Raw genomic sequence first — 44,554 nt, forward strand, 5'->3', positions numbered from 1 at the left:
TTACTATTTGCGCTGCTTTGAGCCGCCGCGGCGGCACTTATTGCGGTGTTTATACCCTGCGCAAGGCCGTTAAATTTCTCATTCGCCTCCGCCTTGGAGTAGCTATACCCCGTGCTCGCTTTGGTCGCTAACTTCCCCTCGATCAAATTCGAGCTATAAGTTTGAGTGGCGCTTTGTGCCGTATCGTTGATGATTCCGTTTTGAAGCAGGGTTTTAATCTGCTCCTTAAGCGAGTTTAGCTCCGTAAGAAGCGTGCCCGCGTTTTCTACCTTGTCCGCGGTAGATTTGATCTGCTCCTGAAGTTTTTCTATGGATGCGAGGATCTCCGCCGCTTTTTGTTGCGCGCTCTTTGCGCTCGCGGCGTTTTGCTCGGTTGCCTCTTTGGCTTGCTTTGCGGTCTGCTCAGCTTGGGTCTGTGCCGCCGAAAGGATCTGCGTCGCCTGCTCGTTTGCGCCTTGCAGAGCCTTTCTCATCGCTTCGTTCGCGGAAGCTACGGCGGCTTGCAGATCTGACTTCTGCTGCTCTATCTGCTCTACGAGCTTCCCCGCCTGCTCGGCAAGCGGCGATATTTTTTCCGAGGCAGCCAAAATTTCCTTACAAATTTGAGTAAATTCTTTATCCGCCATTACGGTTTTACCTTCTCTTTCATTATCTTATCCAGCGCCGCCAGATCGGCTCGATCGAGTTGCTTGTTTTGAAATTTAATAAAGTCATAGATGAAGTTTCGCCACGAAAGATTGCGCGCACGGGCAACGTCTGCAAGCCAGAAATCAAGCTTAGAAAGAAACTCCGGCGCAAAGATATATATGCTAGAGAGCGCGTAATCGACGCCGTAGGGCTTTAGATATCCGCTTCTTGCCAGCGCGATAGGCAGATTGGGCGTGTTTTCATCGAAATTATTTAGCTCGTATTCGCAGAGCGATCTTTGATAAAAGCTCCTATATTTTTGATAGAAATCGTCTCGTCCGCGTTTTGCGGCGATTCCGTAAAGCAGAGCGCTTATCAAACTTTCGTCTTTGAAATCGATCTCGTCGCTATCCTTTGCGGGAAGCTTAAATTTCCGCACGAAGTAGTCTTTTTTGAGATGATACGCCACCTCGAAGCTGCGATGATCTATCTCGATCATCTCAAGCGGAGTGATAGCCTTGCAAATCTCAAGCGCCGCTTCGCCCATCAACGTTTTGATCTCCTCGTCGCTCGGAGTCAAGACGTCCGGGCGGGTCGCGATTTGCAGTCTTTCCTTAAAATTTGCAAAAGTCATCTCTTATCCTTATTTGGGGCAGGCTTGCCCGCCCCCGTGTTTTAGGCCGCTAGGTTCTTCACCCAAGCAAAGGCCACCGGCGTGCAAACTCGAAGCGTGAATTCGGTCAAAATTTCCTTTTTGATCTCGTCGTTCTCGCTCGGAAGTTCCCTTTTTCTAGTGTTTCTCCAGTCCACCTTGTAGATGTCGTCGCTTCTGAATGCGATCAGCTCCGTATCCGCAAGCTCCGGGCTTAGCAGGATTTTTACGCTGTCGCCGTATTGAGAGTCGATCGCCTGGACTTTGTCGTGGAGATAATCGACCGTATTGTTTACCTGCTTGATCTTGTCGATGAGATCCATGATCTTATCGAGCTGCTTGTCGTTTACTAGGATGAAATCATACGGGCGATTTTTCTTAAAGCCCACCTTGAGTGCGTCTCTTAGCGTTTGCATGCTTAGCGTGGCGTTTTTCGCGTCTATCGTGTTTGCTACGGTGGCAAAGCTTTTCAGTCCACCGCACTTTCCCGCAGCCTTTGATCCGCCGGTATTGACGCGCGCAAGAGCCGCCTGATCGCTAAGCAAAATCTTCTCGATCGTCTGCTTGTGGCGGATGCCCGCAAGATCGCCCGCACGAGCGAGCACCATTGAGCCGTCCACTCTTTTGCCGTCCTCCTCGGTGCCGCTGACGCCGTAGGTGTCTTTCACAATTTGGTAGTGGTTGCTTAGCTTGCCGCCGATCACGTATTTCAGCGCAGCCGGAGCGCCGCCTTCCATGTGAGCGTTGTTTAGATCACCGTCGGGCGTCTCGTCATACATCCAAGTATGACCAAGAGCTGCGTTGGAGCTCCTGTCCCTCGGCGCACCCATTCCGATCGCCGTAAGAAACGGCGTGCTCTTCCATCCGATCTCTTTGATCGTATTCCAAAACTCAACCCCCGACTTGCCGAAAGCTTCATCGGAGCTAATGAGTCCATCTCTGATAGTTGGCATCTTTTTCTCCTTTTAGTAAATCTTGCTGAGATAGGCGAGCTTCTCCTCTTGGCTGATCTCGCCCTTGTTGATTCGGCGCGCCATCTCTCCTCTGTCGATAGCACTGCCGCCCTTGCCGTGGACTACGTCGTATTCGTCGTCCTGCGGCGCCCCTTTGAAGTATTTGAGATAGACGTTTTCGATCCCCGTAGGGTTGAAATTTTTCTCCAAATACCCCTTGTCCTTTTCATCGAGCTCAAACATCTTGTCGAGGACTTTTTGCATATTGAAGTCCCCGTATTCCTTTTTGAAATCCGTTTCAAGCTCTTTGAGCTGCCTTTCTTGCTCCATCGCGCGGAAGCTTTGATACTCCTCGTCGCTTAGCACCTTGCCTCCGACACCCTCTTTCTTGCCGGGCTCCGCGCCTTTGCTCGGCTCCTCTTTTGTAGATTTGTCGTCGCGAGGCGCGGCGGATTTTTTAGGCTCGCCCCCCGTATCCTTGGCGGGTTCCCCCTTATCGTCCGCAGCGGCTGGATCTGTTACGCCCTCGTCCAAATCGTCATCATAGATATCCGGATCCATCTCTACTCTCCTTCCTTGCTTGCTTTACCGCCCAAATTTGAAAGATCCTCGTTCGCTTTCGCGTCGGACTTTTTGTCGCCCGCATTACCGTCCTTGTCGGATTTTTTCTCTTCGGCCCCTACGGCGGCCCACTCCTCGGGGCTGAAAATTTGCACCTCAAGCCCCGTTTCATCCTTGCGTCTTACGATTACGTCGCCGATCTTTCCGTCCGAGATCTGCCCCGTGTTTTTGCCGTTTGAAAACACCATCAGCCCATTAGAAGCCATATGGGTTATCGTGCCGAGCACCACATAGTCGCTTTTTTTCATAGCCTTCTCCTTTGAAAATTTTTAATGATTCTATTTCTGCGCGTCCTAAATTTTTTAAACTCGTTTTTCATCTCAAATCCCGCCGTTTAGCAGCGCCGCGCGATCGAGTTCATCGTCGCTCGGAGGGTGTTCGTCCCTATCCGAAACGTCCAGCGTAGCGCTGCCCTCATCATCAGCCGCGTCCTGCGCTGCCGCCTGCTGCGCCGCCTGTAATTGGGCTTGTTGTGCCGCCTGCATCTGCGCCATAGCCTCGTCGATCGCCTCGATAGGCGCGTTTTCGCCGAGAATTAGGTTTAAAATTTCTTTGATGATCTCCCCTGAGATAGCCGGGGTTGCCATATTTGCCTGCGCCAAGACCTGCATTAGCGAGTTGAGCTGTCCGATCTTGACTTCGTTTGCGATGGTGGTGCCGAAATTTACGTTGACGTCGAAATCAAGCGGCGCGCTGCGATCGCCTATCTTTTCGATGATCTGTGGATCTTCCGTGATCCGCATAAACTCTTCGTCGCTCGTAAATTTGTAGATGAGCCAGACGAAATGTTCGGCGTAGCTTTGCAGCATCGTATCGAGCAGGGTTTGAAGCATGCTCTCTATTCGCGTGCCGGAGGCAGAATTGACCGCCTGAAGCGCGCTCGTGGCTCTGCGATCGCTTGGGCTCGTTTGCCCCGTCATTACGCTGTTTACGCCCGTCGCGATCTCGTATTCGTTCTTTAGCATCGCGATCTCTTCGCTTAGCCCATAGGTGCCGGGCTCGCTCATTACGGTGATGACGTCCTTAACCGTTCTGCCCGGTCCCGGGCTTGTGCGGATAAATTTCTTTCGAGCCGTGATGTCGCTGATCGCTACGCTGCCTGCGTCTTTATCGATAGCGTAAGGCGGATCGATCTGATTTTCTGTGATGTCGATCTTTTGATTGCGCTTGATGTTGTATTCCTCTTGCAGCTCCCAAACGATCTCGGGGATACACGAGCCGTATATTGCTATCTCATCCTCGCGCTCGTCCTCGTTTATGCTAGGCGTAGTTTCGATGCAATATCCGTAGTGAAACGGCAGGCGGGAAAATGTCGCTTCGCGCACGAGAGTGCCGTTTGCGTAGGTTTTGAGCTTCCACACGATCCGCCCCTGCTCGCGGCTTTTGACATACAGATCTCGCATCGCTATGCGCTCGCTGCCTGCCGTGGTCTGTGCGATCACGTTTCGGTCTTTGGATTTATAAAATTTGCGCTCCAGCTTCTCTCTGATCTCTCTTGCCGATTGGTTATATTTATAGGCTACGTATTCGATGTCGTTGATGTCGCTTGCGTGGCGATCAAACGCCAGATCGGTGATCGGGATAAATTTCGTGCGGATCTGCGCGGCTGTTTTGTCATAAAATAGATTGACGATACCCAGCGGCAGATACAGCGCGCTAAGCACGGCTTTGGACAGCCCCACGCGATGCTCTTTCTTTTTCCAATAGTTTTTCAGCACCGCCGTAAGCGCGTTTTGCAGGATTAGATCGTGATCGCTTCGCAGTCCTACCCTCTTTACTTCGATCGGGCAGCGGTCGCTCATAAAGCTAGTTTTGAATACGCTATGGATGATATTTACGGTGGTTTTTACGAGCGGGACGTAAAGCTTTGAGCGGCTTCGCTCCGCGCTCTTGCGCTTGCTCGTGCGGTTGTCTTCTTTATAAACTGCACGATATGCTCGTTCGCAGCGCAGAAATCTCTCTTCCTGCTCCTCAAGGTCGCTAAAAGCACGCTCGATCAGCGAGTAATCTTCGTCGTTTGGCATTTTCTACTCCGCAAAAGGGCGTATCCTGCCCGGATTTGACCCTATTTTTTGGATAGCTTATTCCCCCGCGTCCTAATTTTTCTATACTGCGATTTGCTTTTTTGTATCTTTTTTGATACAATTACTGCCATGAAAAGAGTTAAGGCTGTTTTTTATGAAAGCGGAAGCGGCAATGAGCCTGTGCGGGAGTGGTTGTTGGGTTTGGATAGAGAGGATCGCAGGATCATAGGAGAGGATATTGCGACGGTGGAGTTCGGCTACCCGATCGGGATGCCCGTGTGTAGAAGTTTAGGAAATGGACTTTATGAGGTGCGTAGCGATATTTCGGACGGAAAGATTGCAAGAGTGATTTTTATCGTGAAGCGCGGGTATATGGTGCTGCTTCACGGATTTATAAAGAAAACGCAAAAGACGCCGAAACAGGATGTCGATCTGGCGAGCAAGCGCGCAAGGGAATTAGAGTAAAAGTAAGGCTAGCAACAAAAGAAGGAAGAGTGAATATGAAAGTGGAAAATTTAAGTTCGTTTGATGATTTTTTGAAAGAGGATGGGTTTTACGAACAGACGAAAGCCGTGGCGATAAAGCGCGTTATAGCTTATCAGATTGAAGAAGAGATGAGGGCTCAAAACATTACGCAGACCGAGCTCGCGCAGCGTATGAATACCAGCAGAGCCGTCGTATCTAGGCTTTTAAATCCAAAAAATAGCTCTCTTACCCTAAGCACCTTAAGCTCTGCGGTAAGCGCGCTAGGCAAGAAGCTCGACGTCTCGATTATTTAACTATCCGCCGCCGCAGCCATTTAAACTTCGGCGGCGCCGATGAAATGCGGACAAAGCGAGGGCGCGCGTTTTAAGGGCGAATTTATAAAAAATTCGGTTTTAGCCCCTTTGCCGCGCATTCGCTTAAAAACATATTGATAAGCGTTTGATACTTCGCGCCGCTCTGATCGGCAAGGGCTTTAAAATATTCGATCGTCTCGGCGTCTAAATTTATGCTGATCTGCTTTTTGAGCTTTTTTACATACGGATTTTTAACCGATTTGCTAAAATCATACTCTTTTTTCATCGTAACTCCTCGTACTGCTTGGTTTCGCGAGCGGTGGCCTTGCGCGCCGATATGATTCTGATGACCTCGTCCTTTTCACGGTAGCAATGCGCCACGACGAGAATTCTCGCTCGCGCGCTCATACCTAAAATGATAAATCGCTCCTCGTCTTCCGAATGCTCATCGTCGAATATCACGCGCGCAAACTCGTCGGCGAAGACGCTTTTTGCTTCGCCAAAGCTTACGCCGTGTTTGGCTAAATTGATCTCGGCCTTGCGCTTATCGAAGGTAAATTTTATATATTTCATAATTATATTATATAGATTTTTACTTATAGGAAGCTTATGTAATCGCTTCGGATTAGCTAGCGCAAAATTTTAAAATGGATTTTTATTTGTAAATTTCATATGCAAATAAATTTAATTATTTTCGGTCGGTTTCGTTTGGATCTGCTTTTTTTCTGTCTTTATTAAACCATTGAGGCAAAATAGCGATTATCGTCACGATGATACTCCCGCCGGCTATCCAATAATAATCTTTGTAAATGCTATAAAATAAAGAGCCGACCAGGGACAAAATAATAATTGTGGCAAAAATTTGTCCCCTTAGATTAAACTTTACAATCTGCGGCGCCTCCTGCGCTCTTAAGCTCTGTTCCTTCTCTTCGACGGCTAAAATTCTATCCTCGATTTCATGCCTATGCTTCTGATCGTTTTCTAGGTATTGCATAGCCCTTTCCGCGTAATTGGGATCCTTTTGCAAAATCTGGTTGAGTTCCGAAGGGATAACGTTTATATTTAAATTTTGCTGAACTGCCTTATCTATATAGTTTTGAATCGGCTGGCTATTTATTGCCTGCGGATGATTGCTTCTTGGATTTTTTCTCTTTGATCTGCTCTTCGCCATATCTTTTCTCTAGCTCTTTTATTCTCTTTTTGTATATTCTCCTTGATAGGTCGCCCGCCCTATAGATCATATCGCTTTCAAGCGGGAAGGTGGTAAAAGCATTTCTAAATCCTGAAGCAATATATCTTAATGTCTCGCCCATCTTTCATCCTTTCTTGAAATTTTATTATGGAAAGTAATTTTACCAAAAAATCCTTAACCTTCGGTCGTTTTTGTAAATTTCCTCTTGTCGCTAAACATCAGCCCCTTTTGGTTCTATAGCTCTTTGTTTTATAGGGGCTTTTGCTTCCCCTTTTTCCGGTGTAGGGATTGCGGTTTCCCTTCGTAGAGTAGTTATTGAACCTACTGCTATCTTTGTAGCTTCTGTGATGCGACATCACATAAGTGCCGTTCCGCTTTGTATAGCCGCCCACCCGCTGCGCTGCACCCGCGTTCGTTGCGGCAAATATGCAAAAAATAAAAAGTAAAAATAGCTTTTTCATATTCCATCCTTTGTAAAAATTTTTATTGATTTTTTTCTTTCATAAATAGAGCCAAAATAGATATACCAAAAATAAAAAGCCATACACTTATAGCGATCTCTCCGTGAATAGTGAGCTTATCAAGTTTATAATATTCAAGCCCCGCAAACCATAAATGCTGAATAGGCCATATAAACGGGATACCGCTAACAAGACCACCTATAACTGCGGCAATAATGCTATCGTAGATTTTATACATTCCGATTATAGTATTTATGGCGCCTATTAGATGTGCAATAACTATGCCGATGCCGTTTAAAGCCAGAATAACCTGTTTCATTTTTTATCCTCTTGTTTTGGGGTTTTTATAGTTGAAATATCTATGCTCTCGGTGCTCACCCCGTTTTGTCCCGTAATATATCGAACTAATATTTTTTTGCCCTCCATTAGTTGCTTTTGTTGATCTGGGCTTATAAAAAAAGACGCCCTCGTGTTTTTCCCGTAATATCCGGACATTATCTCTGCATCTACATCAAAGAATTGATTTTTATCGATCCTTATCCTTATTATTTGATGGCCAAAGTTTCCTCTTGTGTATTCGACAAGAAATCCGTCTATGTTATCGGATATTATGATATACATATTGGTTTTTTGCGGACGTATCTCTTTTTTCATATGAAAAACGTTTATATTAAAAGTCTCGTCTCCACAACTCGTCCAATGAAATTTTTCATCGGTCATTTTATCTGCGCTCTCGTATAACTTACATTCTGCAAAGACAAAATTTAGCATCACGCATAAAATTAAAGCGATCTTTTTCATTTTAAAACACCTTTATATTTATAGAGAATTTGCAGACGATCTTTCCCAGTAGCTTCAAATTTTTAATCTCATCATCTTTTAACACGATGTCTTGATAAAAATCGCTAAGCGAAGTAAGTTTGATGCTCTTATGCACGCTATCGCGCAGAAACTTTTTTATAAAAGTATCCTCGCCGACCTCCGCTATAACGACATCCCCGCTCATTATCTCCTTTTGCCTATCGACGAATATAATATCGCCGTTTTGGACGAAAGGCTCCATGCTATCGCCGAATATCCTTATCATATCGTATCCGTATTTGGCTGCCGTGATACCGAATACCGCCCTTAAAAATTCGGCGCTAACGCTTAGCGGCTCAAAGCTTTCGTCGCTGTTTTGGCTACCGTATCCCGCGCTAGCAGTAACGTTTTCAAAATATCTTAGCGGGATCTCTCCGCTCTGGCTTCTTATAGCCTCTAGGTCGATATCCGCCCCCTTAACTTCTCGTATATTTCCATCGAGTTTAACGTCCGCGTTCTCTTTGTTGTGTTTGCCGCCGTCCCACCATCTCCTAAGAGCTTTTGTGCTCCCTAGCCCCTCGCCTTTCATTATCCAATCCAAGGATAGTTTTTCGCTATTACTTATGTCTTGTAACCTTGATGTAGGTATAGACTTTCTCGTCTTCCAACCGTCTAATGTTTTATAAGGAATACCTAAAACTTCGGCTAGCTCGGTATCATTTTTTACTCCGAAATGGAATCTCAATCTCCCTAAAATCTCGTTTATTTCATTCATATTTTTTCCTTCTGCGGAAATTTCCTACTAATACCTTGATTTTCAAGGAAAAACGAGGTATAATTCCTTTACGATTTTTTTTTAAATGTTATGCAAATTATACCATAATTTTTGAAAGGCGTTAAAAGAAAATTTACAAAAAGGGCATCTGCGATGAGCGAAGTGGACCAAATTTTAGCAAAAGCGTGCTTCTTTGCCAGCGTTAAAACCGATACGGAGCTTAGCGAGTTTTTGCGGATTCCGTATAAGGCATTGACGGGTTGGAAAACTAGAGGGCATATCCCCGAAAAAAGGATCACACAGATAGCACTAGCCCTCGGCATACGCCCAGATGCGCTACTCGTTTCAGGCGATAAGGATAGAGAAATGACGGTGCGAGAGGAGCTAGATAGACTAAAGTCTCGTTTGAAAATAAAAACCGACCGACAGCTGGCTGTAGCATTAAGCACAACAGAAGCATCTATAGATAAATGGATAAGCAAAAAAGCCGTCCCGCAAAAATGGCAGAGGATAATAGCGCTGCTCTTTCCAGAACCGCAAACTGATTTTTTTGAAGAACACGCCTTTAAAGCCGAAGAGGAAGCAAGAAAAAAGATGGCGTTTGCTTTAAGCGAAGACGATGGGATTTCTACTGAAAAAGAACTACCCGTAGAGGTAGTTAGATATTGGCTAGAAGCGGAGCTTTGCGAGTATAAAAGGCTCGATGCCCTAATTGCCAAGCTTGAGTTTGATCTGGCGCAGGCTAGTCGCGATATGGAGAGATCTGAGCGTAAAATTAATTTGGCTCGCTCAGTTTTGAACTCTCGCGATCCCGACGCAGAAATATCGGATAAAGAGCTAAAAGTCGGGCTTATACGGGCTTTTAGTCCTCAAAGCGTCTCCGATCCTATCGAAAAAATTCTCGCTTTATTACGTAAGGATTGATTATGTCAAAACACTACGTCCTGCTTAGCACCCTTAGCACCCCGGCGCAAAGAGCCGAGGCAGTGAGGCTCGATAACTCCCTCAAGCTCGGAGAGTTTTGCGAGCTGCTTCACACTTCGCGCCACCTCTACAACCGGGCGAAAGATGGACAATACCCTTTCTTGCTTGAATGGGCGTATGCGCTTAAAGAAAATTTACACGTCAATATCGATTGGCTCAAAAGCGGCGTCGGTCCGATCTACGAGATCGAATTTACCGAGGATATGAAAATTTTATAGGGGGCGGAGATGTTAGAGGTTTTGCTTGAGATGGGTTTTGCGGATTGGGCGGTAGCCCTGCTTTGCCTTGCCCTTTTAGAGCTTATCGGATACGCGCTTTACAAAGAGGGCGGCGGGCTATGAGAGAGTTTATGTCTCTGGAGTCCGCTTGCGCCACCTACGAAACCCCGCGCAAGGCCCTGCAAAACCTATCCTATTTCGACCGAAGGACCGGGCGCGACGATAGGTTTTATAGACAAGACGGGCATCTATACGTGAGACAAAACTACAAATGTCCTCATTTTGACGACATCGCAGAGCTTTATTACAGAGCCTTAGAGTGTGCCGATAGCGAAAAGGAGATAGCCAAATTTATATCTCGCCGCACTGGCAAAAACATCAATGCGGTTTATTTTTATTTCAGAAATTTCAAGTTCAAAAACCCGGACTTTGCTCGTGTCGTAGCAAAGCTTCTAGGGATTTTTATAAGACAAAACAATCTATTCGCGGAAGTGGGATATTAACATGGAGAATAATATATTTCAAACGATAAGAGAGACGATCGACAAAGAGCAGTTTAGGGATTATATAAGCTCAAAATACGGCATAGAGTTTAAGGGCCGCACGGCTAACGGCTTCTGCCCTTTTCACGATCACGACCACGACACGCCGAGCCTCGGCGTCGCAAACGGCAAGAGCGGCGGAGCTTTCTTCCACTGCTTCGCTTGCGGAGCTAGCGGCGATATCGTGAGATTTACGGAGATGAAAGAGAGCATCCCTCCGCTTGATGCCGCCGCTGCTGTGTGCGAATACTTCGGCATTCCGCACAATATCAAAAAGGGCGAACTCAGCGAGGAGCAAAAGGCGCAGATCGAGGCTAGAGCAAAGCTTTTACAAGAGCAAAACGAAGCCCGCGCAAAAGCGGACGCCGCCAAGAGGGCCACCGCCGAAAAAAGGATGCGAGCTCGCATTGCGTCCATCGCGCCGGAGCTTGTCTCAAATTTTGAGGCCATAAGACCGACGCTCATAGAAAACGGGCTGCGCGGAATTTTCGTAAACTATGAAGCCCCTACCTTTCTGACCTATTCCAAGGACGCGATAGGATATTCGCACGAGCATCAAAGCATAGCGATCATCATTCGCGACGAGCGAGGCATGCCGTTAAATATCAAATACCGAGAAAAATTTGCTTGGGATGCCAAGGCTCGCGCCGTAAGCTCCGAGCGTATGAGCGGCAAATGGATAGGCGAGAGCGGAGCCGCAGCGGCGCCGTTTCCGATTAGATATTTTTTAGATAACCCGGACGATCGCGTCATCATCTGCGAGGGCGAAAAAGACGCCTTGAATTTGATGAGCTTCAACGTAAACGCCCTAACTTTGGGCGGCGCGGGGAGCAGATGGGACGAGTATCTGGAGTTGCTGCGCGGCAAAGATGTTTATATCTGGTTTGACCACGACGAGGCGGGATATGAAAACGCGATCAAAAGGTATTACGAAATCAAGCCTGTAGCGCGAAGCACCCATATCGTGCTATTTTATATGCTCGAAAAAGACCTGAATAAAAAATATGACATCAGCGATTGGCTCTACAACCATACCTCAAAGATCACAAATGACAATATGTTTGATCTGCTGGCGTTTAGCTGCTTCGAGCCGACAAACATCGTGATCGATGAGATTTGCGATTATTTTCCGAATTTGCGCGAGAAGCTGGCGCCCTTCCGACGCGGCAAGATCGTGCACTATTTCGATGAAATTTTTGACGAGTTTTTGCTAACCGATAAGGACGGCAACTGCGTCAATATATTCACCGTCAGGGGCGAGTTGGACGAACCCTACATCAATACTATCCTAAAAAACGCCAAGGCGCTCAAGAAATCAGATAGCGATACCTACGAAAGGATCAAGAGAGCTTTTTTCGACGGCGCGCTCATAGGCGAGATCGCCCAAAAAGATTGGGATAAGTATAGCGCGACGTTTGATAAGCTACTTCAGATCAACAAGACCGTGCTTACGAATTACCACCAAACCCACATCGTGGATATGGTAGAGAGCTTCCTCGCTTCGGTAGAGAAGCTAGGCTATCCTTTCGCGCAATACAAGGGAGAGCTGTATTTCTGGACGAAAACGCACTACGCTAGGGTCGATCTGCGCGTGTTAAATCACTTCCTGCAAGAGTATTGGATGCCGAGGGCTTGCGTGGACGTGAAGAAAAAGAGCGTGGATAACTCCACGAAGATCATTGAAAATTTGCTTAACAAGGCTCACCCGCTCGATACGATCAAACGCGACGAGCAAAGGCGAGTTATAAATTTAACCAACGGCACGATCTTTATCTCGAAGTATGGAAACATCACCTTTAAATCGCGCCACGAAAAGGGTGACGGCGCACTTAATATCTTGGATTTTGCATACGACAAAAACGCTACCTGCCCGAAATGGAATAGATTTCTACGCCAAATTTTAGCGGACAAGGACGACATCAAGACCTTGATGGAGTTTATCGGATACTGTTTCTTGCCGAGCCACGAATTCGAAAGCTTTCTGTTTTTATACGGCAAAAGCGGTGCGAACGGCAAGAGCGTTATCCTAGATACTATTCGCAACTTTTTCGGCGAAGACAACGTCTCAAGCCTCCAGCTTCAGCAGTTCGAGGGGCACCAGCTTTACGGACTTTCAAACAAACTCATTAACATTGGAACTGAGATTGATAAGAATGGCACCGACAAGGGCCAGCTTGCAAACCTAAAAGCCCTCGTATCCACGAAGGACCAAATTATGATAAACCCAAAAAATGAGAAGCCTTTTAACCTTTTGCCGAATGAAAAGCCCAAACTCGCCTTTTCGGGAAACGCCAAGCCTAAACAGGGCGTGGATAACGCAACGCTTCGCCGAATGGTGCTTATTAGCTTCGATAAGGAGATCAAAGACGGGCAAAAGATTAGAGGGCTTAGCGACCGCTTTAACGACGAGATGGCGGGGATTTTCAACCTTGCTCTTTCCGGGCTTATGCGCCTCGTAAAGCAGGGTAAATTTACCCACTCCAAGCGAATGCTGAGCGAGCTTGAGGAATATAGGGACGACGTCAATCCTATGCGGGCTTTCGTAAGAGATGCCGTCATCCCCGATGAAAATTACTTCATTCCTAATAAATACCTGTATATCCTCTACAAAACATATATCGAGGACAAGGGCGGCACCCCGCAGAAAGAGAAAAATTTTTATGCAAATTTTATCGACGAATGCACGATAAACAATATCAAGGTTACACGCGGAAGAAGACGAATGCCATATCCTTTGGCGGGACTAAGCGGCGATAGGCCTCATTGCGTATTTGGGATCCGGGCGAATGAAAATTTGGATTTTAACAAAATCAACGTGGACGGCAGTTTTATAGAAATCGGCGCCCTAAGCGAATATCAAATCGGAGGGGCAAGAAGCGATGATGAAGAATAACCTTGTCCCACGATACGGGCTTTTGTCCCTCTATCGTCCCACTATTTTGATTCGATGTCGGGACGGCGAAACTGCGCTAAAATCGGCTCTAGGGGCTCATTGTCCCAGTGTCCCACCATTTTCGCTTATATATTCATATATTTTTATTACTGAATTTAAACTTAATCTGCCTTTGATTTTTAAATTTTTTTCTACCGATTATATAGGGAAAATGATGGGACAGAAAGAAACCTTAAGGAAGCAAACAACGCTTTTTAGGTTATTGACCTTTGTCCCACGATTTGCAATCTTAAAGGGACAGCCACGCCGCAAACGTCCACTATACGGGATTTTGAGCGGGTCAGCATTTTTTTGCGATAGTGGGACAGCTGGGACAGAAGCGAAAGAGAGGGCGCGAGAGTGGAAACTATGAACGAGATACAACAAAAAGCCTTTGACATCTATATCCAAAGCGCGAACCTAGAGAATGATTTCACCCCTATATCGGAGCGGGCTTTAGCTAAAAAGCTTCACGATATGGGGTTGAAAAGCTCTATGAGCGCGATAGGCAGATGGAAAAAGAAATTCGGCTGGGTGCAGGCCCTGCAAAACAAAGTTACCTTGGCTATGAGCGAGGATAAACCCGTAAGAGATATGCTTCGCAACTCCAGTCTCAAGGCTGTAGTGGAAAACACCAAAGTAGATATTGAGCGAAACGACGTGCTTATGGCTAGCTCATATCAATTTTTTGAGAGCGAGGCGCGGGAAATTTTAGAGAAAAAACGAAACGGAGAGATCATTTCAAGAGAGGAGAGAGAGACGATGAAATTTATAGCTACGCTTAGCACTACTCGCAAGGATAAGATGCTGGATCGTATGGCGCTTATGCCGCGCGACGCCGTGAGCGCCGATGAAATTTTATCGCGATTTAGCGCGATTTCGTTGGAGGTGGAAGATGACGCGATCGATATTGAGCCATCTGAAGCAGGTGATGGTTAGCGCGGGCTTTGCGATCCTGATGATCGCCATATACGCATTAGCGCAAAATTTATTTTAAGGAGAGAGATATGGAAAATTTAGAACTTGCATTATGGATCATCGTGATTTTAGGAGGCGTCCTTACGGCAACCGCCGGCATCGCAGCGTTATTTTTGAGGGAGAAAAGCCATGAATAAATTTGAGGTAGGAGACTATGTTTGCAACAAAAAAACTTTTGAAGAAAAAAGAGTCATCGCTAAGATTTTTGAAAAAGATAGCGACACATATAGTATCTGTATGTCAAACGGAATTGCCATGGCAATGCCAAAACATATCTTAGAACGAGATTGTGTAAAGATAAGAAATTTGGACGAATTTCAAAACGAGATTGAGGCTATAAGGTGCGTTCTTAAGGATACAAAATATGAGTAGTTACACACATATACCGCGTATTTATATCTGTTCGCCATATACGGCTGTGGCTAGCAGGCGCGAAGCAAGACGTATAGCGATCAGGGCGCTGGAGGAAGCCGACGAGTTTTTTGACAGCAAAGGGCTAGCCGTAGAACTCTTTTCGCCCGTGCTCGCAAACTCGGTGCAGTATGCGGATAGAAGCTACGACGAGATTATGAAAATTTGCTTTATGCAGATCGACACATGCGGAGAGATTTTTATCCCTAGCGCCAAAACCTGCGATCTGTCTTTGATAGCCGGCTCAAAAGGCATAGGGTTAGAGATCGATTACGCAGAAGCTAGAGGATATAAGATCCACAACTGCGAAGCTTTACGCAGAGAGAAGTTTCTTCAAAATTTAAAAGGAGAGAAAAAAATGAGCTATAAAACAGAGTTGCAAGAACTTCAAAGAAAGCTTGTAGAGATCAAGGATAAGAAAAAACAAGCGCAAAAGGCGTTTTTTAAAATCGCCGGAGAGCAGATACAGGATGACTTCCCTTTCCGCCTTATACAAGAAAACTCTTTTGAAACTATGGTGCTTTCTTTCTCAGCAAACGGAAAATTTAAATGTTCCAAAACGATCACATACGATCTTTTGTTTTTAGACAACATTACCTTTCGGCTTTATCACGAAAAAGGGCAAACTGAAAAGGTCGAAAAGGCAAAGAAAAGCATAAAGAAATTATATGCAGGAGGGAACGATGAGAGAGATTAAATTTAGAGCGCTCTTGAAAGCTGATGGAAGAATTTACGAAGTGCTAAGCGTTGACTTCCTAAACAAAGAAGCTACGCTTTGGGATAAAGAAACTGGCGTTAGCTTTGAAGCAGATTTTGACGAAATTGAGCTAATACAATACATAGGAATAAATGACAAAAATGGCGTGGAAATTTACGAGGGGTATATTATTGAATTTTTAGAAAACGAGAGCGGAGAAACTTGGACGGCTAAAATAGTATTTGAAAATTTAGCATTTAAGGCGCTTGACGTAGAGGATGAGTGCTATGAATATGATTTTAATGATTTAACGGATATTGAAGTCATCGGCAACATCTACGAGAACCCAGAGCTATTAAAGGATATAAAATGACGACAAAAGAAATGATCGAGGTTATGCAAGCTTATGAGAAAGGCGAGGAGATAGAGAGGCGTTCGGCTAATTGCGAAGAAGAATGGACTTTTGTAAACCTCCCGCTTTGGAATTGGGATAAATTCGAATACCGCATCAAACCTAAAGAGAAAAGGGGGCCGAAATTTAAAATAGGCGACGTGCTCGTCCATTTGGAAAAGGAAGGGCAACCTCTTTACTGGGGAGATATTTATCGTGTAGTTTCGATAGACGAGAAATATACGGCAGAAGAAGCTGGGTATCAATACAAAGGGGCATACGAATATTTCGAGAAAATTTTCATCAAAGCCGATGATGTCCTTTGGTATTGGGAGTATCAAGACGTAGATGGCGAGTGGGAAAAGACAAACGTTAGATACGCGAAAAGAGACCTTAACAACGAAGTACTCGGTTCCAATGAAAGAGAAACGGCTGTGCCTCTTTACGCGCTCGGATTTAGATTGCCGCGGGATAAGGATAAAGAATGAGTAGCCCCGACCGAGAAAAAGAGCGCGAGATGCTAGCCAAAATAGACGATTTCGCGCAGAAGCATAATGAAAAAGACGCACTCGTGGAGAAAATACATCAGCGGCTATTTGAGCTGAATGTAAGGCAACTAAAGGAAATTTTAAAAAGGATTAACGATGACTACTGAAAATCAAAGACCAAAAGAAGTAGTATCGGCTGCGCTTGGGCGTTTTGAAAACAGCGGCATCGTAGCAGGGATTGCCGCCGAAAATCAAAGGCTGCTGACGCAAAAAGAGGCTTCAGTTATGCTGGGTTATTCCGAAAACAGCAACATCCTCGCCAAAATGCGAATGCCGAAAAACAAGGGCAAATGGGAATTTATGCCGCGGTTTATCATATTTAACGGTGAGGCCCGCTACCCCTTAGATTGGCTCAACGAGGACATTAAGAAGCTAAAAGAGGGGTGTTAGCCCCTCTAAATAATCCGCCCACCACTGCAATACCCGCAAATGTTCCCGTGAGTTGAAGTCCCTGAAATACGCTTTGTCTACTTCGCTACTAGGCGCGTGTAGCAGCACTTCGTCGATGATACGCTTTTCAAACATAGCTCGCTCGCCGTCGGTTGCCCGAATAGCAAAAGTTGCAAACATCGAGCGAAAGCCGTGTGCGTGCAGATCAGCTATACCCAAGCGCTTCAGCGTTTTTAATAGCGTGCCGTCCGAGATAGCCCATCCGCTACGCTTAGAATAGGTATTCGATTTGAAAACTATCCCCTCTGCGCTTACTTCTTTTTGGCACTCTAAAATTTGCTTTGCCTGCCTTGGAAGCGGTAAGCGCGCATTTACCCCCGTTTTATTATCCGCCTCCCCAAAATACACAAAATCCTCATCTATTCTATCCCAGCTAAGCTCTCTGATTTGATGCGGGCGCTGCGCCATAATCAGATTGAAAAAAAAGAGATTTTTAATCGTCGGCTCTATAAGGGCGTCTCTGACCGCCTCTATAATCTCTTTTAAGCGATTTGGATCCGTCACCGCCTTTCTATGCTCTACTTTTTTCTTAGGGTAAATTTCGCTCATATCATCTATGATTTCGTAAATAAACGATATATCGCCCGCCGCGTTTTGGGCGCGGGCAAATTTAAGCACGTCGCGCAGGATCGGGATTATCTTTTTGGCGCTCGCGAAATTCACGCCTTTGGTCGCCGCGATCACCTCTTTCGTGCCTATCTCATCTATTGGCATATTGCCTAGAGGTTGCAGCAGATGTTTATTTACGCGATTTATCATTTTGCGGCGAGATTGCCTTATTTTCTCGCTATCCTCGGGCGGGATTTTAATATCCAGCCAAGCGTAGAAAACATCTTTTAGCTTCTGCTTTTGTAGCTCGTCGCTCGCACCCGATTTCCGCAAGTTCATTGCTTTTTCTCTAGCTTCGGCAAGGCTTATATCCTCGAAACCTCCTAGCGTCGTGTAGCCTCTTTTTGTGCGTAGCTTGTAATATCTGCTGCCGTTTGCGAAACACACTAGATACAGCGCGCACGTGCTATCGATAGAATACGCCTTGAGCTTGCCGCTGCCCTCAAATTTTAATTTCTTTACTTGCGTCGCGGTTAAAATTTTAGCCATTTTATACCCTTGTTATACAGAAAGTTATACATTTTTTGCGTAAATTATTATAAATCGATATAAATTAATATAAATTGAAAATAGCTTTAAAACGCCTTAGTGCCGATAGTTCGTAAATGGTTATACATTGAAATAAATAGATGTAAAAATGAGTAATGGTGACCCACAGGAGATTTGAACTCCTGTTACCGGCGTGAGAGGCCAGCGTCCTAACCACTAGACGAGTGGGCCGCGAAATTAAAAATGAGATAATAGCGAAGTGTATATAAATTTTGGATTAAATTATATATTTTTGGCAAAAATAACACAAAATAAAATTTTCGCCGAAAACTTAAAGCTTTTTGGCATAGCCGCAAATCTTGGTGCTCTAAAGAGTCCGATATGCCGCCCATTTTAGATGGCACATAAATAAGTTCCGTCGTTGCAGCCATAAGCCAAATCGATATCATAAAAGCTTGCTGCGCCTTGCTATCAGCATCAAAAACGCCAATAATTTTATCGCGCTGATTTAAAGCAGGTGATAAGAAGCCATTTAGCATGCCTTGTTATTTGGCTTCTAGGATTTTTAGATACTCATATACTCTTTTATCCTCATTTTTCCTTGCCCAATCCGATGGAGTTACGCTTTGGTTATGAGAACATCTAGCTTTTGGATCGGCGCCTCTTTCTACTAGATATTTTACGATTTCTAGACTATGAGAACTTGCCGCATAATTTACCATGGAGCAGCCATCCCTATCCTTTGCTTTAAAATTTCCGCCGTATTTTTCTAAAAGCTTTACGAGCCTAAAACTCTTCTCATCGTCGTGTTGGCTTCCGAATACGCTCATCATCATTGCGCTATCAGTCAGTCTTTTTGCGCACTCTAGCATCGCGCGAAGCGAATTTTCGCTACCTAACATTACCGCCATTTCGATGGGGGTGGTATTTTCATGACCTTTAAAATTCGGATCGCCGCCCATTTCACAATATTTTTTAGCTTCTTCGGCGCTGTCTGAATATGCCGTTTTATGAAGCAGCGTTTGTATCTCATCCGCACTCAAACTCTCTTCAGTCTTAGGCGTAACGAAAAAGTTTTTGTCGTAAATCTCCTTTAATGAATTTGTACCGTAGTATTTACCCGGTTCGTCTTTAAAAATCAAATTTATACCATTTAAATCCGTAAGTTCTATAGAGTCGTTTGTTTTTAAATTTATTATCTTGTTAAAGTTAAAAACTAAATCATCCTTTTTAACCCCGCTATCAAAGATGAAAAAGTGGCTAAACTCGTAAGGGAATTCGTTTTTGTATTCAGGGTTTGACGCCGGATTTATCCTAGAATCGCCAATTTCTATCTTATCATGCCCCCATCTTTTGCCGAATATAAATATATTTGTACCCCAGCTTTTTGAAATTTTATCATCGTTCTCGCCCATTACGAAGATATCGTTTCCCCATGGGTCTTCCACATCGCTTCTGCCGCCAGTCAAAATATAGACGTTGTTATTTCCGGGGCAAATTATAGAGTGCCTCGTATCGCTTTTGGCTATAATGATTTCGTCTGCGTTTTGGTTGCAGCGAGAATTTATATCCCAATATATGGTTTTGCTAAAATTTAAACTCACGTCTTCTAATACGGTGGTATCAAATCCTTGCGTCACTAAAATCTTTTTAGGAAAATATCCTTTCGCTTGCCCGTCTTTGATAAATTTTTCCAAACTTTGAAAGTCGGTTATATTGCCTCCAAAACAGCCGCCGACTACCAAAAACAATATAATGATAAATCTCATACTCGCTCCTCTTTTCGAGATAAAATTTTAAAAATTATACAAAATTTGTAAGCAAAATTTACTAAAAACAGCTCAAATTTAAAAATCAAAAATAAACGTTTTCAATGCTTATAGTAATGGCACTTGGATAGTTATAAATTTTAAGCCGCGCTGCTGCTTTTAAATTTAAAAAGTTAAATCCATTTTAAACAGAATTTGCGTAAAATCCCATTTTAAAAACGTATTACGCGAGCGGCGGCGGCAAAGTAAAATTTGCGGTAACTACGGCGTTAAATTAAAAGCACTCGTAACGGCGGAACTAAATAAAATTCACGGCAGTAGCCCAAGGATGAGATATTCGGCGGCATGCTGGGCTTAAATCATTCACAGTGACGTAAAGTACGAAATATGCGCGACGGCGTAAAATTAAAATTCGCAGCGGCTAAATTTAAAGCCCGCGAGGCGATAATCAAAGCAGCGCCAGCCGCTCATCTGCGCAGTGCAAGCAGCGAACCGCACATTAAAATTTAAAGGTATAAAATGAACGAAGATTTTCAAAGAGCGAAGCTGCAAGGCACGCTCGGCGCGCTCTGCCTACTGGTCGCGAGCATAGCGTATTCTATAAAAGGCGAGATCACGTACTTGGATTCTCAAATCTTAGTGTGGATTTTTGCCTTCACATTCCTTTACCACGCGCTTAAAAACATCCAAAATATCACGGGTCCGCAGGTTTTTATAATCTTCAAATACGCCTACAGCATTGCGCTTGCGGCGCTGCTATATTTTTCAGCCATTTATATACTTAGAAGATGTGATTGCAGTAGGCTGCAAATATACGTGCCGTATTTGATATTTGCAGTTACGGTTGCTTGGATAATTATAAATTTTAAGTTGTACGCCGCTACCGGATGCAAGCTTTTTGCCATATACGCCGCGCTGCTAATCGTTGATGTCGCCGCAGACATCATCTACGGAATGATGTTCAAAATACCGGTCCCCGCCGCTATAACGATGGGCGTCATAAATTGCATGGAACTACTAAATTTAATCTTAAATCCATTAGCGTCCGTAGTGCTGTTTCTTGCGTGGCTTAATATAAAAAACCCCGCCAAAGCAAAGGGTCTATGGAGCCGGGCGGAGAGATAAAATTTGCCCGCATTTATACCGCACGGAGTTTAAATTTAGACTGCGCCGGGGCGTTTGCAAAGATAAAATTTCACGCTCGCACGCGCTGTTTTGGCAAAGGCACGGCCGCCAAAACCCGCCCGCTCGCTGTTCGTCTGCGCAGTACAAGCCATGAGCCGTATCAGCGCTATCCTCGACAAAATTTAATAAATTTCGCACCATACGACTATAAGTCCGCCTCGCCGCACTCGTAGCCGAAAATTTTAATCCCCGTGTCGCTCTGCTCGTAGCGTAGCGCTGGGATTTTTTGCAGTAGATCTTTTAGCTTCGCTAGATCGTTTTTTCGCCCGCCGTCGAAGGCTCGCGGCACCCACACCCACGCGATCTCGTCGTATGCAAACGAACCTACCGTAAAGCTAGCCCGCTTTGAGCCCGCCTCCCATTTGGAGGAGTTTTTGATCGCGTAGAAGTTCGGATAGAGGATTTTTTTGATGATGAAGCATTTGCAAAATTTAAAATCCGCGAAAAACTCCGCCCACGTCGCATCCTCGGTAAAATAGCCCTTCGCGCGCAGGCGCTTTTTCTCTTTGCGTAGCTTGATAGGCTCGTAAAATCGCTGCCAAGCCCTCGCGCAAGCATCCATAAACGCCAGTATGCGGGCGAAATAAATTTTAAAAAGCGCCTTAAAAAGTTCCATCTACTTCTCGATCTGCGATTTTAGCGACTTATCGATTGCGATCTCGCTGCTTGCGATGTCGATCGTCTCAAGTGCCTTGTCCTGGAAGATAAATCCAACCTCCTTCGCGCCGAAGCTCTTGGCGATCGCCTCCAGTGTGTCGGTCGCGGATTTATGGATCTTGCCGCCAAGATCGTTGATGATTTTTAGCGAGAGCTGCTTGACCTCGTCCTTTGCGTCGTCGATGAGGTGGTTTTTATCGCTTTCATCAAAGCTCGCGCCGAACAGCCCGTTTAGCGAATCAGGCAGCAGAAACGGCAGCAGCTTGGCGTTTTTCTCGTCGTAAATTTTCATATCTTTGATCGAGTATTTGTATTTGCACGGCGGCATCTTGATCTCGTAGCGATCCTCGCCCTGCGGCAGTATCGCAAAGTCGGGGCTTAGTAGGTCGTAAACAAACTCGATCTCAAACTCGAAGATGATGGCGATCTGCTTTTTCGTCATCAGCGGCGAGACGAGCGAGCCCAGCAGCCCGCTGCCCACGTTTTGCTTGCGCGTGACGATCTCTTTGGAGTAAATTTTAAAAACGCTCAGCTCGCCGATGCTTTTAAGCCGCGTGATGTCGGTGGCGATCTGCGGCTTGCTCGCCTGCTCGCCGCTTTTGCGCATCTTAAAAAACATAAAAACCAAGATGCAAAATATCACTAAATTTAGAAGAAAAGCAAAATTTTCCAAATTTCATCCTTTAAAATTTTATCGGTATTTTAGCAAAATACAGCGCCGATTTGTAGTGCAATTAAAATTTTACGATTTTTGCGGCAAGAAATTTTAAAGAAGCGAGCCGCGATTATAAAATTTAACGCGAGCCGAAAGGCTCGCTCCTTGAGCGTGCCAGGGGTAAGCCTTGTGGCTAATGTTAAATTTTGATATGGCTTGAATTACAACACACGAAATTTTATGCTTGTTCATTTCATTAGAATTAAACTCAGGCGTAGCCCGTGCCACTTAAAGCGTCGCAGGAGGATTAGTTCACCACGAAGTTTCTCTTGGGGCGGGAAGGGGGCCCCAATTGCGAGGTAACATTTCTCGCAGAGGCGGCGGCGCTGCCCCGCAGCACCGTATTACTCTGCTCGCCCACAAACCCCACCCATCCCCCGACGACACTTTAAGCGGGGCGGACTGTGTCCGCGTTAAATTTAAATTGCGGCTTGCGCCGCATATTTGAAATTTTAAATTCTACGTAAAATTTAAAACCGCGAGCCGCAAAGTGTTTCGGCACGACGGATATAAAATGGAGGCAAATTTAAAATTTACCCGCTGCAAGCCGTGATCAGGATGCAAGTGAGTAAATTTGGCAATTTCAGGCAAATTCACGAGCGAAAATAAATTTTATAAACTCCCGATAAATTTTACAAAATCTCCCTGAAATCGTACCCTGCGTTTTTGAGCGCCCAGGCGATGTCCTCTTGATGAGCCTTGCCCTTGGTCTCAAGCGTGATCGTGATCTGCGCGTCGCCGTACTCGATATTGGTCGAGAAGCGGTCGTAGTCGATCTTGACGATATTTGCGTTGGCTCGGCGCAAAATTTCAGTAAGCCCGGTAAGCGCGCCCGGCTTATCGACGAGCGTGACGTTGATCGTCATCTTGCGATGCGACTTGATAAGGCCTTTTTCGATGATGATGTTTAACATCTGCACGTCGATGTTGCCGCCGCTTAGGATGATGCCGATCTTTGCGCCCGCAGGGAATTGGAATTTCGCGTTCATCAGCGCCGCTACGCCCGCCGCGCCCGCGCCCTCGACGATGATTTTTTGCTGCTCGAGCAGATAGAGTATCGCGCTTGCGATCTCCTCGTCATCGACCTGCACGAACTCATCGACGCACTCGATGATCGTAGAGAGCGTGATCTTGCTCGTATCCCGCACCGCGATGCCGTCGGCGATGGTGCGGACAGATTTGGAATTTAGAGGCTTTTTCGCGACGAAGCTATCGTGCATCGCAGGCGCGCCCTTGGCGGCTACGGCGATGATTTTGATGTCGGGGTTGATTTGCTTGGCGCAGCTGCAAACCCCTGTAGCAAGCCCGCCGCCACCAACCGGAACGACGATGTATTCAAGATCTGCGACCTCTTCGATCATCTCAAGCGCGATCGTGCCTTGGCCCGCTTGGACGAACTCGTCGTTGAAGGGATGCACGAACGTCAGATTGTGCTCCTTGGCATATTCCAATGCAAACGCGTACGCCTCGTCGAAATTATCGCCCTTTAGGATGATCTCTGCGCCCAGAGCCTTCGTACCGCTTACCTTAAGCAGTGGTGTGGCTTCAGGCATTACGATCACGGCATGCACGCCGAATTTTTGCGCGCTCATCGCTACGCCCTGGGCGTGGTTGCCCGCACTTGCGGCTATTACTCCATGTGCCCGCTCCTCGTCCGTTAGGTGCGCGATTTTATTGTAAGCCCCACGGATCTTATATGCACCGGTGCGCTGCAAATTCTCGCTTTTGAGATACACTTCCGCGCCATAAAGCTTGCTGAGCTTCGGCGCCAGAGCAAAGGGCGTTTTATAGACGAAATCGTTTATCGTGCGCTTTGCTTGGATGATTTTATTTAGATCAACCATCTACTTCCTTTCGTAATTTTAAATTTTGTTATTATACATATTTTAGGCGAAATTTTATCCCGCGCGCAGCCTAAATCCGCGGCTTCGGCTCTAGGCTCGCACTCTAACTCCTGCGCCGCAAAAGCACGCCGCATTCGATATGCGCCGTATGCGCGAACTGATCGAAGATCGCGAACCTACGCACCTCATGCGTAGCGCAAAGCGAGCGTAAATTTTCAAAAAGCGTCTGCGGATTACAGGAGATGTAGATTAGATTACGAAAATTTTTTATGAAATCAATCACGCTAGGCTCCAGTCCCGCGCGCGGCGGATCGATCAAGACGTGCGAAAAATCGTAGCTGAAAATATCGATCCCCTTTAGCCGCTCAAACTCGCGCCTGCGCGCAAACGCGCTCATCAGCTCATCCGCGCTAAGGCGGACGAATTGCGCGTTGCAAACGCCGTTGAGCTCGCAGTTTATGCGGGCATTCGCAATCGAGCTTTTTGAAATTTCGCTCGCCAGCACGCGGTTAAATTTAGCCGCAAGCGGGATGGTGAAGTTGCCGTGTCCGCAGTACAGCTCCAGCAGATCGCGCGCGGCGGAGCTTTCTGGGCGCACGGCATGTTTTTCGCAGCTCAAATTTTGCGCGGTCAAATTCTGTTCGATGAAATTTTGAGAGGCGGAATTTTGCGCGGTCAAATCCTTATGAGCGAAATTTTTATCCATAGTGCCCTCGTCTGCGGACGCGTAGTTAAATTTTACGGAATTTTCGCCGCTAAACTCTGCGCGAGCGGAATTTGCTTTAACGGAATTTCGGCAGGTGGCGTCAAATTCGGCGGAATTTTCAGAAGCAAAATTTCGATCCGTAGAATTTCGCGAGACGGACTGCTCGCAGCCGTAATTTTGCGCAGCGGAATTTTGCGAGGTAAAATTTTTTTCAGTAAAATTCTTTGCGGCGGAATTCTGCGCGGCGCACACCTTGCTCGTGCCCTCTTTGCCGAAGTCCACGCAGCTTCTCGCCCAGGCGATCATCTTTTCGTTCACGCCGCGGTTGGGCTGGATGAAGGCGTTTTCGCTGAAGCGAAATTTATAAACTCGCCCGTCCACGCAAAGCTCGTCCGTGAGGCTTAGCTCGCCGCTTAGTAGCTTCTGTCCGCGCGCACGAGCCATAACCCTGATGCCAAGCTTGCCCGCCAGCTCGCAAATCGCCTCCTGCTCGCGCTCGCCCAGGCGCTTGTGATAAAGCAGCGTCGCCAAAATCCCGCTGGCGCACGAAATAAACTCGACGCCGAAGAGCTTCTCTTTTAAAGCTTCGCTCCGCCTAAGCGCTTCTAGCAGCCGCGGCATTAAATTTGCGATAGGAAGCGCTACCTTGGGGCATTCGTTAATTAAAATTTTCTTGCTACGTGCGCCGCCCATCGTGTAGGCAAGATCGGACGCGCTATGCCAAATATCGTGCCAGATGCCAAATTCCGCCCTGATACGGTAATTTTGCGGGCTTGAAGCGAAAAACTCAAACTCGCCGTCAAAAAATTCTTTAAATTTATCGCCGATCAGCCGCTTTTTGTATAAAATTTGATCCGCGTAAGGCTCGCCTAGCGTGCAGCTGCCGCAGCTGCCGAAGCTTTCGCAATTCATACATCCACTCTTTTACCCACCACGCGCAGTAAAAGAATGATAGCCGCGATACCCAAGATCAGACATCCCCACACGCTAAGCCCAAAGCCCGCAGGTAGATAGCCGCAAACGATACTGATGCCGCAAACGACCAACGCATAGGTCATCTGCGTGCTTACGTGCTCGATGTGATCGCAGCCTGCGCCCATCGATGAAAGAATCGTCGTATCAGAAATCGGCGAGCAGTGATCGCCGAAGATCGCCCCCGTAAGCACTGCGCTGATATTTACGCACATAAAAATATGAAATTCCTCGCCGCTAAGTCCGTATTTTTGCCCCACGGCGTGCGCTAACGGCACGGCCAGAGGCGTGACGATGCCCATAGTGCCGAAGCTTGTGCCCGTTGAAAATGAGATAAACGAGCTAAGCACGAAGATCACGATCGCAAGCGCAAAGTGCGGTGTAGCGTCGCTTAGAAGCTCGACCAAGTAACGCGAAGTGCCAAGCTCCTTGATAACCGAGCTTAGCGACCACGCAAAAAGCAGGATTATGACGGTATTTAGCATGCTTTTCCAGCCGCCCACCCAGACCTCGATCGCCTCTTTGACGCCGTAAATTTTTTGCGCGATGCCCAAAACGACGGCGATGATCGATGAAAAGAGCGCGGATTGAAACAGTACGACCGAGGCATCCGCCGCGCTAAATGCGGTGCGGATCGAAGTAAAGCTAAGAGGGGCTGCCTTGACCACCTCCAAAGTCTCGCCCTCCAGCGAGCTAAGTCCGTTGAAATAAAATCCGACGACGGAAAGGACGATCATCGCGCCTAGCGGTATTAGCGCGTTTAGCTTGCGAAGCGCGACGCCCTCTTTGGGTACGAAAATTTGATCCTCTAAATTTTTGATTTTAAAATCCGCAGCTCCGCTCTTGCCGCCGCGAGATGCGATCTCTGCGCGATACATCGAGCCAAACTCCCTACTCATCACGGCAGTAGCGACTACGAAAAAGATCATGAAAATATTATAAAATCTATACGGGATCGTCTCAACGAAGACGGTGAAGGCGTTTATGTTTTCTATGCCGATCTGCGAGTAGGCCTCTTTGATCGCCGAAATTTCAACTCCGACCCACGTGGAGATCACGGCGATGCCGGTGATCGGCGCGGCGGTCGCGTCTATGATGAAGGCGAATTTCGCGCGTGAAATTTTAAATTTATCCATCAGAGGTCGCATGATAGGGCCCACGATCAGCGCGTTTGCGTAATCGTCAAAAAATATCACAATACCCATGAGCCAGGTGTAAATTTGCCCCAAAACTGGGGTGTCTGCGTGCTTGCTAAGCCAGAGCGCAAGCGCCTTCGTGCCGCCGCTTTTGGTCACCAAAGCGATAAGCCCGCCGATACACATAACCTGAAGCAAAATGCCCGCATTCCACGTATCCGCCATCGATTTTACCATGCGGGAGCATAGATCTGTAAAAGCGAAAAGCGCCGAAGCTGCGATATTTTGATCGACCATACCGATGAGAAAGGTTCCGCTTAGCACGCCTAAAAACAGCGACAAAATCACGTCCTTAGTGATGAAAGCAAGCACGATCGCCGCAACCGGCGGGATAAGCGTGAGTGCGCCGTAAAGTTCGCTGTTTCGCACAGCGGGCTCCACGTCCGCAAGCGCCAGCGCGGGCAAAAAAATCGCCGTAAAGATAAGCAAATTTTTTAACATTTTAATCCTTGATGATTGATAAAATTTTAAAATTTAACCTCCGATCGGGGGCTAAATTTTAAAATTCTGCGCGCCTTGCAGCAATTATTCGTATTCGCGCGCTTTCCTTTTACGGCGATTATTGAGCGCCTTAATCGCGCAGCAAACTCTACAATTTTGCTGCGTTTGCAATTTTGCGAACTCATTTTTAAGCAATTTATTGAGTAGCGAAATCTCTACGGTGCAAAATACCGCGCGCGGCGTAATCAAAAGCGTTTTATAAGCGAATTTAAAATTTTACTTAACATAGCAAAAGCCCCAAGTCAAGGTAAAATTCCGCAATACTGCGATGCTTACTTTGTCGCAAAAGGATAAATTTTTCGCACAAAATTTGACGAAATCCCACTCTTGATCGCAAGCCAGAATCCCTCGACAAAAATTTTATCGCGCATAAACGCAAAATATCGCCATTTTTAAAGCTCGTATGCGCGTTTACAAAATTTCAGAGCATGCAACCTGCGCAAGCAAAGCGATAAAATTTTAAAGCGTTAAATTCTACCAACTCGCACTCGAAAAATCCGCTAAATTTATAGAATTTACAAAACGGCAAAACATTAAATTTAAAGCTCATAAGGCTTTTGCAAACCCAAAACGCCGCAAACCCAAAACGACGACGAAGCGGCGAGCGACTCTTTAAATCAAGCCCGCTAATTCTCACGCTCAGGCGCATCTTGCGGATCGCTCGTAAAATCATCGCTTGCTTGCGTAGGACTTAGTCCAAGCGAGCGCAAATAGCTCTGCGTAGCTACTTCACCACCCGCAAGCGCATAGTCTAGTGCATTTAGCCCTGCCTCATCGGCCGCCTTTTCGTTTGCGCCCGATTTTACGAGCAATTCAACGATCTGCTTGGTACTTTTTTGCGCCGCAAACATCAGCAGTGTCTTACCCGCGCCCGAACGCTCACAGCCGTCGCTACGCTCGCCTAGCGATGCCAGAGCCTGGGCCTCGACGCTGCCGATCTGGCGGACATTTACGCTAGCGTGCGAGTAGATTAGCAACTTTACGAGCTCATAATTTTTTGCCGCGGCGGCGAAAAATATCGGAGTTTGCCCAAGCGAGTTTTTATAGCCAACCAAGGCGCCTTTAGAGATCATAAATTTAGCACTTTGAACATTATTCATCGCGTAAAATAGAGAGTTTTCCTCGCCAGCATTCACCTGCGCACCTCGCTCGATCAAAGCACCGCTAAAGCGCTCGTCATATCCTAGCAAAAGTGCCAGATCCAGGGCATTATCAAGCTCGTAAATTGCAAAATCCTTGCTAAAAAGTAGCGTACGAAACTCATCTGCGCCTACTCCGCCTTTTAGCGCCAGCTCAAGCTCACCGTAATCTCCCGCCTTGCGATCCTTTGCAGCATATGCGATAAATTCTGCTATCACGGCGCTTGCCAGCTCATCGGCGTCGTTTTTATTAAATTTGGCGGCGAAATAATCTCTTAACGCCTCCCTGGCTGCCGGGATCTCGCCCATAAAATTGCCATAAGCGATGAAATTTCCAATCTTGCGCTCGGAGTAAAATTCTAAGGCTTCAAGCGATTTTTCGCTGATTTGTGCGTAGCTTTTCTCTTTGGCATAGCTCAAAAAGCCCTCGCCATCCATCCCCGCAAATGCCAAGGTTCGCTCAAGCCTTTTTTCATTCAGCAAGGCTTCGTTACCGACGCAATCGATATTTTCGTCCCTGATCTCAGAAGCCGCGCTTTTTAAATTTTGCAAAAATTCCGCGCCAGCTAGCGAGCCTTTACAGCCAAAATCGCTTTGCAGCAGCTCTTCGTCCGCAGGCTCTTTGCTAAAAAAGCCGCGCGGATCGCTTAGTATCTGCTCACAAGAAGCGCCAAAAAGCGTGCCGCAAAAAACAAACGAACCCATTAGAATTTTTCGCATCGCTACCTCGAATTGCATTTGTAGCGTTATTTTACCTTTAAATTTATTTATTAAAACTTAGTGCGGGCGGTGAAATTCTATGGAATTCCTTTCAGCTTTATAAAATTTTGCGGAATTTTTAAAATTTTACGGCGCGGCGACGAACGGCGTTAAATAATGGCAGTTAGAGGCGTAGCGACTGGCGGTGCTAGATACGACGCGGCAGCGAGCGGTGTTAGGCGATAGTCAGACAGCGGCGCGGCGAGAGCGTCGCTAGAGGCGGCACTACAACCGATGAAATCCTATACGACGGCTAGACGGCAAATAGCCAAATAGCGGCACGGCGGTAAGTAGCGTCAGAAGTATGCCGGGCGACGACGCAACGACAAATAACGCTAGAGGGCAAACGACGCCAAGAGGTAGCTAGACGGTAGCGCGGCGATCTGCGACATTAAAATTTATACGCGGGGCTAGATGCAAAATAAAATTTCACAAACGGCGCAAATCTCGCAAAATTGCACGCGCAATTACCGCAAAACAAAATTATAAGCGCTCAAATTTCATAGAATTTTACGCGTTTACGCGTGATTAACCGCGGGAGTAAAATTTTGCACGCTCTGTGCAGAGAAAAAGAGCTCTTTCAAAACGAAAGAAATTCGCAGCGAGTAGAGTTAAATTTCGCCTGTAAAAATTCCGCCGAATAAAGCCGTCCGCCGAAGTTAACTCAGGCAAGCTTGCTAACGCGGAATCCGGCGGCGGAATTCACGAAATTTTACGCCAGATTAATCGCAAGATAAAATTTTGCAAGCAGCGCTAATCCCGCGGAATTTCGCGCGCGATTAGCCGCGGGATAAAATTTTACGCGTTTTGCGCCGAGTAAATTAAAATTTTGCCGCACAAAATTCCGCGCCTAGCGCAAAATCCGTCGCGTTAAAATTTAGCGAATTTCAATCTGATGGAATTTAGCACGACCGTTACGGAGCTAAAACACATCGCCGCGGCACCGTACATCGGCTTTAAAAGCACGCCAAGCGCTGGATATAGCGCGCCTGCCGCGATCGGGATACACACGGCGTTGTAAAATAGCGCCCAGAAGAGGTTTTGCTTGATCGTCCGCATGGTGGCACTCGATAGGCGGAATAGATATAGCACGCTCGCAAGGTCGTTTTTTATAAAAATCACGTCGCCCGCGCCCTTGGCTACGTCGCTGCCGCCGTTCATCGCGATGCCGATACTAGCGGCTTTTAAGCTCGGCGCGTCATTGACGCCGTCGCCCACGAAAAGCACTCGCTTGCCCTCATCGGTCAGGGATTTGATGAACTCATATTTGCCGCTTGGAAGCACTCCGCTTTTTACCTCGTCGATGCCGAGGTTGCGAGCGACGAAATTTGCCGTTTTGGCGTTATCGCCCGTTAGCATGACGGTTTTTACGCCTCTGTTTTGCAGCGTCTGCACGACGTCCCGCGCTTCGGCTCTGATCTCATCGCTAAATGAGATAAAGCCCGCGTACGAGCCGCCTATCGCGCAGTAAACGACGCCGAAGCCCTTGTCTAAAAGCTCCTCCGCTTCTACTTCGACGCCCGCATCTACGCCGCGCTCGCGCAGGAAGCCCGCGCTGCCGCAAAGAATTTCGCCGGTGGGATTTTTAGCGACAATCCCCTTGCCCGCGATGCTTTCAAACTCACCGTTAAGCTTAGAAATTTCGCCGAATTTCAACTCGGCAAATTTTACGATCGCCTTTGAGATCGGATGCTCGCTAAGCTTTTGCGCGCTTGCCAGAGCGTAGAGATCTTGGGCGCTCAGATCGCTGAAGCTTACCGAAATTTCGCCCTTGCTAAGCGTGCCGGTTTTATCGAAAACCGCGACGTCCGCGTCCTTTAAAATTTCTAAAATTTCGGGATTTTTGATTAAAATTCCAGCCTTTGCAGCGTTTGAAATCGCGCAGACGATAGCGATCGGCGTCGCAAGACCTAGCGCGCACGGGCAGGAGATGATAAGCACGCAGATAGCGGCGGATGCGGCATATGAGAGTCGCCCGTCAAGCGCCATCCACGCTATAAAGCTAACAAGCGCGATCAAGATCACCGCGGGCACGAAAATGTTTGAAATTTTATCGGCAAAGCGCGCGATCGGCATCTTTTTGTTGCCCGCCTCGTTTAGCAGATTTTTAATCTCGGCAAGTAGCGTTTGGTGCGGGAATTTCGTCACCTTCACGTAGATGATGCCGTCGGTGCTGACGCAGCCTGCGTTTACCTCATCGCCTACGCTTTTATAAACCGCCAAGCTCTCGCCGCTGATGAGCGAGGTGTCGATCTGTGCGCCGCCTTCTACGATAAACCCATCGCATGGGATGCGCGAGCCGTTTTTTACGAGAACCTTATCACCGGGCTTTAGCGCTTCTGCGCGCACTTCGGCTATCGTGCCGTCGTCTTTGATCAAAAGCGCGGTTTTGGGGCTTAGATCGATTAACCCCTTGATGTAGTCGTTCGCCTTCATCTTGCTGCGCTCTTCTAGGTATTTGCCGAGCGAAATAAAGGCGATTATCATCGAGGCGGACGAGAAATAAAGATTGGTAAATTCGTTCTGCGCGCCGTGCGTATAGACCCGCGCCGCGGCCGTTAGCGAATAGGCAAACGCAAAAAAGCTTCCCATCGCCACGAGCACGTTCATATCGAAGCTTCTGTTTTTCAGCGAGCCGTAAGCGTGATAAAAGAAGTTTTTGCCGCAGTAAAATAGGCTCACGCACGCCATCGCCGCGCAAAGTAGCGCCTTTGGAACGAAGCTTAAAAACCCGCTCATCTCCACCGCCATTACCGCCGCGGCTAAAACCAGAGCGAGGATTAGCCTAAATAGCGCCGCTTTGAGATTGCGCCGCTTTTTGCGCTCCAAATCCTCGTAATCCACGGCGATGTCGTAGCCTAGCTTTTTGATCTTGGCTTTTAGCGTCTCCTCAAGTGCCGGATCAGCAAGTACGAACTCGCCGCTGCCGTTTGCGAAATTTACGTGCGCCTCCTGCACTCCCTCGATCTTGCGACTTACCCGCTCGATCGCGTTAGAGCAGTTTACGCAGCTCATCCCGACGATATTTAGAGTGATTTTGCTTGGCATCCGTTAGTTTTCGCAGGCTAGCTTTTCTGCGACGCTAAAGCCCAAATCATCCATCTCCTCTTTAAATTTAGCCTCGTCGCGCGGATCTAGGCTTAAACTCACCACTCCGCTTGCTACGTCTACCTCGATCTCGCCGAAATCCTCTTTGAGCGCGTTTTTGATCGTCCTCGCGCAGTTTTCGCAGTGTATATTTTGCGCCTTAAATTTTACGCTTTGTTTCAAAGCCATGAGCCTCTCCTTTGGATTAAAATTTCAAAACTTATACTACTTTTTAATAAATTTTATTTCAACGCCCGCTCCTGAAATTTAAGGGTTTTTCGTTATAATCACCCGTTTTTAAATTTAAGTTTTAAGGAATTTTATGGGACGAGCTTTTGAATACAGACGCGCTTCAAAAGAAGCTAGATGGGGGAAGATGAGCAAACTTTTCCCAAAACTGGGCAAGGCCATAACGATGGCTGCGAAAGAGGGCGGCGAAGATCCGCTGATGAACTCCAAGCTGCGCGCCGCGATCGCCACGGCAAAGGCGCAAAATATGCCCAAAGACAACATCGACGCAGCTATCAAGCGCGCTAGCGGCAAAGATAGTGCCGATATCAAAACGATCTTTTACGACGGCAAGGCGCCGCACGGCGCGCTTTTAATAATCGAATGCGCCACCGATAACCCGACCCGCACCGTCGCAAACGTAAAATCGATTTTAAACAAAGCCAAGGGCGAGTTTTTGCCGAGCGGCAGTTTGAAATTTATGTTTTCGCACAAGGCCGTTTTTGAGACCAAGCTGCCGAGCCGCGACATCGAGGAGCTGGAGCTTGAGCTCATCGACTTCGGTCTTAGCGAGCTTGAGATCAACGAGTTTGAAAACGATAAGGGCGAGCTCGAAAAGACGCTACTAATCTACGGCGAATACGAAAGCTTCGGCACGCTAAACGAAGGTATCGAAAAGATAGGGCTTGAGATCATCAGTGCAAGCTTAAAATTTGTCGCTAACGAAAAGCACGAATTTAGCGAGGAGCAGCTTGGCGACATAGACGCGCTGCTCGAGCGGCTAGAGGATGACGACGACGTGCAGGCAGTTTACACCAACATCGCATAGGAGAAAAAATGGAAAGCTTAAAAATTTACGACATTGACGAAGAGGCTTTGGCGCGCGATAAATACGCCGTGATAAAAACCGAAAAGGGCGATATGAAGCTGGAGCTTTTCGGTGACGAAGCCCCGCAAGCGGTTACGAATTTCGCTAGCCTCGCACGCAGCGGGTTTTACAAGGGGCTAAATTTTCACCGCGTAATTCCAAATTTCGTGATCCAAGGCGGATGCCCGCGCGGCACCGGCACGGGGGGCCCTGGTTGGCGCATAAAGTGCGAATGCGACCGCCAAAGGCACAAGCACGTGCGCGGCGCACTTTCGATGGCGCACGCGGGGCGCGATACGGGCGGCAGCCAGTTTTTCGTCTGCCACAGCGCGCAGCCGCACCTAGACGGCGTGCACACGGTGTTCGGACAAATCGTGGATCAGCCTAGCCTAGCGGTTTTGGACGCGATCAGACAGGGCGATAAGATCATCGACATCGAGATTAAAGAGAGCCTGTAATCGTGATTAAATTTAAGCCGCGGGGCGCCAGACCGTGATAAAGATCGGCACGGACATAACCGCGGTGCGCAGGATCTCGGCGCTGCGCGCAAAATACGGCGCGAAATTTCTAAAGCGCATTTTGAAAAAATCCGAACGCTCATCCGCGCTGCGCGATGAAAATATCGCGGGCATCTATGCCGCCAAAGAGGCGCTTAGCAAGGCGCTAGGCACCGGCATCGGCGCGGAATTTGGCTTTAAAGACGCTAAAATTTACAAAGACGCCCTGGGCGCGCCGCATCTAAAAATACGTAAAAAAATCTGTAAAAAATTTCATATCAAATCCGCAAGCCTTAGCATCACGCACGACGCAAACGTCGCAATCGCGGTAGTCGCACTCGATATAAAACTAACGAAATAACGAATATATAAGAGGACGAATTTTGAAAAAATATCTTATTAATTTTCTAAAATTTATAAAGCGCCATTATATAATCTCTGCGATTTTTATCATCTGCATTTTGACATTTATCCCTTATATGCCTATAAATATGGGCTTAAACTACGCCGGAGTTTGCACCAATCCCTTGCATTTTGGCATCTTATCGGATAATGAACTAAAAGAGATAGCGTTTAAGCAGTATTTGAAAAATGAGCATGCAAAGAGCAATTACCCTTTTTATGAAATCTTTTTAAGAGACAGTAGGCCGAAGGATTTAGACTTTGATATCGACTGGTGGGAAATTTATCGTAAGTGTAACGGCGACAAGCGCCCCGATGATAAGTGTGAATTTTGGAAAGTATCTAAAGAATTAAATTTAGAAAATCTATTGTCTATCGGCAGACAAATTTGTAAAGACGGGAAACAAGTCACGCAGATAGATAAATCCATACTAAAAGCTATAGACGATGAAAGCGTGGTGTATCCATGGGAGGATAACAAGCTTTTTAATGATAAAGGAGAACTTAATTATTCGGTTTATTACAAGAGAAAGTATCACGATGAAAAAACGCATCAAGAATCGGATTTGATATTAAAATTTTTTCAATATAACTCTATTGCAGCGTTTAAATCTGATAAGAATTTCACTGCCTCTGATAAAATTCGAGGAGAAAGCGATAAGATCGTGTACATTATAAAGTATAGTGGAACAACAGGCTCGCTGATGGCAATGTTAAAAAATAGAAATTTTGATAGTTTTTGTGAAGATATCGATTCAATTGAAACGGGAAAAAGGGATCTAAATAAACTTACTTATCGCGGTACTACATTACTAGAAGATAATACGACAAAAACATGGACAAGCAATAATTATGGCGAGATAAGGATACGCGTAGATAACTGCGGGAACGGACTTGAAACGCTATATCATGGTCCTTGGGACTATTTTGAAGAATATATGAAACTCAATAAAATCAAATTTAAGGAGTAATCTATGTCAAAAATAGTAGATATGAAGAGCGAAATCAAAATGGCTTAATGAATTTGACTTTGCAAAACTCTTAAATCAGCCGCAATAGTTTTTTCTACTAATAGGCTTAAAATTAAATTTCCAAATTCCGCGACAGTAAAATTTTTGAAATTTCAAACCGCGCCACAAAACTAAAATAAAATCAAACAAAGCATTACAGATTCAGGCGAAATTCTACGCTTTGCCGCGACGTCGCATATTCTAGCGCTACGATTAAAATTCCTCGTAGAACCTAGTGGCGCCGCCTTTCCGCTACGATAAAATTTTACGGAATTTTTTGTGATTGCTCCATATAAATTTTAGATTAAAGCCGCGTAAATTTAACCGCCCGCGCCAAGATATGATTAGATTTCAAGTGCAAAGCACCGTCGCAGCGCCGGCTTACGTCAAAACTCCTAAAACTACGACTAAAATTCCAAGCCGCGACCAAATTCTCGCGCAACGAAAGGCGGATTATTCCGCCTTTTTTAGATTATCGGCGAGCAAAAACGCAAGCTCTAGCGCCTGATCTGCGTTTAGACGCGGATCGCACTGCGTTTCGTAGCGCTGTTTTAGCGTCTCTTGCGTCACGTTAAATGCGCCGCCCGTGCACTCGGTGACGTTTTGACCGGTCATCTCAAGATGGATGCCGCCCGCGTGCGTGCCCTCCGCGGCGTGGATCTCGAAAAAGCTCTGAACCTCGCTTAAAATTTTAGAAAATTCGCGCGTTTTGTAGCCGTTGGCAGCCTTGACGGTGTTGCCGTGCATCGGATCGATGCTGTATAGGATCGCCCTGCCCTCGCGCTTTAGCTCGCGTAAAATTTGCGGCAGCCGCGCGCCAATCTTATCCGCGCCCATGCGGATGATGACGTTTAGCCTGCCTGCTTCGTTTTGCGGATTGAGCTTGTCGCAAAGGCGCAAAATTTCATCCGCGGTGCCGCTTGGGCCGATCTTGACGCCGAGAGGGTTTTTGATACCGCTTAAAAAATGTACGTGCGCATCGTCCGCACCGCGCGTGCGCTCGCCGATCCAAAGCATGTGCGCCGAGCAGTCGTACCAATCGCCGCTGGTGCTGTCGATGCGCGTCAGGCACTCCTCGTAGTGTAGCAGCAGCGCTTCGTGCGAGGTGTAAAGCACCGTCTCCGCAAGGCTCGGAGAATTTGCGGCGCTCAGTCCGCACGCCTCCATAAATTTAAGCGTACGCGAAATTTCATCGCTGAGCTCGTTAAATTTAGCCTCCAGCTCGCCCTTTTTCAAAAAGCCCAAATTCCACTTATGCACCTCGTGCAGGTTCGCAAGACCGCCGCGAGAAAAGGCGCGCAGCAGATTCAGCGTAGAAGCGCTTTGATGATACGCCTCGATCATGCGCGCAGGATCCGGCTTGCGCGCCGCTTCGTTAAACTCAAAGCCGTTGATTATGTCGCCGCGGTAGCTAGGCAGTCGCACACCGCCCACCTCCTCGAAGTCGCTGCTGCGCGGCTTTGCGAACTGCCCTGCGATACGACCTACCTTAACGACGGGGCGTCCCGCTGCAAAGGTAAGAATGATCGCCATCTGAAGCATTACCTTAAACATATCGCGGATATTATTCGCGCTAAAATCATTAAAGCTCTCCGCGCAATCGCCGCCTTGAAGCAGAAACGACTTGCCCTCGCTGGCGCGCGCAAGCTCGGCTTTTAGGTTGCGAACCTCGCCCGCGAAAATTAACGGCGGCAGCTTGTAAAGGCGCTCTTTAGCGGCCTGCACCGCACTTTCATCCTGATAAATCGGCTGCTGTAAAATTTTATAATCTTTCCACGACGTCCTACTCCAGCTCATAGCCCCTCCTAGATTTCGTAAAATTTCGCGATTATACCCAAATAAGCTTTTATTAACCCAAAAAATCTTAAAATAGCGCCTTTAGGCAATTTGGAAGGAATTTTATGGAAGAAAACCGCACTAAAGGGCTAATGTTTGCTCTTGCCACCTTTGTTATGTGGGGCGTTTTTCCGATATTTTTCAAGCTCATAAAGGATGTGGATGCGGTGCAAATTTTAGCGCATCGCGTCGTTTGGTCCTTCGTGCTGCTGCTCGTTTTCCTATGCTTTACGCACCGTTTAAAAAACGTCGCGCGGCTTCTTAGTACTCCCAAAATCGCTCTCACGCTGCTTTGTACGGGACTACTTATCAGCACGAACTGGGGCATTTATATCTACGCGGTAAATTCCGATCAAATTTTAGCCACCAGCCTCGGATATTTTATAAATCCGCTATTTTCGGTGCTTTTGGGCGCTTTGTTTCTGCACGAACGGCTAAGTACGGCGGCCAAGCTTTCCCTGCTGCTAGCCTTTGCGGCTATCGGCGTGCAAATTTACGCGCTAGGCAGGCTGCCGATAATCTCGCTCGTACTACCGCTTAGCTTTGCATTTTACGGCCTCATACGCAAGAAGGTAAAAGTGCCTAGCTTTGAGGGGCTGTTTTGCGAGACGACGCTGATGCTGCTGCCCGCGCTTGCGTTTCTGATCTACTGCGCGCTGAAAGGAAGCGGCGCCTTCGGCTTTAGCGCAAGCGGCGCGCTGCTGTTTGCAAGCGGGCTAATTACGATTTTGCCGCTGCTTACCTTCGCCGTAAGCACGCAGTATCTGCCGCTATCTACGATCGGCTTTATGCAATACATCAGCCCTAGTATGAGCATGCTAATCGCGGTATTTATCTACGGCGAAGAGCTTGAGACTTACAAAATTTTGAGCTTTTCGCTAATTTGGTTCGGGCTTGCGGTCGTGGGCTTGGATGGCTTAAGGAGAAAAAATGGCTAATTTCGCTTTGATGTTCGCAGTCGCCCTTGCGGTGGGCGCGCTCGTGTATTTTCAGGTCCAAAAGGCTTCCGCGCGCGCAGACGCCGCAGATCCCGAGCTTAGCTCGCAAAGGTATATGAAATTTTGCGATATTTTAGAGGACAAACTGCGAGATCTAAAGCGGCTAGAGCTGCGAGAAGAAGGGGCTCGCGAGAGCTATCTAGACGAGCTTGAAGCTCTCAGTAAGGAGTTAGTCTATATCAAAACGATGCATCAAAGCAACCTAAACCCCGCCGTGTGGGAGGGCAAGCTATTTGAGTTTCTAAGTAAAACGGACGCGCTTATCGAAAAATACGCCGCGGGCGCAGAGCGCTCGCTACAAGACTGGCGCAAGCAGCTGGAGATGGAATTTAAGAGCTTATAGTCGTGATCCTTAAGATATCAAAATTAGGCTACATATAATAATCGGCACTCGGCATAAAAGGCTCGATCGATGAACCTAAAATGGTAAAATTTAGCCGCAGTACTAAGCCAAATCTAGCTACAAGACAAGCTCGATCCAAAAATCAATAAAATTCCAAGCGCGCTGAAAAATCTTAAAAATTTACAAACTCTGCAAAAATTCAAAGGAAAATTTATAGTCTTGCCACAAGGATCGCAATAGATCATACCGAACTTCATTGCAAAAATTGAGCCAATGGGCGAAGCCGACAAGACCTGCTAAATTCAGACGAAATGGGGAGGCATAGCAAAACATACGTCAAATTTTAAACCGTGTATAAGCGCTAAAGCGCGTAAATTTTAAACCGCCAAATATCAAGGCATATCAAATTTAAACCGCTCGCGCGCTCTTTTTGGCGAAAATTCCTAAAAATTTAACCGCCAGTCTTTGTAACAATCCCTGCTTTTTACGCTTGCTTAGTAAAAATTTTGCCGTTTCACTCCTACCAAACATCACGGCAAAGGCATATGGTGTCATACCAAGACCGCTCGTAGCCTCTACGTCCGCGCCGGCGTCTACGAGAGCTTTGACTACCTCCAAATGCCCTTTAAAGGCCGCACCCGCGAGCGGAGTTTGCCCGCGGTTATTACGCTCATCGACTCTGGCGCCGTTTGAGAGCAGCATATTTACAGTCTTTAGCGCGTTATTGTAGCTAGCCAGCATTAAAAGCGTGTCGCCTTTGACGGATTTTAAATTTACGCTAAGACCGGCTTTTATCATCTTTTCCAGCTCGTCAGCATTATCTCGCCTAGCAAAATCAAGCGCTATAGCGCAAAGCTCGCCATATCTTTGCTCCTCAGCCTGCGTTAATCTCGTCAATTTTTTGCTTTCAAAGCGGCTCTTACGCCATTTGCGTAGTCGGCGGAAATTTTTTCAAAATGTCCTATCGCACGCTCTTTTATCGCTTCGCTCACACCCTCCATGCTATCTGCGATATTACTAAAAAGCTGCGATTTTTGTTCGTCGCTCATTAGCTCAAAAAGCGCTCTAGGTTGCGAATAATAATCCTGATCCTCGACTCTGTGATCGTATCTTTGCATCGCGCCTTCTATGCTTATATCAGGCTCTAACAAAGCACGATCCTCTTTGGCACCGCCAAAGCTGTTAGGCTCATAGTAAGCCTTATCGTCAAGCTCATACATTCCGTTATTCATCGCGCCGCCCACGACGTAAGTATTGACCTCGCTTACAGGACGATTAACATCTAGCTGCGCGTAGTGCGTGCCAATACGATATCTTTGAGCGTCGGGGTAGCTAAATATCCTTGCTTGCAGCATCTTATCGGGACTAAAGCTGATACCAGGCACTATATTTGACGGGCTAAATGCGGCCTGCTCAACCTCATTGAAATAATTTTTCGGATTTTGGTTTAGCGTCATGACGCCCACGTCGATGAGCGGGAACTCCTTATGAGGCCAAGTTTTGGTTAGATCAAAGGGGTTAAATTTGACCTCTTTTGCCTGCTGTAGAGTCATTATTTGAATTTTAAAATCCCAGCTTGGAAAGTCGCCCTTTTCTATACTCTCAAAAAGATCGCGTTGATTGCTCTCTCGATCTTTTGCAATGATCTGTGAGGCCTGAGCGTTGGTTAAATTTTTAATGCCTTGGCGAGTTTTGAAGTGAAATTTAACCCAAAATCTTTCGTTTTTGTCATTTATAAGGCTGTAGGTGTGGCTGCCAAATCCGTGCATATGACGGTAGCTGGCCGGAATACCGCGGTCACTCATCAGGATGGTTACTTGATGCATACTCTCAGGGCTTAAGCTCCAAAAGTCCCATGCTGCCTCATTTGAACGGAGGTGTGTGTGAGGATCACGCTTTTGCGTGTGGATAAAATCCGGGAATTTATACGGGTCTTTTACAAAAAAGACGGGAGTGTTGTTTCCGACCAAGTCCCAGTTGCCCTCTTTGGTATAAAATTTAATCGCAAAGCCCCTTACGTCGCGCTCAGCATCAGCTGCTCCAGTCTCACCGGCAACGGTAGAAAATCTCAAAAGTAACCTTGTTTTCTCGCCTTTTTGCAATACTTTGGCTTTAGTATATCGCGAGATATCCTGCGTAATCTCTAATGTTCCGTATGCGGCGCTACCTTTTGCATGAACGGCACGCTCGGGGATACGCTCTCTGTTTTGATGGGCTAGTTTTTCAAGTAGCTGATAATCTTGCAACATTATACCGCCGCGGCTGCCTGCGGTAAGGGAGTTTTGGTTATCCGCGATAGGATTACCCGAAGTAGTGGTTAGTTTTTTCATATTTATTCCTTTCTAATAAAATCTATTTGCAATTATACATATATGAATTAAAATATTTATTAAATAATAAAAATTATTGATAAAAGTTTAGGCTTAGAATTTGTAATATTTTAAAATTTTATATTTCTAACCCATCTTTAACATTATGAATTTCATAAATTATGAGATCTGCTATATATAAATTTATCCCATATTAATATAAGAACCATGATATTTCGCGATCTTATATAAATTATAGATGCTATATGCGATGATCAAGATATTAAAAACAACGACGATAAAGTGGTTGATCTTATTTATAAACACGGCAAGCCGCTCGAATATTTTAAAGATCTGACGAAAAAGAATCTTAATTTAGATCATACTTTTTGGAATTTACTACGGATATATCGAAGAAATGCGAAATTTAAAGATTATCTTATGAAGCTCGAAGATGTCAAGAAGCAAATTCTTTAAATTCAAACAAGCCTACAAGACACATTTGATAGACTTCTATATTAAATACACAATAACTGCTAAATTTAACAGCATCGCATTCATAAATTTAAGTAAAATTTAATTTAAAAAACAAAAAAAGCTTGACGCAAATTAAAATCATTAAAATTTTACCAAATACGTAGCGATCATAGCCAAAAGCTTTACGAAATTTTATTTATTGGCGGACGCAGTATCTGCAGTCTTGGATCTCACTTGCTCTAGCTGCTTAGAAGCATCGCGCCTTAAAATTTTATCGTACTCCTCTACCTCTATCACCTTGCCTTTATACTCTATTTTAAGATAATATTCCAATTTTTCTAATTGCAAATATCTAAAAAATTTATCTAAATCAAAGCCGCTTGCACCCTTAGGCTCATCGCCGCAGAGCGAGGAATAGTGCTTTATAAGCGTATCGTAGATATCAAGTAGTGCTGTATTTGGCGTTACCGAGCCGCATCTATTAAGATCGGGCAGCGAGCCTTTGTTAAGCTTGATTACATCATTTTCCGAATACTTTGAGCGCTCCGTCATCATATATCTAAGCAGCTCATACCTAGAGCTGTTTAATAAAGTCCAATCTAAAATAATCTCATCGTAACAATAATTATCCATATGCTCTAGGTATATTTTCTTATACTCCTTCAACGTATCCAAATCCTTACGGCAGTCATCGTATTTTTTTCGAATACGCTCATCGTCCGGAAGCCCTGCTAAATCGTATTTAAGTAGCAGATTTAGCATACTCGCGTCATATCGTTGCGGCAGCATCTGATAGATGGAGCAGTTCGGCTGCCGCTCATCTTTGCGGTGTTTGAGCGTAAAAGCAATACAATGATCGTCCGTCCAAGCGGCAATCTCAGGTCTTACACCGCTGCTAAGCATAAGCTCCGTCATCTGCAAAAATCCGCCTGCTACGGCGTAATAGAGTGGATCGGATACCGCACTAGTACCTTCGCTTTTAGGCGTTATGGAATATGTCTTTACCTGTGCGTCGCTAGTAACAACCAAATAGGAGTCACCGTATCCAGGGTATGTAAGCCACGGACGAACATATTTAACGCTAGAAAAGCTAGCTCCATGCTTAAGTAGAACTTCCGCGGCGGCGGTAGAGTTATTTTCGATAGCATAGCTTAGCGCCGAATGAGAAAAATCGTCCGTGCGGTTGATATCCGCTCCGTGATAGATCAGCTCCTCGGTGGTGTTTGCATCGTTGTAAAAGCTAGAATACATTATCGCCGTTATACCAAACTGCAGCGGATCGCCCGCAGTGATGCGCTGCTCTCGCATAAATGCCAAAATACGAGCAGTGTCCTTGGAGCGCAAAAGCTTGCAGAAATACTCCATTCGCTCATCGCCCTGCACTACGCACTCATCTAAATCTAACTCGGCGCCCAGCCTTTCGTACCGGTACCTCGCTCGTGCAGCGCGATCCTCGTACGTTAGCGGCGGATTGGAGGAGTTGCCGGAGGTTGTGGCGCGACTCGCCGTGGAATTTTGCGCGGGCTGAGTTTTGGATCTGTCCATAAACGCACCGCCTACGATCAAGAAAAATACGCCCGCCAAAACAACCAAGCACGCTATGATGAGCTTGGATTTTATCTCTTTCAAAGCAACCTCCGCAAATAAAATGACAAATACTACCGAGTGTGAGCTTAGCCGAATATAAACGGGCGGAATTTCACAAGGCAATTTCGCTCGGGCGGAATTCGCAGGGCGAGGTTTAAGAGGGTTTAGGCGCAAAATTTTTGCCTTCGAAATTTTACCGATAGAATTCCGCGTAGAAATATCGCAGAGGCGAAATTCTACCGACGAAATTTTATTCCAGCGACAGGCGGTTAGAATTTCAACAAGCGCTTCTACGCATAAAATTTAGCGCTAAATTTACGCTGTATTTGCACTCGGTATCGCTACGAAATTTAATGACGGCACCATAAAATATTGAAATTTTAGTTTTAAATTTACCGCCCCTTCGCATATCCCCCTAGATAAAAACCGTATAGTCTTTTTTAATATAGTTTATATTTATATTTTTCTGCAGAAAATACTCTCTAACTTCGTCGTAAATTTGACTGCTATACAAATAAATCAAATAGTAGTGCGCCGCTATGGCAACAGCATTGTATAGATACTTGCCATATCCAGGTCTGGCGACTTTTATAAACGGGAAAATTTTAAAACCTTTTAAAGAACGGTTAATATAGAAATAGACGATTAGTTTTAGAAGCATATTGGTTATATACATAAAAATTAGCGCTACCAAGAAAATACCCAGAGAACCGACACATAATACAACTAGCACAACAAAAGATGAGGCACGAAAATTTTCCGTTGAAAAATTTCTACGCAATACTTCCTCTTCCACCTTACACTGCCTTTTGATAATCCCTTTATATAAAAATTCTATGTATTGATCGGTAAATCTTATTTCGCGTTTATTGCGTATTGCGGTAAAGATATAAGTAATAACGGCTATCAGCAATAGCACCATACAGGATAGCAAATATTCGTATGTATTGATATATCCGAAGTCTATAATGTCTCGAATAAGAAATAGCGGTAGACCTGATGTCGGAAGAATTATAAAAAGCCGCGCGTAAACAAAAAACTTTTCATAGTTTTTAATTACTAGCGGATCTTTGTCGTAGTTCCTAGCCTTAGAATTTTTAAATAAAGTAGCATTGTCTGGATCTAAATTTTGAAATTTTCTATCGAGCTCCGCGTTTAAATTTAGACTGTCTGAATTTCGATCATTATAATTTAAAGTTTTAAAATTTGTATTATTTAAATCTGAGGTATCGAAATTCGAAGCGTTTAAATTTGAGGTATCGGATTTTGAAGTATCAAAATTTAAGGCATCAGAATTTTGAGCGTCAGAATTTTTCTGCAAACCTTGCTCTACAT

Annotated in this window: 49 protein-coding genes, 1 tRNA gene and 2 pseudogenes (1 of these 52 only partly in view); 20 read left to right on the forward strand and 32 right to left on the reverse strand. The window is 46.0% G+C overall.

Annotation, left to right across the window (positions count from 1 at the left end; translation table 11 throughout):
* The 6 genes from Q0460_RS06190 to Q0460_RS06215 form a co-directional block, all read right to left on the reverse strand.
* On the reverse strand, nt 1-626 hold the beginning of the coding sequence (locus tag Q0460_RS06190) for a hypothetical protein (protein ID WP_299085946.1). 784 nt of this gene lie to the left of the window's left edge; the window shows 626 of its 1,410 coding nt (coding positions 1-626); the start codon lies at nt 624-626; its stop codon lies off the left edge, out of view.
* Nucleotides 626-1,261 carry a hypothetical protein gene (locus Q0460_RS06195; RefSeq protein WP_299085949.1) on the reverse strand — a complete coding sequence of 212 codons (636 nt, stop codon included), beginning with the start codon at nt 1,259-1,261 and terminating at the stop codon, nt 626-628. Before Q0460_RS06195 ends, Q0460_RS06190 begins: the two co-directional genes overlap by 1 nt.
* A 41-nt stretch (nt 1,262-1,302) precedes the next feature.
* On the reverse strand, nt 1,303-2,232 hold the full coding sequence (locus Q0460_RS06200; RefSeq protein ID WP_299085951.1) for a DUF5309 family protein: 930 nt from the start codon (nt 2,230-2,232) through the stop codon (nt 1,303-1,305).
* A gap of 12 nt (nt 2,233-2,244) precedes the next feature.
* Nucleotides 2,245-2,793 carry a hypothetical protein gene (locus tag Q0460_RS06205; RefSeq protein WP_299085953.1) on the reverse strand — a complete coding sequence of 183 codons (549 nt, stop codon included), beginning with the start codon at nt 2,791-2,793 and terminating at the stop codon, nt 2,245-2,247.
* A gap of 2 nt (nt 2,794-2,795) precedes the next feature.
* Complete coding sequence (locus Q0460_RS06210) at nt 2,796-3,101, reverse strand: hypothetical protein (RefSeq protein WP_299085955.1); 306 nt, start codon at nt 3,099-3,101, stop codon at nt 2,796-2,798.
* A gap of 72 nt (nt 3,102-3,173) precedes the next feature.
* On the reverse strand, nt 3,174-4,877 hold the full coding sequence (locus tag Q0460_RS06215) for a hypothetical protein (RefSeq protein WP_299085957.1): 1,704 nt from the start codon (nt 4,875-4,877) through the stop codon (nt 3,174-3,176).
* Between the two features lie 129 nt (nt 4,878-5,006).
* Between Q0460_RS06215 and Q0460_RS06220 the strand changes: the two genes are divergently transcribed.
* Nucleotides 5,007-5,342 carry a type II toxin-antitoxin system RelE/ParE family toxin gene (locus Q0460_RS06220; protein ID WP_297987979.1) on the forward strand — a complete coding sequence of 112 codons (336 nt, stop codon included), beginning with the start codon at nt 5,007-5,009 and terminating at the stop codon, nt 5,340-5,342.
* Between the two features lie 35 nt (nt 5,343-5,377).
* The gene (locus Q0460_RS06225) at nt 5,378-5,656 is read left to right on the forward strand and encodes an XRE family transcriptional regulator (RefSeq protein WP_297987981.1); all 279 of its coding nucleotides are present in this window, start codon (nt 5,378-5,380) and stop codon (nt 5,654-5,656) included.
* Between the two features lie 82 nt (nt 5,657-5,738).
* On the opposite strand, the gene Q0460_RS06230 is transcribed toward Q0460_RS06225, so the two are convergent.
* The 8 genes from Q0460_RS06230 to Q0460_RS06265 all read right to left on the reverse strand — a co-directional run bounded on the left by Q0460_RS06230 (nt 5,739) and on the right by Q0460_RS06265 (nt 8,885).
* The gene (locus Q0460_RS06230) at nt 5,739-5,942 is read right to left on the reverse strand and encodes a BrnA antitoxin family protein (protein WP_297945481.1); all 204 of its coding nucleotides are present in this window, start codon (nt 5,940-5,942) and stop codon (nt 5,739-5,741) included.
* The gene (locus Q0460_RS06235) at nt 5,939-6,229 is read right to left on the reverse strand and encodes a BrnT family toxin (protein ID WP_297921088.1); all 291 of its coding nucleotides are present in this window, start codon (nt 6,227-6,229) and stop codon (nt 5,939-5,941) included. The genes Q0460_RS06230 and Q0460_RS06235 overlap by 4 nt, the downstream gene beginning before the upstream one ends.
* Nucleotides 6,230-6,344: 115 nt before the next feature.
* On the reverse strand, nt 6,345-6,827 hold the full coding sequence (locus Q0460_RS10640) for a DUF2335 domain-containing protein (protein WP_367178669.1): 483 nt from the start codon (nt 6,825-6,827) through the stop codon (nt 6,345-6,347).
* A complete protein-coding gene (locus Q0460_RS06245; protein ID WP_297921095.1) occupies nt 6,766-6,969 on the reverse strand; it encodes a hypothetical protein in 204 nt (67 codons plus the stop codon). Before Q0460_RS06245 ends, Q0460_RS10640 begins: the two co-directional genes overlap by 62 nt.
* 97 nt (nt 6,970-7,066) lie before the next feature.
* Nucleotides 7,067-7,309 carry a hypothetical protein gene (locus tag Q0460_RS06250; protein ID WP_297987984.1) on the reverse strand — a complete coding sequence of 81 codons (243 nt, stop codon included), beginning with the start codon at nt 7,307-7,309 and terminating at the stop codon, nt 7,067-7,069.
* Between the two features lie 22 nt (nt 7,310-7,331).
* Nucleotides 7,332-7,628 carry a hypothetical protein gene (locus Q0460_RS06255; protein ID WP_297921101.1) on the reverse strand — a complete coding sequence of 99 codons (297 nt, stop codon included), beginning with the start codon at nt 7,626-7,628 and terminating at the stop codon, nt 7,332-7,334.
* Nucleotides 7,625-8,110, reverse strand: coding sequence for a hypothetical protein (locus tag Q0460_RS06260; protein WP_297987986.1), 486 nt, complete (start codon nt 8,108-8,110; stop codon nt 7,625-7,627). Before Q0460_RS06260 ends, Q0460_RS06255 begins: the two co-directional genes overlap by 4 nt.
* A 1-nt stretch (nt 8,111) precedes the next feature.
* A complete protein-coding gene (locus Q0460_RS06265; RefSeq protein WP_299085962.1) occupies nt 8,112-8,885 on the reverse strand; it encodes a LexA family transcriptional regulator in 774 nt (257 codons plus the stop codon).
* 153 nt (nt 8,886-9,038) lie between these two features.
* Between Q0460_RS06265 and Q0460_RS06270 the strand changes: the two genes are divergently transcribed.
* The 11 genes from Q0460_RS06270 to Q0460_RS06320 all read left to right on the forward strand — a co-directional run bounded on the left by Q0460_RS06270 (nt 9,039) and on the right by Q0460_RS06320 (nt 16,976).
* Complete coding sequence (locus tag Q0460_RS06270; protein WP_297964732.1) at nt 9,039-9,809, forward strand: helix-turn-helix domain-containing protein; 771 nt, start codon at nt 9,039-9,041, stop codon at nt 9,807-9,809.
* Nucleotides 9,810-9,811: 2 nt separating this feature from the next.
* Nucleotides 9,812-10,087: a hypothetical protein gene (locus tag Q0460_RS06275; protein ID WP_297964733.1), complete on the forward strand. Its 276-nt coding sequence runs from the start codon at nt 9,812-9,814 to the stop codon at nt 10,085-10,087.
* A gap of 119 nt (nt 10,088-10,206) precedes the next feature.
* On the forward strand, nt 10,207-10,590 hold the full coding sequence (locus Q0460_RS06280) for a hypothetical protein (protein WP_297988255.1): 384 nt from the start codon (nt 10,207-10,209) through the stop codon (nt 10,588-10,590).
* 1 nt (nt 10,591) lies between these two features.
* Nucleotides 10,592-13,522, forward strand: coding sequence for a phage/plasmid primase, P4 family (locus Q0460_RS06285; RefSeq protein WP_299085965.1), 2,931 nt, complete (start codon nt 10,592-10,594; stop codon nt 13,520-13,522).
* A gap of 399 nt (nt 13,523-13,921) precedes the next feature.
* A complete protein-coding gene (locus tag Q0460_RS06290) occupies nt 13,922-14,500 on the forward strand; it encodes a hypothetical protein (protein WP_297988251.1) in 579 nt (192 codons plus the stop codon).
* 168 nt (nt 14,501-14,668) lie between these two features.
* Complete coding sequence (locus Q0460_RS06295; RefSeq protein ID WP_299085967.1) at nt 14,669-14,911, forward strand: hypothetical protein; 243 nt, start codon at nt 14,669-14,671, stop codon at nt 14,909-14,911.
* Complete coding sequence (locus Q0460_RS06300; RefSeq protein ID WP_299085969.1) at nt 14,904-15,647, forward strand: hypothetical protein; 744 nt, start codon at nt 14,904-14,906, stop codon at nt 15,645-15,647. Before Q0460_RS06295 ends, Q0460_RS06300 begins: the two co-directional genes overlap by 8 nt.
* The gene (locus Q0460_RS06305; protein WP_299085971.1) at nt 15,634-16,020 is read left to right on the forward strand and encodes a YopX family protein; all 387 of its coding nucleotides are present in this window, start codon (nt 15,634-15,636) and stop codon (nt 16,018-16,020) included. Before Q0460_RS06300 ends, Q0460_RS06305 begins: the two co-directional genes overlap by 14 nt.
* Complete coding sequence (locus Q0460_RS06310) at nt 16,017-16,526, forward strand: hypothetical protein (protein ID WP_299085973.1); 510 nt, start codon at nt 16,017-16,019, stop codon at nt 16,524-16,526. The genes Q0460_RS06305 and Q0460_RS06310 overlap by 4 nt, the downstream gene beginning before the upstream one ends.
* A complete protein-coding gene (locus Q0460_RS06315; protein ID WP_299085975.1) occupies nt 16,523-16,693 on the forward strand; it encodes a hypothetical protein in 171 nt (56 codons plus the stop codon). Before Q0460_RS06310 ends, Q0460_RS06315 begins: the two co-directional genes overlap by 4 nt.
* Nucleotides 16,683-16,976, forward strand: a complete 294-nt coding sequence (locus Q0460_RS06320; protein WP_299085977.1) for a hypothetical protein — start codon at nt 16,683-16,685, stop codon at nt 16,974-16,976. The genes Q0460_RS06315 and Q0460_RS06320 overlap by 11 nt, the downstream gene beginning before the upstream one ends.
* Here the strand turns inward: Q0460_RS06320 and Q0460_RS06325 are convergent.
* From Q0460_RS06325 to Q0460_RS06335, 3 genes are all read right to left on the reverse strand, one after another.
* On the reverse strand, nt 16,959-18,134 hold the full coding sequence (locus Q0460_RS06325; RefSeq protein WP_299085979.1) for an integrase arm-type DNA-binding domain-containing protein: 1,176 nt from the start codon (nt 18,132-18,134) through the stop codon (nt 16,959-16,961). The genes Q0460_RS06320 and Q0460_RS06325 overlap by 18 nt on opposite strands.
* 156 nt (nt 18,135-18,290) lie before the next feature.
* Nucleotides 18,291-18,365 (reverse strand) — tRNA-Glu (locus Q0460_RS06330).
* Nucleotides 18,366-18,679: 314 nt separating this feature from the next.
* Nucleotides 18,680-19,903 carry an ankyrin repeat domain-containing protein gene (locus Q0460_RS06335; protein WP_299085981.1) on the reverse strand — a complete coding sequence of 408 codons (1,224 nt, stop codon included), beginning with the start codon at nt 19,901-19,903 and terminating at the stop codon, nt 18,680-18,682.
* A 519-nt stretch (nt 19,904-20,422) separates the two neighbouring features.
* Between Q0460_RS06335 and Q0460_RS06340 the strand changes: the two genes are divergently transcribed.
* Complete coding sequence (locus tag Q0460_RS06340; RefSeq protein ID WP_299085983.1) at nt 20,423-21,028, forward strand: hypothetical protein; 606 nt, start codon at nt 20,423-20,425, stop codon at nt 21,026-21,028.
* Between the two features lie 205 nt (nt 21,029-21,233).
* On the opposite strand, the gene Q0460_RS06345 is transcribed toward Q0460_RS06340, so the two are convergent.
* The 10 genes and pseudogenes from Q0460_RS06345 to Q0460_RS06390 form a co-directional block, all read right to left on the reverse strand.
* Nucleotides 21,234-21,704, reverse strand: a complete 471-nt coding sequence (locus Q0460_RS06345; protein WP_299085985.1) for a hypothetical protein — start codon at nt 21,702-21,704, stop codon at nt 21,234-21,236.
* Entirely contained in the window at nt 21,705-22,418 is a 714-nt protein-coding gene (locus Q0460_RS06350; RefSeq protein WP_299085988.1) for a DUF4230 domain-containing protein, read from the reverse strand.
* A 674-nt stretch (nt 22,419-23,092) separates the two neighbouring features.
* Entirely contained in the window at nt 23,093-24,304 is a 1,212-nt protein-coding gene (ilvA, locus tag Q0460_RS06355) for a threonine ammonia-lyase (protein ID WP_299085990.1), read from the reverse strand.
* 103 nt (nt 24,305-24,407) lie between these two features.
* Nucleotides 24,408-24,890 (reverse strand): annotated as a pseudogene (locus tag Q0460_RS06360) (methyltransferase domain-containing protein); the annotation flags it as partial.
* 408 nt (nt 24,891-25,298) lie between these two features.
* Nucleotides 25,299-25,922, reverse strand: a pseudogene (locus tag Q0460_RS06365) (tRNA (uridine(54)-C5)-methyltransferase TrmA); the annotation flags it as partial.
* Nucleotides 25,919-27,619, reverse strand: a complete 1,701-nt coding sequence (locus Q0460_RS06370) for a Na+/H+ antiporter NhaC family protein (protein WP_299085992.1) — start codon at nt 27,617-27,619, stop codon at nt 25,919-25,921. The pseudogene Q0460_RS06365 and the gene Q0460_RS06370, both read right to left, overlap by 4 nt.
* A 481-nt stretch (nt 27,620-28,100) precedes the next feature.
* Nucleotides 28,101-28,352, reverse strand: coding sequence for a hypothetical protein (locus tag Q0460_RS06375; protein WP_299085993.1), 252 nt, complete (start codon nt 28,350-28,352; stop codon nt 28,101-28,103).
* A complete protein-coding gene (locus tag Q0460_RS06380; protein ID WP_299085994.1) occupies nt 28,306-29,556 on the reverse strand; it encodes an ankyrin repeat domain-containing protein in 1,251 nt (416 codons plus the stop codon). Before Q0460_RS06380 ends, Q0460_RS06375 begins: the two co-directional genes overlap by 47 nt.
* A gap of 891 nt (nt 29,557-30,447) precedes the next feature.
* Nucleotides 30,448-32,625: a cation-translocating P-type ATPase gene (locus tag Q0460_RS06385; protein ID WP_299085995.1), complete on the reverse strand. Its 2,178-nt coding sequence runs from the start codon at nt 32,623-32,625 to the stop codon at nt 30,448-30,450.
* 3 nt (nt 32,626-32,628) lie between these two features.
* Complete coding sequence (locus Q0460_RS06390; RefSeq protein WP_297882052.1) at nt 32,629-32,853, reverse strand: heavy-metal-associated domain-containing protein; 225 nt, start codon at nt 32,851-32,853, stop codon at nt 32,629-32,631.
* A gap of 133 nt (nt 32,854-32,986) precedes the next feature.
* On the opposite strand from Q0460_RS06390, the gene Q0460_RS06395 reads away from it, so the two are divergent.
* Genes Q0460_RS06395 through Q0460_RS06410 form a run of 4 tightly spaced genes read left to right on the forward strand, consistent with a single transcriptional unit; the run spans nt 32,987 to nt 35,630 of the window.
* Nucleotides 32,987-33,721: a YebC/PmpR family DNA-binding transcriptional regulator gene (locus Q0460_RS06395; RefSeq protein ID WP_177388917.1), complete on the forward strand. Its 735-nt coding sequence runs from the start codon at nt 32,987-32,989 to the stop codon at nt 33,719-33,721.
* Nucleotides 33,722-33,729: 8 nt separating this feature from the next.
* On the forward strand, nt 33,730-34,218 hold the full coding sequence (locus Q0460_RS06400) for a peptidylprolyl isomerase (RefSeq protein WP_299085996.1): 489 nt from the start codon (nt 33,730-33,732) through the stop codon (nt 34,216-34,218).
* A 34-nt stretch (nt 34,219-34,252) separates the two neighbouring features.
* Nucleotides 34,253-34,618, forward strand: coding sequence for a holo-ACP synthase (gene acpS / locus Q0460_RS06405; RefSeq protein ID WP_299085997.1), 366 nt, complete (start codon nt 34,253-34,255; stop codon nt 34,616-34,618).
* Nucleotides 34,619-34,640: 22 nt separating this feature from the next.
* On the forward strand, nt 34,641-35,630 hold the full coding sequence (locus Q0460_RS06410) for a hypothetical protein (RefSeq protein ID WP_299085998.1): 990 nt from the start codon (nt 34,641-34,643) through the stop codon (nt 35,628-35,630).
* Between the two features lie 492 nt (nt 35,631-36,122).
* Here Q0460_RS06410 and Q0460_RS06415 read toward each other — a convergent pair whose 3' ends face one another.
* Entirely contained in the window at nt 36,123-37,466 is a 1,344-nt protein-coding gene (locus Q0460_RS06415) for a class II 3-deoxy-7-phosphoheptulonate synthase (protein ID WP_299085999.1), read from the reverse strand.
* Nucleotides 37,467-37,570: 104 nt separating this feature from the next.
* Between Q0460_RS06415 and rarD the strand changes: the two genes are divergently transcribed.
* Nucleotides 37,571-38,443 (forward strand): EamA family transporter RarD, encoded by an 873-nt coding sequence (gene rarD, locus Q0460_RS06420; protein WP_299086000.1) that lies wholly within the window; start codon nt 37,571-37,573, stop codon nt 38,441-38,443.
* The gene (locus tag Q0460_RS06425; protein WP_299086001.1) at nt 38,436-38,846 is read left to right on the forward strand and encodes a hypothetical protein; all 411 of its coding nucleotides are present in this window, start codon (nt 38,436-38,438) and stop codon (nt 38,844-38,846) included. Before rarD ends, Q0460_RS06425 begins: the two co-directional genes overlap by 8 nt.
* Nucleotides 38,847-39,254: 408 nt before the next feature.
* Here the strand turns inward: Q0460_RS06425 and Q0460_RS06430 are convergent, their stop codons facing one another.
* From Q0460_RS06430 to Q0460_RS06445, 4 genes are all read right to left on the reverse strand, one after another.
* The gene (locus Q0460_RS06430; protein ID WP_299086002.1) at nt 39,255-39,743 is read right to left on the reverse strand and encodes an ankyrin repeat domain-containing protein; all 489 of its coding nucleotides are present in this window, start codon (nt 39,741-39,743) and stop codon (nt 39,255-39,257) included.
* A complete protein-coding gene (locus Q0460_RS06435) occupies nt 39,740-41,176 on the reverse strand; it encodes a catalase (protein WP_299086003.1) in 1,437 nt (478 codons plus the stop codon). Before Q0460_RS06435 ends, Q0460_RS06430 begins: the two co-directional genes overlap by 4 nt.
* A gap of 648 nt (nt 41,177-41,824) precedes the next feature.
* A complete protein-coding gene (locus Q0460_RS06440) occupies nt 41,825-43,261 on the reverse strand; it encodes an ankyrin repeat domain-containing protein (protein ID WP_299086004.1) in 1,437 nt (478 codons plus the stop codon).
* 373 nt (nt 43,262-43,634) lie between these two features.
* On the reverse strand, nt 43,635-44,554 hold a 920-nt coding region (locus tag Q0460_RS06445), incomplete at its 5' end, for a hypothetical protein (protein ID WP_299086005.1).

Source organism: uncultured Campylobacter sp. (assembly GCF_937980635.1).
GTDB lineage: Bacteria > Campylobacterota > Campylobacteria > Campylobacterales > Campylobacteraceae > Campylobacter_B.

Bases quoted from the DNA above. Each gene is read 5' to 3' on its own strand.
- Q0460_RS06195 (WP_299085949.1), bottom strand. From the start codon at position 1,261: ATGACTTTTGCAAATTTTAAGGAAAGACTGCAAATCGCGACCCGCCCG.
- Q0460_RS06200 (WP_299085951.1), bottom strand. From the start codon at position 2,232: ATGCCAACTATCAGAGATGGACTCATTAGCTCCGATGAAGCTTTCGGC.
- Q0460_RS06205 (WP_299085953.1), bottom strand. From the start codon at position 2,793: ATGGATCCGGATATCTATGATGACGATTTGGACGAGGGCGTAACAGAT.
- Q0460_RS06210 (WP_299085955.1), bottom strand. From the start codon at position 3,101: ATGAAAAAAAGCGACTATGTGGTGCTCGGCACGATAACCCATATGGCT.
- Q0460_RS06215 (WP_299085957.1), bottom strand. From the start codon at position 4,877: ATGCCAAACGACGAAGATTACTCGCTGATCGAGCGTGCTTTTAGCGAC.
- Q0460_RS06220 (WP_297987979.1), top strand. From the start codon at position 5,007: ATGAAAAGAGTTAAGGCTGTTTTTTATGAAAGCGGAAGCGGCAATGAG.
- Q0460_RS06225 (WP_297987981.1), top strand. From the start codon at position 5,378: ATGAAAGTGGAAAATTTAAGTTCGTTTGATGATTTTTTGAAAGAGGAT.
- Q0460_RS06230 (WP_297945481.1), bottom strand. From the start codon at position 5,942: ATGAAAAAAGAGTATGATTTTAGCAAATCGGTTAAAAATCCGTATGTA.
- Q0460_RS06235 (WP_297921088.1), bottom strand. From the start codon at position 6,229: ATGAAATATATAAAATTTACCTTCGATAAGCGCAAGGCCGAGATCAAT.
- Q0460_RS10640 (WP_367178669.1), bottom strand. From the start codon at position 6,827: ATGGCGAAGAGCAGATCAAAGAGAAAAAATCCAAGAAGCAATCATCCG.
- Q0460_RS06245 (WP_297921095.1), bottom strand. From the start codon at position 6,969: ATGGGCGAGACATTAAGATATATTGCTTCAGGATTTAGAAATGCTTTT.
- Q0460_RS06250 (WP_297987984.1), bottom strand. From the start codon at position 7,309: ATGAAAAAGCTATTTTTACTTTTTATTTTTTGCATATTTGCCGCAACG.
- Q0460_RS06255 (WP_297921101.1), bottom strand. From the start codon at position 7,628: ATGAAACAGGTTATTCTGGCTTTAAACGGCATCGGCATAGTTATTGCA.
- Q0460_RS06260 (WP_297987986.1), bottom strand. From the start codon at position 8,110: ATGAAAAAGATCGCTTTAATTTTATGCGTGATGCTAAATTTTGTCTTT.
- Q0460_RS06265 (WP_299085962.1), bottom strand. From the start codon at position 8,885: ATGAATGAAATAAACGAGATTTTAGGGAGATTGAGATTCCATTTCGGA.
- Q0460_RS06270 (WP_297964732.1), top strand. From the start codon at position 9,039: ATGAGCGAAGTGGACCAAATTTTAGCAAAAGCGTGCTTCTTTGCCAGC.
- Q0460_RS06275 (WP_297964733.1), top strand. From the start codon at position 9,812: ATGTCAAAACACTACGTCCTGCTTAGCACCCTTAGCACCCCGGCGCAA.
- Q0460_RS06280 (WP_297988255.1), top strand. From the start codon at position 10,207: ATGAGAGAGTTTATGTCTCTGGAGTCCGCTTGCGCCACCTACGAAACC.
- Q0460_RS06285 (WP_299085965.1), top strand. From the start codon at position 10,592: ATGGAGAATAATATATTTCAAACGATAAGAGAGACGATCGACAAAGAG.
- Q0460_RS06295 (WP_299085967.1), top strand. From the start codon at position 14,669: ATGAATAAATTTGAGGTAGGAGACTATGTTTGCAACAAAAAAACTTTT.
- Q0460_RS06300 (WP_299085969.1), top strand. From the start codon at position 14,904: ATGAGTAGTTACACACATATACCGCGTATTTATATCTGTTCGCCATAT.
- Q0460_RS06305 (WP_299085971.1), top strand. From the start codon at position 15,634: ATGAGAGAGATTAAATTTAGAGCGCTCTTGAAAGCTGATGGAAGAATT.
- Q0460_RS06310 (WP_299085973.1), top strand. From the start codon at position 16,017: ATGACGACAAAAGAAATGATCGAGGTTATGCAAGCTTATGAGAAAGGC.
- Q0460_RS06315 (WP_299085975.1), top strand. From the start codon at position 16,523: ATGAGTAGCCCCGACCGAGAAAAAGAGCGCGAGATGCTAGCCAAAATA.
- Q0460_RS06320 (WP_299085977.1), top strand. From the start codon at position 16,683: ATGACTACTGAAAATCAAAGACCAAAAGAAGTAGTATCGGCTGCGCTT.
- Q0460_RS06325 (WP_299085979.1), bottom strand. From the start codon at position 18,134: ATGGCTAAAATTTTAACCGCGACGCAAGTAAAGAAATTAAAATTTGAG.
- Q0460_RS06335 (WP_299085981.1), bottom strand. From the start codon at position 19,903: ATGAGATTTATCATTATATTGTTTTTGGTAGTCGGCGGCTGTTTTGGA.
- Q0460_RS06340 (WP_299085983.1), top strand. From the start codon at position 20,423: ATGAACGAAGATTTTCAAAGAGCGAAGCTGCAAGGCACGCTCGGCGCG.
- Q0460_RS06345 (WP_299085985.1), bottom strand. From the start codon at position 21,704: ATGGAACTTTTTAAGGCGCTTTTTAAAATTTATTTCGCCCGCATACTG.
- ilvA (WP_299085990.1), bottom strand. From the start codon at position 24,304: ATGGTTGATCTAAATAAAATCATCCAAGCAAAGCGCACGATAAACGAT.
- Q0460_RS06370 (WP_299085992.1), bottom strand. From the start codon at position 27,619: ATGTTAAAAAATTTGCTTATCTTTACGGCGATTTTTTTGCCCGCGCTG.
- Q0460_RS06375 (WP_299085993.1), bottom strand. From the start codon at position 28,352: ATGATTTTACGAGCGATCCGCAAGATGCGCCTGAGCGTGAGAATTAGC.
- Q0460_RS06380 (WP_299085994.1), bottom strand. From the start codon at position 29,556: ATGCAATTCGAGGTAGCGATGCGAAAAATTCTAATGGGTTCGTTTGTT.
- Q0460_RS06385 (WP_299085995.1), bottom strand. From the start codon at position 32,625: ATGCCAAGCAAAATCACTCTAAATATCGTCGGGATGAGCTGCGTAAAC.
- Q0460_RS06390 (WP_297882052.1), bottom strand. From the start codon at position 32,853: ATGGCTTTGAAACAAAGCGTAAAATTTAAGGCGCAAAATATACACTGC.
- Q0460_RS06395 (WP_177388917.1), top strand. From the start codon at position 32,987: ATGGGACGAGCTTTTGAATACAGACGCGCTTCAAAAGAAGCTAGATGG.
- Q0460_RS06400 (WP_299085996.1), top strand. From the start codon at position 33,730: ATGGAAAGCTTAAAAATTTACGACATTGACGAAGAGGCTTTGGCGCGC.
- Q0460_RS06415 (WP_299085999.1), bottom strand. From the start codon at position 37,466: ATGAGCTGGAGTAGGACGTCGTGGAAAGATTATAAAATTTTACAGCAG.
- rarD (WP_299086000.1), top strand. From the start codon at position 37,571: ATGGAAGAAAACCGCACTAAAGGGCTAATGTTTGCTCTTGCCACCTTT.
- Q0460_RS06425 (WP_299086001.1), top strand. From the start codon at position 38,436: ATGGCTAATTTCGCTTTGATGTTCGCAGTCGCCCTTGCGGTGGGCGCG.
- Q0460_RS06435 (WP_299086003.1), bottom strand. From the start codon at position 41,176: ATGAAAAAACTAACCACTACTTCGGGTAATCCTATCGCGGATAACCAA.